Consider the following 57,671-nt stretch of genomic DNA (forward strand, 5'->3'; position numbering starts at 1 on the left):
GGTATCCATATCTTCAACGTTTTCCCAAAAAATAACAGCGATTCCTTTATCAGTTCCCGGTTCTTGGAGAAGGTATGCTCCTTTGAAGCCATGGGTATAGGTTCCTACTGCTTGTTCGTAGAGTCGCTTGGCTTCTTCAAATTTGCCCGGTTTAAACTCTCCTATGGCTACGTATGCAAATTGGTGTCTTAGAAAATCTTGGAAATCTGACATTGTTTTTCTCCTGGAAAATCTTTAACCGTAGATCAACGCTGACGAACGCAGATAATTATCGGTCATAATTGGTATGCTCTGGTAGTAGCAGTGCTTTCTTTAATCTTAGTAACGTTTAGCGATGAAGCTCCGCATACTGTCTCAGTGTCAACAAATTTACAAGCTTTGATTGGATTGCCCTAAGAGGATGTTTGAGTCAACAAATTTACAAGCTTTTATCGGATTGCCCTAAGAGGATGTTTGAAAAGTCCTTTCATCAGTAGCAAAACATTCAAGCTCCCCCTAAATCCCCCGATAAATTGGGGACTTTAAGAGTATTTTCCCCCCTTTTTAAGGCTACGGTGTACACACATCTTTAGAGATCTCCCTAAAACCCGGATATATTGGGGTAATTGAATAATTTCCCCCCCTTTTTAAGGCTACGGTGTATACACATCTTTAGAGATCTTCCTAAAACCCCTAATAAATTAGGGGACTTGAAAAATTTTCCCCCCTTTTTAAGGGGGGCTAGGGGGGATCGAAACTGCCAGAAGGCATTTTAGGAGACTTGTGTGTACACCGTAGCCTTGAAGGGTAGTAAAGCTATAATTAGGAGAAAAGACACGCCGACAGGCACTAAGGAAGCAATCGCAATGGCAGAATTAACAATTCAAATTCGCTTTGGAACTTGCTCAACGTTTAAAACATGACGCAAAATCACTTACCCGAATTGCTGTGGCGATTGCTAGACGTTGCTAATTCACCACAGGTTCAGCAGACAGTCCTAGCTGAGACTACAGATATTCCCGCAGTTTATCAAGAGGTTCTTGATTTTTTAATTAAACGTCCAACACCAGAAGAAATTATGACTTTTAAAGTTTCATCCCAAGCTCAAACACGCCTGCAAGCATTATTAGAAAAAAATCGCTCTGCAATACTCAGTCCAATAGAATTAGCAGAATTAGATGTTTACGAGCAATTAGAACATATTATTATTTTACTAAAAGCACGAGCCTCTACTAGAATTTAATAAATGACTTCTAAATTCAATTCCTGCCGAACTACGTAAGCTAGTCATAGAGAGAGCATTTAGACGCTGTGAATATTGCTTAATCTATCAAGATTTTTCAATCTATACCCATGAAGTAGACCATTTTATCGCCGTAAAGCATGGAGGTGAAACAACTGCTGAGAACTTAGCACTTTCATGTTTATCCTGCAACCGCTATAAAGGTTCGGATTTCGCTACTATAAAGAATAGAAGGAAAAACTCAGATTGGTCACGGGACTGTAAGGTTGCTTCAGTTCAAAGTTCCTAATCGCATACTTCAACGGCAAGTTTTGATGAATCTAGGACAATACCCGTAGGAGTAAAAACGTGTTTTGTTTAATCTGAACTTCCCCAATTGACAAATGGTTTCATCTAAAAACATCACAAATTTTTCACTACAATACAGCCAAATTTGGTAACTTCACAACGATGGGACAAGAAGAATCTTGATATATTTCAGCCCTTAAAGGCTTGTGTATGAGTTCATACCAAAGATGACCTACCCGCGCATCAAATCCTTCAGGTTGACCTCTCATAAATAAGTGTACGCACTTGGCATAATTGCTGGGTAACAACTGCCAAGAAAAATGGCTTTTATGACCAACGTGTGGGTGAGTCAAAAAATTTAAATGTACGTTAGTCATCAAACCGTATGCTGGATAGGGTGGCTCGCTAGACCCAATAGCAAACCAATCAAATACGGGGAAAACTTGCTGGATATCTTCTGTTCGTCCCAGGTTCATGTGGGCAAAGTAACGAGGAGCAAAATCAGGATAAACGACTTCTTGTTGGTTGAGAACCCAGTCTTGTTCTATCCTGGGCTTCCCTTTCACATAAAGTTCTTCAACCAAGTAATTGGCACCAGCATACAAACTAATGACTCTGTAGAGTTCGCAAATTAAATGGCGCTTACTGCCAGTTCTTGGCTCTGTACAGATATAATCGAAGGGTTCGGAAGCAATAGTTATGCTTGCACGTACCGGACCTGTGGAATGAGAGACCAATCGGTAAGAATGATTGAACAAGCTGACATTGTAGTATTGCGATGCAGGATGAAATTGTTCTGGTAGCAAGAGTTCATCTACTTGCATGCACCGCTTTTCTGGATCTTGTCCGATCCAGTCTCCTTTAGCAGCCCGAAATGGATCGAGAAGTTCTTGGTAGTCCAGTTGTACGCTAGTTGCTGAACCAGAAAACCAGTTTTGCCAATTATCTTCAGGTGCAGGTATGAGGTTGAACCAAATGACAAGACGGCTGTTGGAGAGCCTGACTCCTCGCGCCTGTCCCGATGCACTATAAACAACTTCTAACGATGGCTCAACTAAGCCAGATAGCACGGGTTTGCCTCGGTCTAGTCTCACAAAGGTAGAAGCTAGCACTTCATCTTCGGAACCGGGTGGAATAACTTTTGGTAAAGAGAAAACTAAGGTATCGCGAGAGGAATCGTCTGGATCGATGCGATCGACTTGAGCGTTTAGTGGTGTGTGTGACAGGTCGCGCAAATCGCTTAAAACCAGTTCTTCGGGTAATATTTGGAATTGCTGGTAGATCGGTTGCCAGGGAATAGTAAAATGACCGCCCCGCCAGTAATTGGAGGGGTTGAAAATAGAAAGCAAATGATGGGATTGCATATTATTGGTTAGCTGTTAGTGGTTTAGCTGTGAGGCATTGAATTGAGGGAGATGGGGAGAGTGGGGGAGGGCGTAATATGCGCCACAGCTTAATGGTTTGTGGCTCACAGTCGGTAGTTAGTGGTTGATGGTTCATAGAACAACTAACAACTACTCCCTTTCCGCCCAAAGATTACCTATTTAAATGAACCGCACTCGACACAAAGAGCAAGGGAATAAGAGGAAAAGCAGATCGGTAGTCTTATAGGGGGAAGGGAGTAACCATTAACTACTAACCACTAACAATTCATCAATGACTGCCAAAAAACGATGAATTTCTTCAACAGTGTTGTAGTGTGTTAACCCGATCCTCAGGAGTCCTCCACTTGATTCGACTCCTAATTTTTCAGTTAAACCGAGTGCGTAAAAGTTGCCGTTCCAGGTGAAGATACCGCGATCGCCTAAAGCTTTAGCAACTGTCTGAGGAGCGTGTTTGGCTAATCGAATTCCAACGGTTGGTGTTCGCCAGTCAAAGCTGCTTGGATTGGTAATACCATAGAGAGTTACACCGGAAATTTGTAGCAATCCTGAAATCAACTTGTAGCTGAGTTCTTTTTCGTATTGCTTGATTCCTAGCATGGCTGCTACTAAAGCTTCTCGGCGGTTTTCAACACCAGGTAAAAGTTGGTGACCTATTTCAGCTAGATAGTCAATTGCTGCTACCATCCCCGCCAGCCCTTCATAGTTTTGAGTCCCAGTTTCCCAACGTGAGGGGATTTCATCTGGGGCTGGTTGCACTTTGTAAGGAAGCAGGCGAGTCAGATGTTCCCGTTTTGCATACATAACACCCACATGGGGTCCAAAGAATTTATAGGCGGAACAACTGAGAAAGTCGCAATCGATCGCATGCACGTCTACCGGACCGTGAGGGGCATAGTGAACCGCATCTACAAAAACCATTGCTCCAACAGCACGAGCAAGTTTGACGATTTCTGCAATGTCGTTGATTGTACCTACAGCATTGGATGCATACCCCACTGCTACGAGTCGCGTTCGTTCGTTGATTTGCTGCTTGAGATGGTTCATGTCTAGGGTACAGTCTTCTACATTGATATCAACTGTACGAATGACTGCGCCTTGTTCGGAAAGTGCGTACCAAGGGGAGACATTGGCATAGTGGTCGAGTTTGGTAACGACAATTTCATCACCGGGTCGCAGTTCTCGACCAATGGCTCGACTTATGGTGAAGGTGAGTGTGGTCATGTTGGAACCAAACACAACTTCGTCAGCATCACAACCTAACAAATCGGCGATTGCCAAACGCGCTGATACTACAAGTGAGTCTGTTCTCTCACTGGTGGCAAACGCCCCATGTGCGTTAGCATTTGACTTTATCAAGTATTCTGCGATCGCGTTGACTACAGGGCTTGGGACTTGAGTACCGCCCGGTCCGTCAAAAAAAATCACGGGTTGACCGTCGATCTCTTGGGAGAGAGCGGGAAAGCGATCGCGTATCCACTTTAAATCTAGGTCAACCATCGTAGAACACTCCTTTTTTCTTGCTGAATTGCTTGGTGATTTGCAAACAATATATTTTTCCTTTATAGGATGGGTATCCTCTCCCGTCCCTTCCACAAGAAAGGTACCCCAGTCCCCAGTTCCTAATCTCCTTTATTATCCTGAGGATTTAACCCCGGACAAGTAATCACAAACACATCCCTGACCCCATTTTCTGCAGTGAGTGCTTCGATAGCTGTCGTAAAGTGGAATAGGTTGCGATCGCTAAAGACTAGTAACTCTCCAGGATGGAGAATTTTGGTAAAAATTGGGTTGTCACTCTTAGATTTATAGAGATGAGTTTCGCCTCCTTCAATTCCCTCCCTATTCACAGCAAAAATCCCAATCATATCAACACCATCTCTGTGAATTCCTTCTGGTGCTGGGTTTCCTACTTTCCCTGGATAAGCAACGGTTCTAATTTGATGAACTGCCACTTCTGTATGAATTGAACAAATTTTACAAAACTCAAAAAATTCCAACACAATTCTTTGGAAATCCTCAATCTTAATGAGTTCATCCTCAAGTTCTGCAAATTCTCTGACTACATTACCAAGCAAAGGATTGTATTTTTTCGCCTGATATAAAGCTCTATGAGGTAATTTGACTAAACCCTCTTCTGCAACCTTGAAATGAGATAAGCGTCTAAAGCGGTAATTATCTTTTATATATGGATCTAGAGGTAGATTTTTATAAAACGGCTTTATGTTATCTACGTTAACAGCTGCAACACTGTCCAACGCATAACTGGTGATGCAATCAAAAACTTCTTTTCTTAATTCCAACATATGATTATCCTCCTTGGCTCAATATTAAGTAGCCAAGTTAACACGTAAAAAATCAGGGTTGGCTCTATAGTCAGACCCAAAGCCAAAAAAATCAGTTAAAATTTATACGCTTTTGCTACTAATAAAGAATTTACGCAGAGCAAACGTTATGGGTGATGCTCGATTTTTGTTAGCAGCTAGACGACTCAAACTGTCGTTTCACTTGGAAAAAGTTAAAGTTTCTTAACTTTTTAATCCAGATATTGTTTAAGTTTATTTAACTTCGTTCTTTGCCCTCTTTTCTTTCGGTGCTCTTTTCATACACCTCTATCCTTAATTATATGCAAGGAAAAATTGACTTGCAATAGCAACCTAAATATTGTTCATAAAGTCTTTATCTTAAAATCCTTCCGTGAAATCTCTGATCCCCGGCAGTTTTAGTAAAATTAAATATCTGTTATTTTAGTGAGAGTCTTCTCAGACAAACCTTTCTTTACAATCTTAACGTAATCAAATATGAATGTAAGGATTCCTATCCTGCTCTAAGATTACCTAATTAAATGAACCACAAAGACGCAAAGTACACGAAGAAAGAGGAGAAGCTCGGTAATCTTATAGTGGGAAGGGAGTAATACCGTTTCCAATCGGTAGGCTTTCCATAAAGTAAGGAGCAGGGGCTCTTCCGTACTTAGTGGGGAGCATCTCAATAAGTGAAAAAACACGCCTGCGATTAAAATCGCGTCTATACAAGCGAAGTCCACCTACGTGGACTTCCGGTCTGATTCCTGATATCGTGTTTCTTACCAAAACAATACAGGCGGACTTTGTTTGTATAGCAAGAGAATTCTATTCTAAGGACAATCGGTCAAGAGCATATGGTGTAAAAATATCTTACTCCCTTACCAACTCTTGGAAACGCTTATCAGCTGCAATGTCATCAAAATCTATGTCACTGGCTGCTTGTTCCTTAAAGTTAGGATTGAGGTTAATTGCTTTTTGCAAATTGTCCAGAGATGATTCAATCTGCCTCTGCATCGCAAAACAGATAGCTTTGTTATAGTAGGCATTGGCATAATCTGGTTTAATTTCCAATGCCTTATCAAAGCTTTCAATTGCTTCATCATCTCGCCCTAGCATAACTAGAGAGTAACCTCGGTTATTCCAAGCTTTATGAGAGTTAGGCTTAAATTTGATAGCTTTATCAAAACAAACAACTGCGTCTTCATCTTGTTCTAACTCTTGCAATGCAAGACCCCGATTTAACCAAGCTACTCCATCATCGGGTTTAACTCGCGTAGCTTTTTTAAAAGCAATCAAAGCTTCCTTATGTCTTCCTAAGTATCCCAGCGCTACACCTACATCAACCCAAGCCTGATGGTAATCAGGCTTATGTTTCAAAGCTTGCTCGTAGGAATCAATTGCCTCTCGATACTGTTTTAATCTTCCTAAAGTCATCCCTCGGTTTAACCAAGCAGCTGCATTGTTTGGTTGAATCTCAATGGCTTTGTTGTAAGCAGCAAGTGCATCTTCATAGTTCTTTTGGGCAAAAAGAGTCTCTCCCTGTTTGATATATTCTTCTACCTGAGAATCGGTTTGAGTATCAGTAGATGCTGGAACTATTTCAATTAAGCGATCGCTAACAGGTTCTGGACTTACAGTAGAAATAACTTCACTGCTCACCTCTTGCGGTTGTTGCAATTTATCCTGTATTTCTTCGTGTTCTTTTTTCTCAACCACAAAGGTTACAGACTCTGCACTTGCTTGAGAAGCAACATCAGATACCTGTTCGAGAATTGAGTCTTTTTGCTGAAGGGCATCTCTTTGCAATTCAGAGAGTTGTGAAATGAATTCCGATTCCAACTGCTCTAGCTTTTCCAGAACGAGCGCTTTTTCTTGTCTGGCATCTTTCTTAAGTTCAGAGAATTGAGAAGTCAGTTCATTTCCTGATTTTTCTAAATCTTCAAGAATAATTTTTTGTTTCCTTTGAGCATCCAAGCGCAACTTAGAGAGTTGTGAAGTAAATTCCGTTCTCAACTGCCTTAAACTTTCAATAACTTTATTTTTTTGTTGTTCTATATCAGACTCAAATCCAGATGCATAGGATTTCAGTTGATTTTCCAACTCTATCAAACTGTTATTAGTTGCATTTTTTTTGTCTTGAGCACCAACTTTTAATTCAGAAAGTTGAGCAGCAAACTCTGTTTGTAACCGATCCAAATTCGCCAGAACTTGATTTTTATGTTGTTCTGCATCTGAATGCAAACCGGAAATTTGAGAAGCAAACTCTGATTGAGATTTTGCCAAATCTCCAAGAGCAATATCTTTTTGCTGTTGTATTCCTGACTTTAGCTCCGTCAACTGAGTAGCAAATTCTGATTGCAATTGCTCTAAGTTTTCCAAAACTCTGTTTCTGCGTTGTTCTGCATCTGAGTGCAAGCCAGACATTTGAGAGGCAAACTCTGACTGAGATTTTGCCAAATCTCCAAGAGCAATATCTTTTTGCTGTTGTATTCCTGACTTTAGCTCCGTCAACTGAGTAGCAAATTCTGATTGCAATTGCTCTAAGTTTTCCAAAACTCTGTTTCTGCGTTGTTCTGCATCTGAGTGCAAGCCAGACATTTGAGAGGCAAACTCTGACTGAGATTTTGCCAAATCTCCAAGAGCAATATCTTTTTGCTGTTGTATTCCTGACTTTAGCTCCGTCAACTGAGTAGCAAATTCTGATTGCAATTGCTCTAAGTTTTCCAAAACTTTGTTTCTGTGTTTTTCCGCATCTGAGTGCAAACCGGAAATTTGAGAAACAAACTCTGACTGAGATTTAGCTATATCTTCAAGAGCAATATCTTTTTGTTGTTGTATTCCTGACTTCAACTCTGTTAACTGAGTAGCAAATTCTGCTTGCAATTGCTCTAAGTTTTCTAGAATCTTATTCTTGCTTCGTTCTGCATCTAAATGCAAATTTGAAATTTGAGAGGAAAATTCCGCTCGAGATTTTGCCAAATCATCAAGAGTGATTTCTCTTTCCTGCTGTAATCCCGATTTCATCTCACCGATTTGAGATGTTACTTCAGATTCCAAGTCTCCTAAATTATTCAGAGTCAGGTTTCTTTTCTGTTGAGCCTGCAATTCAAATTCCGATAAGTAAGAAGCAAACTCAGCTTCTAAAGTTTGTACCTCTTGTTGAGATTTTTGTACTAAACCTGTGAGTTCTGCTAATATCTGCTCTTTAGATTGAGAAATTTCAAATGGAACTTTGGATAAACTTTCTTGTTCTATTTTGATTTTTTGTTGTAGAGTTTCCGCTTCCTTTTCCAGTTCGGAGGAAACGTTTTTAATTTCATATATAAGTTTTTGTGATTCCTGCTTGACAGTGACTAGTTGTTTTTCTAACTCTTCAAGTCCCTCTAACCGTTCCATGGCTTTATCCACAATTGCACGGATTGCCGCCCGTCGTAACAGCAGGAGCGAAGCGATCGTTGTAACTGGAATAAGAGTCAGTATACCAAGCCAAACATTTAGTAGTATAGTTGTACGCACAAAGGAACGTTGTTCCTCCGACCATTGTCCTCCTTGTCCCCGATTTTGCCTTAAGACGGCGGGAGCTACTTCCGAGGAGGAGGATGGTGGTTTTTGAGCGCTAGCAACACCAACGGACAAGACAACAGGTGAAAAGACAATAGCGCTTCTCAACAGTAAGGTGAAGATTATCTGATTTTTGCTCTTCATAAAAACATTCTCTTTCCGTTGGTAAGTTGTCAAGCAGCACACTTATCCAATTTAGCAGTCTTGTCCCTATCCTTGGGAGAGGCTTGAGATTAAAAGATAAAAATATTGGAGCTTTTGGCACTTCCAATTATACTACAAAAGTAGTATGCAAGATTATCTTTGTTAAGAATGAGTGTAAAGTACTAAGAACCATGACTTATTCAGATCCCATAACTCAAACACTCTGAAATTACACCACTGCAATTCCTCGGCTTTTGAAAATATCCACAGCTTTCTTTACCTGTTCGGGTGTGGGAGGTAATGTATCTTTAAGCTTGTATTCATAACCTAGTTGCTCCCATTTATATTCACCCATCTTGTGAAACGGTAAAACTTCCAATTTTTCAACATTTTTGAGTGTCGCCACAAAATTAGCTACACCCTCGACATTTTGTGTTTCATCTGTAAGTCCCGGTACTAAAACATAACGAATCCAGACTGGCTTATTAATATCACTTAAGTATTTTGCAAGCGCTAGTGTTGGTTCAATAGAAACGCTAGTGACTTTTTTATATGTTGCTCGATCAAAAGATTTGATATCTAACAGCACTAAATCAACAAATTCTAAGACGGGTTTCGCTATCTCTAGCTCGCAAAAGCCCGATGTATCTAAAGCAGTATGAATTCCCAACTCTTTACAGCGTTTCAAAATTTCTTTAACAAAATCTGGTTGAAAAAGAGGTTCTCCTCCACAAAGAGTTACGCCGCCTCCAGAGGCTTTCATATATGATGTGTACTTTTGAATTTCTACAATCAATTCATCAACACTGGTTAGTTTTCCATCTTCTATATGGCGACAATCAGGATTTGCACAATAAAGGCAACGAAGGGGACATCCTGTAGTAAATATTACAAAACGTATACCCGGACCATCTACTGTACCACAGGTTTCCACAGAATGGATATAACCTAAGCTGCTATTAGAGTTGGTTGTTGTTTGGGAAGACCGACTCAGCATACCTCTGCCTGTAAATGTGCTTATTTTGACGAGGTCTTAATTTGACCTCTCATTTCAATTTATAGGTTAAAAGTTTGAAGAACTTGTGAAGGGTTGAAAACTGCCACTTAAAATTTACTAATTTGTAAACACAACTTCTCGATGATTTACACAGAATAAGAAATTGGACTTTTTTGTTCAAAGTCCAATAAAAATCCTGTCGGAAATCTAAAACCCGAAGGAAGTAAAACCACCATCAACAGCAATACATTGTCCCGTGATGTATGCTGCTCCGGGCATACACAAAAATGCGACCAATCCAGCAATATCTTCCGGTTTGCCAATACGACCCATCGGGGTTTTTGCCAGCACAGATTCCAAAAAGGTTGAGTTATTTAGTAATGGCTCTGTTAGCGGAGTTTGGATAAACCAAGGCGCAACGGTGTTAACACGAATTCGATCGCCTGCCCATTCTACCGCTAATGAACGAGTTAGTTGTACTAGCGCGGCTTTTGTCATACCGTAGGGAGCACCTGTGCGAACGGCAGTTAATCCGGCGACTGAGCCAACATTGACAATGCTACCCTCCTTGCTGGCTTTTAGTAACGGATAAGTGAGTTGACAAAGTTCAAAAACCGAATCGAGATTGGTCTGAAAGATCGATGCATACTCTTGTAACGAATAATCCACTGCTTTCTTGCGAATATTGGTACCAACGTTATTGACTAAAATATCGAGTTCATCCCTAAATGCGGATTTAATCTCACTGAGAATGGTTTGGCGACCTTCTGTGGTTGCTACATCTGCTGCAACGCCATGTGCTTTCCAATCTTGTGCTTGCCAAGATTCTAATACCTGTACCATCGTTGCTCTATTACGGGCGACAATCATCACCTCAGCACCCAAAGCCAAAAACTCTTCAGCGATCGCTCGCCCAATTCCTTTTGTTGCTCCCGTAATCAGCGCTTTCTTTCCAGCCAGTGCCCAACGCTCGCTCATGGTATTCTTCCTATATAAACAGATTGTGCAATTGTGCTGTCTGTTAATCCGTAATTTTATTAAATTCTCAACCGTAATTTATTTTTTAAATACGTATCTTTAAGTTTAAAGCATACTTAAAAGGCAAACATAACAAAGCTTCTTAGGGCAAAAACACACGCTCGTACAAGGATCTGATACTGTTAGCAAAATATAACTTAACATTTAACTGATGGAAAAACCCGATTTTAGAGATGGGGTTGTTCAAGGTGTTTAAACTATTCATGGCGAAGCACTTCACTGACTATCCTTCGGGGCGTTGGTTTGACTTCAGTCCCATAACCAAAACGCAGCAATATTTGGGGATAACCTGAAGTATTCAGAAGACTTCTCAGTTGCGGACGCAGTTCGGGAACTTGTATGGGCTGGTTTAAGAAGGATGCGGAAACACCGACTGCTTGTCCGAGCAGTAACAGTCTTTGTAATGCCTGTCCCGCATTCAGCCAGCTGACAATGGTTTCTTCTTCTGTACCCAATACCGCAAATACTGGCGACCCCAGAGCTAATTCACGTTCTTTGGCGGCTTGTCCCCTACCAGTATCAAAGGTACGGTTGCTATGGGCTATCATAGGAGTAGTAAAATCTAGCAGTTCCCCAATGCTTTGAGCGTAAGCGGGCATACCATCATGAGTAGCATTGCGGCTTGAATGCAGCCATGCTGCAAGCTCCCGACGAAAATGCGGATTTGCTAGCTGAATGCGATCGCCTTCTGTAACGAGATCTGCTACCCCATTACGAAGGTCTGGCTCTTGAATAAAATGAAGCCATGCACCTTCTTCAAGTACTGACTTCTCCATAATAGCGAGGAGAGTCTCCGGGATGGGTTTATTTTGAAAAGCCAATCGGTTTGTATGCCGTTGCTTAATGGTGGCAAATAGCAAAAATTCTTCTTCTGTTTGCTTTCTTTGACTTCCCAACCAGACATGAGCTAATAGATCTGGATCGTCTGGATTGGGAAATGTTTTGACGACATCAATGTAACCAAAGTGTCTGATGGCTAACCTTAAGTTATACAACGCTGCACCACAACTCATAATTAATTCCCGATCTTGGGGGTCAATCACGGGCAAAGCACGGGTTCTGTCAGCATATAACTCAATGGTTTCATGGGCAATCTTAAACAACCAAGGTTGAGCGTTGTATTGTGATGGAGCTAGAACGGCATAGTTGATCAGAAAATCCAGCTGCTCGGAGGGACTACCGCGTTTGGGAAAGTTAATCTCTGAAACGTTCCAAGGGCTTAAAGGTTCAGACGATATTATCTCTGACATGATTTTTGCTTAATAAATATTTATAAATTTTAAAGCATTTTAACAAATACTCATTATTGTTAAGTATATAATACACGCTAAAAACTATATATAGTATGATTTTTTCTTTGTTACGATAGGGGTTTTGAAGCCTACGCAACGATCTCCATAGAGCTGCTTTGGGCATCACAGGAAGGAAATTTTGGGAGATTTTTTATTTGGAAGTCCCTCGGTTTGTCGTTGTGCTAAGCGTTAAAGCACAATGACAAACTGAGTAGGATTTATGAATTTCTCAAAGGTAATCCAAGTTACTACAACGATTACATCCGTTCGTGGAATGTACGTTTAATTACATCAAGCTGCTGTTCTCGCGTCAGTTTGATAAAATTGACAGCATACCCGGACACGCGAATTGTTAATTGTGGATAGAGTTCGGGGTGCTCCATAGCATCCAACAGCATATCTCGATTCAAAACGTTAACGTTGATGTGGTGACCGCCATCATGGAAGTAACCATCTAGCATTCCCACTAAGTTATGGATCTGGATATCTTCTGTTTTGCCCAACGCAGACGGTACAATCGAGAAGGTGTTGGAAATTCCATCTTGACTGTGTTGGTAAGGGAGTTTGGCAACGGATGCCAAAGATGCGATCGCACCCTTGGTATCGCGTCCGTGCATGGGGTTAGCTCCTGGAGCAAAAGGTTCTCCGGCTTTTCTTCCGTCTGGGGTATTGCCTGTCTTCTTGCCATAAACCACATTAGAGGTAATAGTCAGCACAGACTGGGTGGGAACAGCATTCCGGTAGGTCTTGTTCTTGCGGACTTCATTCATAAACTTGGTAACCAAGTGAGCCGCAATAGTATCTACACGGTCATCATTGTTCCCATATTTAGGGAAATCTCCCTCTATTTGATAATTTACTGCTAAATTAGCTTCATTTCTCAATATTTTTACTTTAGCGTATTTCATAGCAGAAAGTGAATCGGCAACCACAGATAATCCTGCAATCCCACACGCCATGGTACGAAGGATATCCCGGTCATGCAGTGCCATTTCCAATCGCTCGTAAGAATATTTATCGTGCATGTAATGGATGACATTCAAAGTATTAACATAAGTCTTAGCCAACCAACTCATCATCCGTTCAAACTTGCTGAGCGTTTCTTCGTAATCCAAATATTCAGAAGTCACAGGCGCATAAGCAGGTCCAATTTGTTCGCCAGATTTTTCATCTTTTCCACCATTAATTGCATACAGCAAACACTTGGCGAGATTCACGCGTGCGCCAAAGAACTGCATCTGCTTGCCAATTCGCATTGCAGAAACACAGCAAGCGATCGCATAATCATCGCCCCAGTAAGGACGCATCAAATCATCATTTTCATACTGAATAGAGCTTGTATCTTTAGAAACTTTTGCACAAAAACATTTAAACTCTTGAGGCAAACGTTCCGACCAAAGAACGGTCAAATTAGGTTCAGGTGCTGGTCCCAAATTATAGAGAGTATTCAGGATGCGGAAACTATTTTTAGTGACCAAAGATCTGCCATCTTCACCCATACCACCAACGCATTCTGTCACCCAAGTTGGATCTCCGGAAAAAAGTTCGTTATAATCTGGTGTCCGTAAAAAACGAACCATTCGCAATTTCATGACAAAATGGTCAATAAATTCTTGCAATTGGGTTTCTGTGAAAATCCCCTTCTTTAAATCGCGCTCAAAGTAAATATCTAAGAAGGTAGAAACTCGCCCCAAAGACATAGCAGCACCATTCTGTTCTTTAACTGCAGCCAAGTAACCCAGGTAAAGCCACTGCACGGCTTCCTTAGCATCACTAGCAGGACGGCTAATATCGAAGCCGTAACTCACAGCCATTTCTTTGAGTTCAAACAAGGCGCTAATTTGTTCGGAAATCTCTTCCCGCAATTGGATGACTGGCTCGTCTATCGCATCAACCTCCAGGGATTCGAGTTGTTGCTTCTTATCATCAATCAAACGGTCAACTCCGTAGAGAGCAACACGACGATAATCACCAATAATTCTGCCACGACCGTATGCATCGGGTAAACCAGTAATAATTCCAGAGTGTCGCGCCAATCGCATTTCGCGAGTATAGGCACTAAAAACTCCATCATTATGAGTTTTGCGATACTTAGTAAAAATTTCCTCAGTTTTTGGAGCGAGCTTGTAACCGTAAGCTTCCAGAGAGTTTTTCACCAGTCGAATCCCACCAAAAGGCATAATAGCTCTCTTGAGAGGTTTCTCGGTTTGCAAACCAACAATTTGTTCTAATTCGCGATCGATATAGCCGGGAGCGTGGGAATTAATAGTAGAAACCACTTCGGTATCTGCATCCAGAATTCCTTTCTCCCGTTCTTCCTTCATGAATTGTACGACTTGGTTCCAAAGCTTCTGAGTTTGTTCGGTTGCTTGTGTCAGAAAGGAACCATCACCATTATAAGGAGTGTAGTTTTTTTGGATGAAGTCACGGACATTGATTTCCTTCATCCATAAGCCCGGTGCGAAACCTTGCCACTGCTCAAACATATCTTATGCCTCCCGAGGGATAGGAGAGATGGTGCTCCTCACTTTACACTCCACTCTCCTTAACTTTTCCAAGTTCAGTTATAAAAAGATATTTTGAGGAACTTGTGAAGATCGACCCCAAACACCAAGCACAACTTACTGTATCAGTCCGACATACCTCACAGCTTGTCTCACGGGATGCAAAATCGCTTCATTCGGTTTTGACTTGGGCTGTACTCGCTAAAGCTTCAAAAAGTGCATAAGTCAATTTTGCTTGTATTTATTAAAAGGTGTAAGGGAAGAAAATCAAATTGATTCAATTATAAAAGCGTAATTTGATTTGACTTTTCCTAAAAATTACTTGAAAGTAAGCTATCCAAGCATTACTTATCTCTCAATCAAAATCATTCATTTAATCGGGATAAAACCATGTCTGCTTACAACGTTGAATCATATCACAACTGTTGCGAATTTACTGTACCTATCAAGTTGAATATTCCCATACATATCGAACCAACAGTGGCAATCAAAACACCTAATGATGTACGAGAAAAACTGAATATCCATGTTGAGCCAGATATTTATCTCAAGCCAGAAGTTAAAGCAGTACAACCCGTATGTCATCCCCAGAATGGCTATGAGAAATACCAGTTGCCTGCCGAACAAACTGCATAACTAACATAACTATCATCTCTCACTCATACCATTCTTGAACGAACCAAAGGAATTAAACTCATGTCTGAATACAATGCTGATTGTTATAAAGCTTGCGAATTTACCGTACCTATCAAATTGAATATTCCCATTCACATCGAACCAACAGTGGAAATTAAATCACCTAATGCGGTGCGTGAAAAAGTTGCTGTTTATCTCGAACCAGATATCAAACTTAGCCCGGAAGTCAAGGCACTGCCTCCTGTTTGCTATGAAAATGGCTGTAACTAACCTAAGTTGTTAGCCGAACAAACTGCACAACCCACATAACGATTATCTCTCATTCACACCAATCTCTATCTAACCAAAGGAGTTAAACCAATGTCTGAGTACAAAGCTGATTGTTATAAAGCTTGCGAGTTTACCGTACCTATCAAATTAAATATTCCCATTCACATCGAACCAACAGTGGAAATTAAATCACCTAATGCGGTGCGTGAGAAAGTTGCTGTTTATCTCGAACCAGATATTAATCTGAGTCCAGAAGTGAAAGCACTACCCCCAGTTTGTTATCAAAACGGCTATGACAAACATTAATTGTACTACTTCTCTAAATTAAGGCTGCACTTTGTCGATTGTAGCGGGTTCATCCCAACTCAAGCTTTTTTGTAGGGAGTATCCCAATTGAGAAAAATGCTAACAACCTTTTTCAATCTGTCGCCTGATTTTAGAGAAATGGTATAACCTGCGCGATCGCATTTGAAAGGAGGTAGCTTGTTTTGATACTGCCTTCTTTCTTCTCTAAATTATAAAAATCATAACTCTATAGTTGAGGGATACCATGTCTACATCACCTGCTCCAATCAGCCCTTCAAATAAAAGCAAAATTAATATCTCTATGATGTTAAAATTGCCTATTGAGATTGAGTTAGAAGTTATGGGAATTCCTCCAAGCCAAGCCCAGGAAATAGAAGAAAATCTTAATTTGAATGAAAAATCTGAGTACCAGGTTGTAGTTAGCGGGATGAATTTAGCTAAAATTGAAGACTCTCAAACATTCCTCAGTCAGATTGTAGAACAGCTTCAAGAAGAAAACAAACTTTTTTCTACAATCTCCCAAGTTAAGCTTGAGGAAAATAACACCACCAGCATGGAGGAAAAAAGTTTGATACTGAAGGATAAATCTGCAAAAACTTTGTCATATTCTCAAGACTGTACCACTATCCCAAATCAAACACTACTACCTCAAAAAAAGTGTAGGTTCCGTTTCAGCGAATCACTCAATGATAGTATGACCTTTGCTCTTAACTCTATGGGAGCCATTTTATTTCTAGGAAAACTTGCTAATTATAGCTGGGAGTAGAGCAAAAATTTTCTGTATTGTGTTAACATATTGATTGTTAATTTTTACAATTGCGTCTTTCTTAAGACTCAAATTAGCTCTATCTAGATCGGAGCCATTCAACTGAGTGAATTTTAAATTTGCATTAGTCAAATTAGCATTTACCAGAGTAGATTTCCGCAAATCTACACCTGCTAAATTAGCTTCTATTAAATTAGCTCCTTTAAGATTAGCATTTCGTAAATCTGTTTTTTCTTTTTCATTTTCACTATTAAGATTAGCATGACTCAAATCAGCTTTTACCAAATTTGCATATCGCATATTAGCTCCTCTTAAATATGCTCGTTTAAAACTCGCTCCATTCAAATTTGCATTTTTTAGATTAGCCCGATAGAGGTCAGAATTACCTAAATTAGCACGAGATAAATCGGCATTATTTAAGTTAGCCCGATCGAAGTCAGCTTCTTGAAGATTGGCATCAGATAAAGTAGCATTATTAAGATTTCCTTCATTGAGGTTAGCCTTACTTAAATTTGCTCTGTTTAATTGAGCTTCTTTAAGATTGATACGAACAGCAGTAATTTGTGAAAGATTTGCATCAATCAGGTTAGCATTACTTAAATTAACTTCATTAAGGGAAAGACCACTAAAATCCGTCATTATCCCATTGGCTTTTTGAAGATTCGCCTTATTTAAGTCAATTTTTTTGTAACTTAACTTTTTTAAATTAGAAAGGTCGCATTGAACGCATTGCTTGGTATCTACAAGCTTAGTCAAATCTTCTTCTTTATAGGCAAATACAGGAGATTGCCATCCAAAACAAGTTATAAAGATGAAAACTAGCAAAATAAGAATTTTGAGGATAAGGAAGTTCATACCTTTATACTGGTTTGTATTCTTATTGACTAACAATAGGCGAATCAATTCCAGGATAAATCACTCATTTGTGAATTGTCATCATAAATTGGCTCGTTGTCAGTTCTATACTGCTTCTCACCCTTTGTCACGTCAGCCTGCACAAGAAGGACGAGCGTTTGTATAGTCGCGATTTCAATCGCTACAAGAGAAACCAAGAACATTTTTGGCGTTATAGCGTCTTCGACTACTGATATAGTACCTAACATTGGCAATACTGTCTCAACTACTGGTTCGATTTTTCCTCGCTCGTTTCCAACCTCTGGCTGGGAATGCAGACGGGTGGACTGCTTGCTGCCTCGCTTAGCAGATCGACACAGGAGGCGGAGCCTCCATGAAGGCATTCCCAGGCTCCGCCTGGGAACGAGGTGAGGTGTTAGACTCACCATTCGCCAACAGTATTTGTAAAAGTTGCTCGGGATTTTTTTGCAGCCCCAAGCAGGTTTTGTTTGTCTAGTTGTGTACAAAGAGTTGCCAAGCTGCTTAAAAAAATGCTTTCAAAGTTGTTAATGGAGTTGAACGGAATTTTACTGAACATGAAGCGCCAACACGCATCGCTTATTTCTCTGACTCTCATCTCATCTTTTATCGCACCACATTCAGCGATCGCCGCACCACCAAGAAACCCAGATAAAACAGTCAATTGTGACATCCTAGTTGTGGGTGGTGGGCTTTCTGGTACTGCTACCGCGTATGAAGGGTTACTTGCAGGTAGAACAGTATGTCTGACAGAACTAACTGATTGGCTTGGAGGACAAATTTCTTCTCAAGGAACTTCGGCTTTGGACGAACGCCCAACCCAGCGAGCAAAACAATATTACTCCCGTGGTTACTTGGAATTACGCCAGCGCATTGAGCGTCATTATAAAGGAGACCTCAATCCCGGAGATTGCTGGGTAAGCGATTCTTGCTATTTACCTCGTGACGGTCATGAAATTTTGAGTGCTATGCTCAAGGATGCTGAAAAGAGGGGTCGAGGAAAACTGCAATGGTTGCCCAACACGGTTGTTAAAGATTTGGAATATAGCAGCGATGGTAAACTGATTAACGCCGCGATCGCTATCCAACATCAACCAGCCAAAGGAGCACAGCCCCTAAACACATTCCCCCTATCTCAAACTATTGAAGACGCCTATACCTACGAAAACTCTTCTCGGTTTACAAAAAGCATCATTCGCCTTGTTCCCAAGCCAACCAAAGCCAAAGGAAACACGAATGCACCAAACTGGTATGTCGTAGACACTTCAGAAACAGGGGAAATTATTGCCCTTGCTGATGTTCCTTACCGATTGGGTATTGATGCTCGTTCTTACTTGGAACCTTCTTCTTCTAGCGCCACCAATGACCCCTACTGCACCCAAGGCTTCACCTATACCTTTGCAATGGAGGCTACCGAGCAACCGCAAAATCAAACAATGCCCCCATTCTACCAACAGTACGCACCTTACTACAGTTATGAACTAAAAAGACTGGCAAGCTTTCCATTAGTATTTACTTACCGTCGTATTTGGAGCCCCAGAGACGGGGAACCGATGGAATTTGGAGGAGTCAAATTTTCTGGACCCGCCCCAGAAGACATTTCCATGCAAAACTGGACTTGGGGTAACGATTACCGTCCGGGAACTTCTGCAGACAACCTCATTTATACTCGCCAGCAGTTACAAGCCTCCGGACAGTTGAAACCAGGTGGTTGGATGGGTGGACTGCGGACAGAGGCGTTACGTAAAGGTGAAGAAATTGCCCAAGGCTATTATTATTGGCTGGTAGCTGGAACAACAGATTCCCAATTAGGTGATGGAGTCAAGCAGGTGCAGCCCAATAACCGCTATCTATCCGGGTTAGATTCTCCAATGGGGACAGCACACGGCTTATCAAAACATCCTTATATGAGAGAAGGAAGGCGCATTATTGGACGCCCCAGTTGGGGACAACCCCAAGGCTTTAGTATTTGGGAAATAGATATTTCCCGCCGCAACTATGACGACGAATACTACCGCAAGACACTACCTGCAGACGAATACCGCCGTTTAAAAGCTGCATTGGCGGGATTGGAAGCAGCAGCCGTGCTTTCCGGTCAGCAAAAACCTGATAATGTAGCCCGACGGACTCGTTCTACTATTTTCCCCGATGCTGTAGGTATCGGTCATTACGCCATTGACTTCCATCCCTGTATGACACAAAGTCCTCCAGAAGCACCTGGTAATACAGAACGTGCGGGAGAAAGACGTGGTGCGGGACAAGCTTATCCCTTCCAAATTGCTTTAAGAGCAATGATTCCACAAAAAATTGACAACTTATTAGTTGGTGGTAAAAGCATTGCTACCAGTCATATTGCTGCAGCCGCCTACAGGGTACACTCCTTTGAATGGTCTGCCGGTGCTGCAGCCGGAACAACAGCCGCTTTTGCTCTAAAAAATGGTATTGCACCTTACCAACTCGTTGACGAATTACCCAAACCAGAACCTCAACTCCAGATCCTAAAACAGTTGTTGGAGAAAAACGGTAATCCCACTGCTTTCCCCGATACCTCAATTTTCAACCAAAATTGGGAAGACTGGAAATAGAATGATGAATTATGAATTATGAAGTATGAATTATGAATTGAAAATTTGTACATTCATAATTCATAATTTTTCTGAGAGTTTTTGCGCTAAAACAATTAAATCAGAAGGTATCATTACTAGAGTTGTTGTGTTATTTTCTGCTCCTATTTCTGTGAGCATTTGTAACCGTCGCAATTCTAAAGCGGCTGGATTTTTTGCAATCAATTCAGAAGCTTCTGATAGCTTAATTGAAGCTTCTTGTTCTGCTGATGCTTTAATTATACGAGCGCGTTTTTCTCGAATGGCTTCTGCTTCTTTCGCCATTGCTCTTTGCATTGCAAGGGGAATCTCTACGTCTTTGGTTTCTACTCTTTCAATGACAATTCCCCAAGGTTCTGTGATTTCGTCTACAATCTCTTGAACTCTAGTATTGATTTTGTCTCTATTTTGCAATACATCATCTAAAATGTTTTGCCCTACAACATTACGTAAGGTGGTTAGAGCAGTTTGATAGACAGCCATTTGATAGTTTTCAACTTGATTAATGGCTTTAGCGGGGTTGAGAATTCGGTAGTAGAGAACAGCATTAACTTTAATCGTCACACTGTCAGCAGTTACAGTTTCTTGCGGTTCAATATCTACTGTTTTAGTGCGGATATCTATCTGAGTCTTTTGGTCTACGATAGGAATAATCCAATACAGTCCCGGACCTCTCACACCACTAATTCTACCCAAGCGGAAGATAACCCCACGCTGATATTCCTTATCTAACTTACATCCTGATAGTGTGAGAAATATTAAGAAAGTAAAGAAAGCACCTGTTAACGCTTCCATATGTATGGTTCAGTGAATAATGTCGAATTGAAGAAAAACTAAAATGACTTCCGTCTTTTGCGAATTGGTAATATGAGTGAAGCCAAGCGGCGGAGAAATCGGTAACTTTTGCGAACAATATCTAAGAGAAAGTAGGGAACTCGTAACCGAAGCGGGCAAAGAATAGGACGGTACAACCAGTAGTAAGCTTTCTTCAAGTCATTCCACTTGGAACAGGTTTCTTCTTGAAGGAAGTCAGAAATATCTACGACTAACCCTTTACCTTCATGCATCATTACGTTGCGCCCGTGGACATCATGAGGGTAAAGACCTCGCTTGCGGGCGTAATCTAAAGCTCGGTCAATATCCCGTATAACCCGTACTGGAATCTGCAAGCCTAGGTGCATACAGTCATAGAGGGTAACTCCATAAAGGCGTTTTAGGATTAACAAGCCGTCTTTAGCATAATAACATTCGGAAAAAGCAGGATGGGAACCCAAACGTTGATAAACCTCTACCTCCTCCTCAAAGCCCGGTCGTCCGGGTGCATAAATTTTTACGACTTGGTTCGGGTATTCAGGATGATAAACGACAGCCGCGTAATTTCCCGATCCAAGGCGTTGCCAAGGATGTGGAATATACTTGACTTGAACTGGATCGTGAGGATTGACACTCTCAATCTGCAAGTTGGGAAGTAATTCCTGGTGGATACTTTCAATGAGTTGTTCTATTTGCGAGCTATCTACACTGGATTTATAGAGGGGATCGGGATACCCCTGCGATAGAGATTCATCAATCATTGGAATTCCTCGGTAGAGGGATACTTCGCAGGAACTATGAAGTGTTTGGAATAAGCACTTTAATGCTTCCACAAGGGAAGATAGCTTTTACTATAAGCTTTTTAAAGTGACTTTGGCTAACTGGTAGTAAGTACAAGATCTCACAATCATAGGACTTATTAACGTTAGTACCTACAGTTCCTACCATTAAGATTCCCAATTCAAGGCATAAATTTAACAAAGGACACCGGGACTAGCGATTGGCGATCGGGCATTAACTCCCGAGTCCAGTGTCTCTAGCTTCCAATCCTTTTACCTACATAAAGTTGCTCAATCCAAGCAATCACATCAGCCTCAGAACCTGAGTAATAACGCTTACCTGTTATGGGGTCATAGGCTTCCCAATAAGTGCTACCATGACGATCGCATTTCTGCCAAACTTTTAATTCGTTTGCACTCGCCAGTTCTTGAATTAGTCTTTGCCAGCGTCCCTGCAACCATGACCATAAAGCGGTTTGCTTGCTAGATCTGTCTTGGAAGTTTTTCGGAAAACTTACGTTGGAGGAATTGGATTTCAAACTCAGACCTTTCATGACAGTGTTCTCCAAAGCTTTTTTGCGATCGCTAGCCTAACAACACTTTTTTTGGTAATCAAAACATACAGTGCATACCTTCCATAAATAGTGTTTATATATAAGGATGAGGATGAATATTCTCTTCTGCCACGCCACTTGCTGTAGCCTGTGAAACCCGTCCACCGCAGTGGCTCCTCTGTCTCCTGCCCTCTGCCTTTCTTAATAAGACATTTTTACTACAATGAGTAATACATTAAAACCAGGAGTTGTCATGAAACTATCCCAGCTTCTAGCCGTGGTTGCAGTAGCAGATAACGGTAACTTTAGCGAGGCTGCTTTAGAACTTAACCTTTCTCAACCAGCTGTCAGTCACGCTATCGCTACCCTTGAAGATAGTCTGGGCGTACAATTATTTCTTAGAGGGCGGCATGGTGCTGTGGCGACACCAGCAGGAGAAAAAATCGTTCATCACGCCCGCTTGGCATTAGAACACCTGGAGATGATGCGAAAAGAAGCAAATCTACATAAAAGTTTACATGGTGGTGGAGTACGAATAGCCTCCTTTCGGAGTGTAGCTACCCATATATTACCGGAAGTCATGGCAGATTTTCGTTCTTGTTATCCAGAAATCGCAGTGAGCATAGTTGAGCGACCGAGCTATGTTGAGATAGAACAAACACTTCGAGATGGGCAAGCTGATATCGGGTTTACTTACTCCCCCACTCCGTCTGAATTTGAGGCTTGGGAATTTCTGCGCGATGAATACGTTGTTCTTTTTCCGCCACAAACAAAAATTAGTAGCAACCAAATGACTTGGGAAAATATAGCACAATACCCTCTCATTTTACTCCCTTGCTTACCCTGTGCCCAACCCCTGCACACTCATGTTAAAGCACACGCACCATACATTAGCGCTCATTCTTCCATACAAGAAGATTCAACAATCGTTAGTCTTGTGTGTAAAGGATTGGCGGTTGGGATGTTACCGTATCTAGCTGCTAAACCCATTCCCCAAGAAGTGCAAGTGTTTCGTTTGCCCAATCCTCTTGAACGAGTCATTGCTGTAGCAACACTAGTAGATGCTTTGCACAGTCCCGCAGTCTTTGCTTTTTTAGAAACCTTGAAAAAGTACGCTGCAGTGAACACAAAGCAAGGCAACTCATTGAATGAATATAATTTAATGCAAATGGTATAGTTCATTCAAGCATATTTATGACTGGTAACCAGCAATGTATTCCTCAAGGGGAAAGCGATCGCCTAAAGGTTTTGCGTCGTTATGAAATTTTGGATACACCTCCTGATGGCGCATTCGATCGCATCACTGCAATTGCTGCTAGACTTTTTAAAGTGCCTATTGCTATTGTAAGCTTGGTAGATAGCGATCGCATTTGGTTCAAGTCTCGCTACGGTTTGGATGTAGAACAGGTAGAGCGATCGCCCGGTTTATGTGCATCGGCAATTCTTTCAAATGATGTTTATACCATACTAGATGCTAGCAACGATGTGCGTTCCCTAACAAATCCCCTAGTTGCCGGTGAAATGGGCTTGCGTTTTTATGCAGCTGCGCCACTCACAACCCATGATGGTTATAATTTAGGCACGTTATGCGTTAGTGACAAAAAACCTCATACTATTTCTGAAGAAGAAAAGTCTATTTTGCGCGATCTAGCAGCAGTCGTGATGGATGAGATAGAGATGCGGCTTGCGGCTTGCAAGGTCGCACGGTTAAATACCGAGCTCGTCCAAGCCAAAGAAGCCGCAGAAGTGGCAAACAAAGCGAAAAGCCTCTTTATCGCCAATATGAGCCATGAATTGCGCTCGCCTTTAAATGCGATTCTTGGTTTTTCTCGGTTGATACAGCGCAGTCAAGATGTATCTGTAGAAAATCTAGAAAATGCTACTATCATCATCCGCAGTGGGGAGCACTTGCTGTCATTGATTAATCAAGTATTGGATTTCTCAAAGCTGGAATCCGGGCGTACAACTGTTAATCCAAATAACTTCGATCTTTGCTGCTTGCTAGACGATCTCGAAGATATGTTCCAACACAAAGCCAGTGAGAAAGGGTTGGAATTAGTCTATAATTATACTTCCAGTCTTCCAAGATACATACGGACTGATGAGGTGAAATTACGCCAAGTGCTTATTAACTTGATAAGTAATGGAATCAAATTTACAAATCGAGGTAGGGTATTGGTGAAAGTGGGACTCGCAAGTGAAAACTGCCAATCGGGGGAGACAAAGGAATTGACCTCTTCAGCGATCGTCAATTCCCAATCCCGCATCCTCTTTGAAGTCAAAGACACGGGCGCTGGGATTGCGGCTGAAGAGTTAGACAAACTATTTGAAGCTTTTGTACAAACAACAACAGGAAAAGAATCTCATGAGGGTACGGGTTTGGGATTAGCCATAACACGCAAGTTCGTGCGTCTTTTAGGAGGTGCAATCAACGTTTGTAGTGAAGTGGGAGTGGGTACAACTTTTAAATTTAACATTCCAGTGACTGTAGTTGATGCAAAAGACATTGACATCAAACAACCATCAAGAACTATTGTATCATTAGCAACCAATCAGCCTCAATACCGGATTTTGATTGTTGATGATAAACCCCTAAATCGTCAACTGCTGAGAAAATTGCTTAACCTCAAGGGTTTTGAACTTGAGGAAGTCAGCAACGGTCAAGAAGCTATTGAAATTTGCGAAAAATGGCAACCGCATTGCATATTTATGGATATGCGGATGCCGGTTATGGATGGATATGAAGCAACACGAAAGATTAAATCGACCCTTACGACTCTCAAAGGTGAAGCTATTAAAATTATTGCTTTAACAGCGAGTGCGCTAGAGGAAGAAAAAGCTATTGCTCTGTCTATCGGTTGTGATGACTTTATCCGCAAACCATTTCGAGAGTCAGAAATTTTTGGAGCATTACAAAAACATCTTGGAGTTCAGTTTATTTATGAAGAACAAACGCCAAATCCGTCTTTTGATCGCGTACAAGCTACAAACATCAACCAAACTGCTCTAACAAATCTGACACAACAACTTGCTGCTTTACCTCCAGATTTGATCGGTCGGTTTTATCTAGCAGCCCTCAATCTTGATACAGATGTTGTACTAAATCTTATTGCCGAAATCCGCCAAATAAATGATCCACTAGCTAGCATATTAGAGGATTTAGCTCACAATTTTCAATACCAGCAGATCTTAACCCTAACGCAACCAATTTTATCTTAATTATGAGTTCGGAGCAAACTCCTCTGTCAAAGGGAAATATATTAGTAGTCGATGATAACCCAGCAAATTTACGTCTTTTAGTCGAAATTTTATCGAAACAAGGATATAAAGTAAGACCTGCCCTCAATGGTCAACTTGCCCTGATGTCAGTTGAGGCAACTTTACCCGATTTAATATTACTCGATATTATAATGCCGGAAATGGACGGTTATGAAGTCTGCTCTAGATTAAAAGCATCTTCTCAAACTCAAAACATTCCGGTGATTTTTATCAGTGCTTCAGAAGAGGTGTTTGATAAGGTAAAAGCTTTTGCAGTTGGTGGAGTCGATTACATCTCCAATCCGTTTCAAGTGGAAGAGGTTTTGGCGCGTGTTGAGCATCAATTAAGTATTCGCAGACTCTCCCAACAACTGGCTGAAGAAAATAAACGGTTGCAGCAAGAAATTTTGGAACGACAAGTCGCGCTGCGCGATCGCAAACAGGCAGAGTTAGGATTGCGTTTGATGACAGAACGCTTGCAACATCTGCTCTCTTCATGTCCTGCAATCATATATAGCTGTAAACCAGGGGGAAATTATCGAACAACTTTTATTAGTGAGAATGTTAAAACGATTCTTGGCTATAAAGCACGAGAATTTTTAGAAGATGGAGATTTTTGGGCTGTCCATATTCATTCAGAAGATGCCAATCGCATTTATACAGAAATTTCAAAAATTTTTATTACCGATCGACATTCACACGAGTATCGTTTTTTACATGCTGATGGAACTTATCATTGGTTGTTCGAGCAATTGAGGCTAGTCAGAGACGCTACAGGTCATCCTATTGAGATTGTGGGATATACAGTCGATATTACCGAACGCAAGCAGGCAGAGTCAGCATTGCGGGAAAGTGAAGAACGCTTCCGTACTATGGCAGATACAGCCCCTGTTATGATTTGGATGTCAGGGAAAGACGCCCTTTTAAACTTTTTCAACCAAGCATGGCTCGATTTTACCGGACGCACGATAGAACAAGAACTCGGTAATGGCTGGCTGCAAAAGGTTCACCAAGATGATGTGCGACACTGTCTAAGTAATTATATGCTGGCCTTTAGCGATCGCAAACGATTCAGTATGGAATATCGTTTTTTGCGTGCTGATGGCGAGTATCGTTGGATTTGTAATACAGGGATTCCCAGATTTACTCCTCTTGGCAAATTTGATGGCTATATTGGTTCCTGTGTAGACATAACCGAACACAAGCTAGCAGAAACAATACTGCGAAAAGCACTAGAAACAGCAGAACTTGCGAACAAATCCAAATCTCAATTTTTGGCTTCCATGACTCACGAATTGAGAACCCCTCTAAATGTTATCCTGGGTTTTACGCAGGTTATGTGTCGCAATCATGACATTTCCAGCGAGCATCAAGAATATCTCAGCTTAATTATGCGTTCCGGCGAGCATTTGCTGGAATTGATTGATGACATTTTAGAAATGTCTAAAATTGAGGCAGGTAGGATCACCTTAAATAAAAGTAGCTTTGATTTATATAGACTTTTGCACAACGTGCAAGAAATGTTCCTGCTTAAAGCCAAGTCAAAGGAGTTACAACTTATCTTTGAACGTGCAGAAGATGTGCCTCAATACGTGCAAACTGACGAGGGAAAATTGCGTCAGGTGCTAATTAACCTGCTAAGTAATGCTGTGAAATTTACAGAGGTGGGTAGTGCGACATTGCGTGTACGGCTGAGAACTGGGGACAAGGGAGACAAGGGGGACGAGGAAGAAAGTTCTACCGTGTCTACCGTGTCTCCCCCTTCTTCCCCCTCTCCCTTGTTCCTAGTCTTTGAGATTACAGATACCGGACCCGGTATTGCTATAGAAGAAATAAATTCCATATTTGAACCATTTACTCAAGGTTCCACTGGTTATAAATCTCAATCGGGGACTGGTTTGGGTTTACCAATTAGCCGTAAATTTGTAGAACTTATGGGGGGAGACATTTCAGTCCGCAGTACTGTAGGTCAAGGTACGACTTTTACGTTTGATATCCCCCTGGAACTAGCACAAGAAACTCACGTTCAAATTTCTCAGCCAACAGGTCAGGTGGTGGCATTAGCATCAGACCAAAAAAAATATCGCATCTTGGTTGTTGATGATGAGTGGACTCAACGTCTGCTTTTAGTTAGACTCCTAACATCTGTTGGCTTTTCCATACGTGAAGCAGAAAATGGTGAGCAAGCCGTTTCTTTATGGTCAAGTTGGGAACCTGACCTAATACTTATGGATATGCAAATGCCGATCGTGAACGGTATGGAGGCAACTCAGCAGATTAAGTCGCATTTGAAGGGTCAGGCAACTGTTATTATTGCCCTAACTGGTTATGCTTTTGAATCGAATCGCGCTCTAGTGATGGCAGCCGGTTGCGACGACTTTATCAGTAAGCCTTTCCGAGAAGATGTGCTTTTTAAAAAAATTGCTCGTCATTTGGGTGTGCGTTATGTTTATGAGGAGCACGAGCGATCGCTCTCGCTTCAATCTGGAGAAAAGCTGGAGAATTTAACCCCTGCTGAACTGAGTGTTATGCCTGCTGAGTGGCAACAAGAACTCTACTGGGCTGCAGCGAGCTGTGCGGATGATAAAGTGCTCCAGTTGATCGCACAAATTCCCGACCAATATGGCAATTTAAAATTAGCTTTGGCAGATTTAGCAAAGGACTTTCGATTGGATCGCATCTTGGAATTAACAAGCATAGCGGCTTCATCGTAAATCTATAAAGACGAAGTCACTTGTTTTACAAAGTGGTATTAGGTAGTGTGTTGCCGGGGTTTTCGGAAAATACTAACAGCTTCTTGGGCTTAAGAAGTAAGAAATTCTTTTCCTTTTTAAGTGATAATACTAAAAAGACATGGCCGTTATTTAAGTTTTAAGTAATACTGCAAAAAATCTAAGTATAAACTTTTAAAAAAAAAGATCTAGGATTAGCAATACTTACAGCTCCTTTATATTTTTGCCAATACAGTAATATTCTGTAAAAATGTGATAAAAATTTAACAGTCTTCTGGAAACCCTTTAATAAGTCGCGTAAGATAAGTTACAGACAAAATGCAGTTGACAAAAATTAGATTTTGATAACTGTTTCACTACCCAAAGTTATTTCGTTTAAAAATTAAGCATTTGAGCCATGAAGAAAAACACTTGTTCTAAATTATTAGGTTCTGTTTTGTTCGCCACTGGAGTTACAGTTGCACTCATGGCTGCACCAGCACAAGCAGGCAACAGCAAAAATCAAACCAACGGCAATACTCAAGCCAACGGTAATTCTCAAGCTAACAGCAATACTCAAGCCAACGGTAATTCTCAAGCTAACAGCAATACTCAAGCCAACGGTAATTCTCAAGCTAACAGCAATACTCAAGCCAACGGTAATTCTCAAGCTAACAGCAATACTCAAGCCAACGGTAATTCTCAAGCTAACAGCAATACTCAAGCCAACGGCAATACTCAAGCCAACGGCAATACTCAAGCCAACGGCAATACTCAAGCTAACAGCAATACTCAAGGCACTCAAAATACATCTAGTACAAGTTGTAACGTTACTGATGTCTCTCTTGGCAGTACTAATGCTACAGCTTGTAAGGGTCCTTTGGATGGCAATGACACCGGGGCACAAGGCACCTTGCTTAATGCTCTAAATGGTGGTCTGTTTCAAAACAATTTGGCTTCTAACTACACTTACACGTGGGCATTAGCTGATAAATCGGATGGCTCGAATGGTTTGTTGTCAGCAGATAACGGTGACCCTTCTGGTGACTGGAGTCTAAGCAAAGCACTTCCCAGTGATACATTTGTTCTGAGCCTTAAAACTAGTACAGCGTATAGCGCCTATCTGTTCACAGGCGTTGATTTCTCTAAAACAGGTTTACAAGGATTGTTCAATACTATTGGGGTTGCTTTAGACGGTAATGACAAGAATGGTAAGGATTTGTCTCACGCATCGCTGTTTGTAGCGACTAAGAAAAATAATGAAAAACCACCTGTTAAGAAAGTTCCAGAACCCGGCACTATACTCGGTCTTGGCTTGACAGCAGCTGGAATGGTTGTTCGCCGTCGCAAGTCTAATTAGCTGTTATAACCAAAAGTTGTAGCTAAGTTTTTCCAAGTTATCGTGCATTTAAATTGTACTTTTGGAAGTCTGAAAGCCTTGCTGTAAGGTTTTCAAATGGCAAAATTAAATGCATCTCAGCCCATATGTTAATATGCCTGATTCAGGCATATCTGGGATATATACCTCACAAAGCCTTAAGCAAGAGCTGATACAATAAAATCTTTTGGGTGCGCCCCGCCCTAATTTGTTTTAGGCGCGGGATTTCTACTACGATTGTATCTATAGGACGTTGCTGCTATGGTTGGCTCTCAAAGCTCAGCAAATCTAAATGCTTTGGATTGACCATTAGCGCTTTCGCAACTAAAAAACCTGCAACAGTCCAAGTTTGGTATTTCCTGGCATCTTTACCAATTAATCGACCATTTTTACCATCGTAATACTCGGGCCAGGAATCTTCACTTAAACGTTTCTCAGCCAGTTCGATCGCTTGACTTGCTAAATCCAAGCGATTTGTTTTTTGACATGCTGCTGCTAGTAACCAGAGCAAAACGGGCCAATTCCCACCATTATGATAAGACCAAGGGGAATTTTTTGGATCGCATCCCGTTATAATTCGCCACTCCATACCCTCAAGTGCAGGGAAGCAAATCTTTACTGGCATATTCCCTATGAGATCGTTCCAGCGTTTTTCAATTAAATTCATAATGCTTTGAGATTCTCGAACGCTAGCAAGAGAGACGATCACCGCCATTAAATTACCCACAGTAAAAAAACGGAAATCCATACGTCCGGGACCGAGATTACCTGCAAGATAACCGCCGCTATCGGGTAACCATTCCGTCAACCAATGAGGAATTGAATCAGCGTATATATTGAATTTATTGGCCACTTCTTTGCCAAACTCATCGCCTTTGTACCGATAAATTTCATTTAAGCGCTTGAGATCGATCCAATAATATTCCCGAAGATGATAAGTCAAACTTGCTAGACGTTTGTGAACGCTGTTATAAAGGTTGCAAGCAGCGTCATCATTTCTTAACAACAAATCGCCAGCCGCACGCAAAGCTGCATAAAATAAAACCTGAATCTCTAGTGGATGTTCGTAAACGCCCATACGACGATCGATCATAAAAGAGCCATCAGGAACCAACATCGTTGGATACATGGCAAACCGATGGACAAGGCACATTTGTAGAATTAATTTGATTCCTTTTTGAAAGTGTTTTTGGTGAAAAAGTGAAATATCACCTGTTGCTTTGACATATGCCCGAAGTAAAATAAGCCACCACAAGCAAGAATCAACGGGAGGTACTTTTGCGATCGCGTGTTCTCCAAAATCAGCCGTCAAAGACTCGCGACCATCCTCCGATTCTACCTTAAAACTAGCTGGCATAAGTCCCGGCCCCGGTTTAAAGGAGTCTATCTGTGGCTCCTGACTCTGCAAACTAAGAGTTTCTGTCAAAAAGTTACGTACAATTTCGGGCTTACCTTTAATTAAAAAAGCAAGTGCTGATAAGACAAAATCCCGAATAAAGCATTGGTCGTAATTCAGTGCATTCGATCCTGGCTCGAGAGCAGCTACTGTTCCAATCGGACGACCTTGATAATAAATAATAGATTGTTCAAGCAATTGCCATGCTTCTTCTTCTATACCGTGTTTTGCTATCATGAATTACGCGCCCCCAACATAGTTCTGTGATAGTACGTCTACCTAAGTTTGTTGCATAAAAACTCTTTTGCATAGGAATTACCCATCAAAAATTAAGAGCAACAATTTAAGTATCATTTTAAATAGACGCGCTAGTAGGATGTGTTAATGCAAAAAAACACAACGCACCCAGTATCAATATTGCCTAATAAGATATATAGTGCGTTATGCATAGTGCTAACGTACCCTATACACAGTGATAATTTTCCTAACCTAAAGGGAGTAATTTGTTGTATTAGATCCTTTTAGCTCCCCAATGTCTTAAAGGAAGTCGCATACCTATACTCACGATCTTTACCTGTATTTGACAATTAATGGATCGCGCCATTTGTATCATCTGTTTGCAATTTCAGGAACCGCACATAGTGACACTGCTTAGCGATCGCTGTATAGCTCTCCCATACCAAAAACTCTCCGTACAACTGACTTCATCAAGCCAGGAAATACTTGAAAAGCCGTTGTCCATAATTTTGCTGTACCAACTACTACATCAGACTGCTGATACTTAACAGCATGCCAAATTGCCTTGGCTACATCTTCAGGCTTCTCTAGGAGGGGGCTTTGGAATGCTTTGTCCACCAATTGATAGCGTTTGCGAGCCGTTTCCTCGTCCTTTCCGCGAAAAAGCGCTCGTTCCATTAAACGGGTGCGAATAAAGCTCGGATAAATTCCACAAACATGGATACCTTTGGACGATAATTCTGCTTGCAACGCTTTAGTTAGTCCCGTAACAGCATATTTACTTGTGGTATAGGGTATTTGAAAAGGAATTGGATCTAGACCGCCAATGGAACTGACATTAACAATTGTTCCTTTCCGTCGTTCTAAAAAATAGGGTAAGAGTGCCTGAATAGTATAAATGTACCCCATAAGATTTGTATCTATAACTTGGTGCCAATCACTCAGGGAACTTTCTTCCACAGGTCCCATAAAAAAAATTGAAGCATTATTAATCAGTACATCTATGTGACCAAAATGCGCCAGAGACTTTTCAATTAAATTTTTGACTTGCCCTGAATCTCTAACATCAGTGGAGATTGCAAGCACTTCTCGACCCAGGGCACGTATCTCACTTGCTGTAGCTTCTAAACGTTCTTGTTGACGTGCCGCTAGCACAATATTATACCCATGACGAGCAAATAAAATTGCTGTTGATTTACCAATCCCTTGAGTTGCCCCTGTAATAATTACTGTTTCAGTCATAAAATTTTGAAAAAATGTTAAATCATTGAGAAAAATGCAAAATGTACAAATTACGAGAGTTAGACAAAATCTGAGAACCAGTGACCTTATATGTTAAAGTATCTCCTTGTTAATTCATGCTGACTTGTGACTTCTTCAGTGTTATGGCAAGAAAAAGCATCTCTTACCCTTTTCGGTATTTGGTTCTGACCTGTAGTCTAAATCTTACGAGCATTAGCCACACCTATCTAGGGTCTGTTTTTTTATTGAATCAACATATCTCGTACCAATAGGGCAAGTAAAGTTCCGGAACCCAGAGTCCAAACTTGTTAAAAAGGATTAACAGGATAAAATCTTTTTGTCTGTAAGTATCGGCTTAGGGTGCAGGAGCACAGTTAACAGAGGGTGCTGTTTAACACCAGAAGCTAGTAAAGTAACAGTAAAATTTGTCGTTTTTACAGAGGCTGAACTTTGAATGAGCAAACTGTGAATTTGTGATGCTTTAATTGAAATAATATACAAACATACCTTCTTGAGTTATTAACGCCCGTGTTATCGCATAGTATTCATACCTACGCTCTATTCAAGCCTCTTGAAAACTCACAGACAGCAATGTTGTACAAGGGTTTTATTTTCACCAGTAGGCTCATGCTCTAGTGGTTCCATAACTGAAGTTGTTTCTCGTTCACAGACAACTTATGAGTCGATCGCTGATAACGCCTCTGTTGTTTTAGCAGACCCCGCATTCAGGCAGTCGGGATAAAAAAATTTCACTGCCAAGCAAGAAAAAGGCGTCTTTGCCATCTACCCTCTGACTTGAAAAAGGCAGAGGGTAGAAGGAAAGAAAAAGTTTTAAGTATAGCTAGCTATAGTAAATTTGTCTGAGTCTTTTATTATTGCAGAATAGATTTAATACACGCATTAAGGAGGTGAGACCAAGATGGCAGAGAAAACTGAAAACAAAGCAGGAGGTTGGTATCTTGTTAAAGACGTTACGGAATCAGTGCGAGGTGTTATGTTTGAAGTAGCTGCATGTCTTAGTTGTCTCCCTTTTGTAATTGGGATTAAAGGTTGCATTAAAACCTTAGTTGACATCATGACCTTGCAGTTACTGATAAATATTGATAAGGTTGTTTATAAAGACTTGTCTATCCCCATCGAAATTGGTGACAAAAAGCATTTCAAGCGCACTCGCAGTGAGTTAAACCAGTTTTACAAGAGCGTGGTAGTCAAAGCTCTGAAAACTGTACTCAAGCGCTTTGACCAAGTGTCCGTTGCTTTTAACGTGGCTCACACCTCGCAAACTGACTCAGACCTGGATCTGCATCTGAGAAAGCGTGACAGGAATCGATTCTACCAATTTTGGAGAGGTGTATTTGGCGTCATACACGATGCTGGATGGAATGTTAGGCTTCGAGGAAGTGGTTCACACACCCTCTATACAAAACACCTTAGAGTGTTTTGGGCTTTAACCAAACGTACTGTCAAGTATCTAGTAGGCGTTGTTGTAGATCGGTTGCAGGTACTTATAAAAAGTACTAACCTCATCCAAGACAGTGGGAAGAAGGAAGAAAGCCTTCTTCCAAGTTTAGACAAGCTTTCTACTGGGTGCGCTTTCCCGCATGGGTTTGATTCAGACCCCGCCCTAACAAACAGTAGCAGTAACCGGTCTGCTTTGTGCAGTGACTGGTCTGTTGCTTCAATTGCAACAACTTGCCAGTAAAAATGTCAAGAAAGCAATTTACCGTGCCTGAAGAACTATATTGATAGGACAAAACTCACAACTTACAACTATGACCAGCAAAGTAATCAACGTTAGAGAATACACCGTTAGAGCACACAAACGCTTGATTCATACACGAGTTTTCAACTTCGTTTGCAAAGAGTGCGGTACATCAACCAAGCGCGAGACTTTTGGACCTCGTCCTTTGTACTGCGAACAATGCCGCCCTCCTCAAGCACCCAAAAAATCTCTAATGAAGCCCTCTAACAAAGCTAAACCCAGACCAATGACTTACAAATCCGATACTGAATTAGGTTGAGATGAAACCATATGATGGCAAAACCACACTTAGAACCACCTCCACAAGCCTTGATTGAACCACTGCTTGAATTAAGAGACTACTATGCAGCTCTTGTGGAAGAATACGAACGTTTGAGTACGCAGGCGCGAAGTCAGCTGACTCACGTAGAAGCTATCTTGTCGAATTACTCACTACCAGGTTTACTGGATAACCAAACAGCGATAGTTGAAACACTTTCGTTTCCTCCCACACCTTCCCAAGAAGCCTCTCATTTACAACAAGTACCGGATAAAATCTCTAACTTTAAACAAGAAGAATTTATCCAGCTTGAATTAAAAGACAATGGCAAGCAAGAGAGTAGTGTGAACGAATTGGCACTACAAAATGCCAATGGTGCAAACGGTGCAATTGCAGCAGTACCCACAGTTATATTCTCACCGCAACGCATACCGTTCGAGAATGACGATCGCACACTTCCAGGCTCAGATGTTCCAATGCAACCTCAGTTTCACGGGTTGCCTCGATTGGAAGCAATTGAAAGCATTCTGCGAGAAAATATGGGGACTGTTTGTCACATAGATTTCATTGTGCGGACACTGTATGGGGATTTAGAGTCAAGTGTATTCAAAGTAGTTAAGAGTAGGGTGCAATCCTCACTAACACATGGTAAAGAAAAGGGTTACTGGTCAGCTGTTCCAGAGGAACCCGGTTGTTACACTCTCGATATAAGTTTGGTAACCCCGCAGAACGGAAAATCCAAATCCAAAGCTGTTAAACCTAAAAAGAAGAAACCCTTTTTACTCCCTAAGGCAAGACGAGTGCCAATGTTGGCGGAATTTGAAGGAAAGTTTCTCATTGATGCCATCTGCATACTGCTGCAAAGAAATTCAGGGAGAATTTTCAGTGTAGGTGATGTCATTACAGGCTTGTATGGAGAGTTAAACGCCGAACAATTAAGGGAGATAAAAACTGCTGTCCATAATGAACTTTCTAGAGGTCACCGAATTGGCAGATTTTCCAGAGTTCCTGACAAGCTTGGTTATTACACTTGGGATTTAAACAAGATTAGGTAAGCATCTCGGGATTAGAAAACGCGGTACCCCATAAAGAGGGGATTAGGGGCATGAGTCTTGCGGATAAGTGATTAATCCTTTCTTCTTGTCCTCCTTGTCCCCCTCTTCCCCCAGTCCCCCAATCCCCAGTTCCAAGTCCCGTCTAAAGTTGAAACAAATTTGTACCTTTAGAAGGATGAGTAATAAAATATACTTTAATATACTTAATATTAGCTGATAAATTGATAGATAAAAGCACTATGCCGCACGTCTTATTAGTTGATGATGAAGAACCTTTACGGGAAAGCCTTTCCTACAGCTTGCGTAAAGAAGGGTATACTGTATCAACGGCAGCAGATGGTCACAATGCTATCAAACAGTTTCACAAACAAGTGCCAGATGTAATCCTTTTAGATATAATGCTGCCAGAAGTTAATGGCATGGAAGTTTGCTGGCGAATTCGAGCATTTTCTGATGTACCAATTGTTATGCTGACTGCTAAAGACCAAGATATTGATAAAATTTGGGGTTTCGAGGCAGGTGCAGATGATTACGTCACAAAACCCTTTAACACTCGCGAGTTGCTTGCGCGTATTAAAGCTGTGCTACGTCGTCGTTCTGAAAAACACTCCGAGTCTACCCAGTAGGTTCTTCTTGAATTGGAAATATTTTGAATGGGCTGGATATCTCAAATTAAAGGAAATTCCATTCACACTAAACTACTGGCAACATACCTGTTGCTAACTACTTTAGCAACCTCCTTAATGGGAGGGTATATTCTCTGGTCTTTCCATGCTTACTTTAATAAAGCAAGACAGGCGGATTTAGAGACTTGGAGTACTGCTATTGGTGAAAGTATTGCTGATGCATTAGAAGTAAATGATTTTCAGCGAGTTGCAGTTATTGTTCAACGTTATGGTGCCGCTGAAAATATAACTATACGAGTTATAGATAGTAAAGGAAAACTTCTCGCTTCATCTAGCCTGAAACAAGATCGACAAATACGAAATTGGTTGAAAATCCCTGGGATGCAAGAAGCCTTACAAGGTAAAGCACAGCAAGGTTTTGCAAAAGGGCTTTTAACCAACGATGATAGATTGTTCATTGCCCGACCAATTAGGGGTGGCGGTCAAATTTTAGGCGCATTGAGGATGTCGGTCACGTTACAACAGTTTCAAAGGCAATTTGCCACAATTGTTGGCACAACCATGGGAACTCTCATTTTTACACTTATCCTCTGTACTTTAATCAGTGAAGCGTTAGCACGTAGCTTGTCCCGTCCTATTGAAACAATGAGAAATTTTGCAATTCAATTGGGTAGCGGTCATTTTGGTGGGAAACTCCAAATCCGTCAGAGTAACGAATTAGATCGACTCGCACTAGAACTTAACCGCATGAGCGAACGTTTAGCTTCTCTCGATCGCGAACGGAGAGTGTTTTTAGCAAACGTATCTCATGAACTCCGTACTCCAATTAGCAATGTCTTGGTCACTGTTGAAGCCCTTCGCAGTGGTGCTGCTTCAGATCCAGGAGTCCGGGATCGATTCTTTCAAAATGTAGAAGACGAAATCAAACGGTTATCAAGGTTAATAGATGATTTAATGAATTTGGGACGGCTTGAAGCAGGGGTTACAGTCTTAGAACAGCAAACAGTACACGTGCATCACTTAATTGACCGTGCTATAAGAGCAATGGAAACCCGAATGAAAAATTCGCAAATCTCAGCACAGGTCAATGTTACGGATATGCAAATACAGGGTGATTCGGAGCGTCTGTTGCAAGCTTTTCTAAATATTTTGGATAATGCTATCAAGCACTCATCCCCAAATTCCCAAATTTCTATCGCTGGTTACAAAGAAGGCAAACAAGCAGTTGTGACAATTCGCGATCGCGGACAGGGGATTAAAGAAACGGACCTCCCACATATTTTTGAGCAATTTTACACTGCCGATCGCTCCCGTCAAGGTAAGGGAGTAGGATTGGGCTTAGCGATCGCTAAGCGTATTATCGAAGCCCACGGCGGTAGCATTACAGCAAGCAGTCAATTTGGTGAGGGAGCAAGCTTTAATATTTATTTACCTTTATGAGTCAGTCAGCATAATTAAAATACCACTTGAGAGGCTTTTTTTAAATCAAAGATATAGCTTAAGTTTAAAAGCATAGAATTCAGCAAAATTGCTGGAATAGCAAAATCTGGAGGTAGAATTGTGCGTTTCGGGCAATGGATGGGGTTATTTGTCCTTGTCGTATCTCTTTGTGTTTTGTGGCAAATCCGGCAAGTTGTATTAGTTGTCTTTGCATCTGTTGTTTTAGCAACAGTTTTAAATCAACTTGTACTCTTTTTACAAAGATTCCGAATTAAAAGAGGTATTGCGATCGCAATAACATTTATTCTTGTACTGATAATTATAGCAAGTTTTTTAGCATTAATTGCGCCACAAATTGTTGACCAGTTGCAACAATTTACTGACTTTGCCCCTAATGCCCTAGAAAGAATGCGGACTTGGAATAACTGGTTGCAGAACGCTATTCCAGACCAATTATTAGAAAATATTCGCGGTCTTAGAACTCTGACTCAAGGGTTACAAGCTTGGTTAAATCAGCTAGTTAACAATTTTTTTACCCTATTAAGTAGGTCGCTTAACATCGTTTTAACTTTACTGCTGTTCTTAGTATTGACCGTTATGCTACTGACAGACCCCACGCCCTACCGAAAGGGTTTTATCCTACTGTTTCCTGCATTTTATCGGCGTCGGGTGGGCGAAATTCTTTCTGAGTGTGAAACATCTTTGGTCGGTTGGATAAAAGGTACGCTTCTAACGATGTGCCTGATTGCTTGCTTGAGCTATGTTGGTTTGCTCGTATTAGGAGTGCGCCTCCCCTTAGTCAATGCACTTTTAGCAGGATTACTAGAGTTTATTCCAAATGTTGGACCAACTTTGAGCTTGATTCCACCTTTACTGTTAGCGCTGCTTGATGCACCTTGGAAAGCAGCTGCAGTGGTAGCGCTCTACTTTGGAATTCAGCAAGTTGAAAGCTTGGTTATTGTACCTTTAGTTATGAAGTCTCAGGTCTCTTTACTACCTGCTGTCACCATACTATCTGTAGTGATTTTCGCCCAGTTTTTTGGATTTTTAGGGCTATTCCTTGCCATACCTCTAGTCATTGTCATCCAAATTTGTATAAAAGAGATTTTGGTAAAGGATATACTTAACAATTGGCAGGGGGAGATGAAAAGCCAACGCCCGTTAAAAAACGAAGACAATGATAGCGCCAACAGAACTCTCGAAGGTAGTGCTGTTGGCGCAAGATCGGATACTAAAGAATGAGGATGTTTGTAAAGTCTAACCGCCTTGAGATGTGGGAAGCGGTCCCGGTTGCACTGAGACTTGCAAACTTCTACCATTGCGTTGCAGTTCTATTTGCATGGTATTACCAACGCCTGTTTTCTCTACTATCTGCTGTAATGCGTCAGTTGTAGTCACAGGTTGATTGTTAATTTCTTGTATCACATCCCCCGCACGCAACCCCGCTCGATCGGCAGGAGAACCAGGAACAACACGAACAATGAGAATACCTCGGTCTGCTTGCACTTGAATATTCCCACTCTGGCTATCGTTAATGCGTTGTTTGAGTTCGGGTGTAATCTCTGCCATCTGAATACCCACATAAGGGTGTTCAACTCTGCCTTTAGTAATTAATTCCTGAGCTATGCGTCGAGCTGTATCAATGGGAATAGCAAAGCCTATTCCTTGAGCACCGCTAATAATAGCTGTGTTTACACCAATGACCTGACCGCGAGCATTGAGTAAGGGTCCACCTGAGTTTCCAGGATTAATTGCTGCATCAGTTTGAATATATCCAATGCGTCTGTCAGAAGCACCGATATCGCTTGCAGAACGATCGGTTGCGCTTACCACACCCACTGTAACGGTTTCCTGCAAACCTAAGGGATTGCCAATTGCGATCGCCCACTGTCCCGGTTGCACTTGTTGAGAGTTGCCCAATTCCACAATAGGTAAATTACTGTTGGGAACTTGAACGACTGCAATATCCGTTAGGTTGTCTTGTCCTAGGACTTTACCTTGTACGGTGCGACCGTCGGAAAACGATACTGTCACTGTATCCGCGTTATCAACAACGTGAGCATTGGTAAGAATTTGACCGTTAGAATTAATGACAAAGCCAGAGCCAACACCACGAACAACTCTCCCTTGTGGCTGTGTTGGTATTCGATCGCCAAAAAATCTTTGAAAAAAAGGATCGTTTAATGCTTCTGGAACTTGGCTTCTGACAGTTCTCTCAGTGTTTATTTGCACGACTCCAGGTTCGACTTTATTAACAACTGCAACGACAAAATTAGTATCTTCAGGTGTTGGTACGAGGGAGCGATTATTAGAATTTCCCGTTTCTTGAACGGCTTGAGCGGACTCTTGCAAATTTTGATTTTTAGGAGAAGTAACTGTTGAGCATCCACTCAAAAATGCTATTCCTACTCCTACAAACGGCAATAATAAGGAGTTAGCAATTTTTTTATTAAAAAACCGAGCCTTATTTAGATTTCTTCTTTCCATATGACTTATCTATTTAGATAAATGCAAAATAATCAAACAATTCTTATAAAAATTATTATATTTTTTTGACTTATTGACCTCTGCCATAAGAAAGCTTTTTTTAAGTATGGTTAAATGTAATGAGTCATATAATTGACACAAAACAAAGTAAACCGTGTAACTAGAGCAAGGTCAGTGTGAGTAGTGTTTACAATCGATCTAACTAAGTACTACTGACAAGTATTTTTTGTCCGGCTCTTCCAAATCCAACCTGATTCCGGGGCGCTAAGTTCGATCCAACCACCTTCTTCTTTTCCAGTAACAATCACTCTAGTACCCGCTTTAATGACCTTTCCTGTTCTTCTACGCCCGGAAACAGAGCGTACATTTGATGCACGAGTCACAATAAAACAGTTATTGAGTTGATTCTGTTGGGAAATGTTGTTTGGAATTGTACTTCTTTGTGTATTTGTACCACCAGCGCTTTGTGTTTCCTGAATTGTGTTTTCTTGTGTAGTTGAAGAAGATGTCTGTTGAGGAGGATTCGCAGAAATTACACTCAACGCAACTAAAGCAAGAACACTACTTCCACCTGCAAGTAGTTGGATTTGACGAGGGGATTTAATCGGAAAACCTTTGGGAGAGGGAGACGTATTGGGTGCGGTAGGTAGATTGGCATTAGGAATTAGCAATGTGCTGTGTGTACCCGGAACTTGAGAACTAGGAGTGGTTGGTAGCTGCGTAACATTGGGAGTTTTTGTATTCTCTGTTGGAGCATAACAAGATTTTGCTAATTCTTGCAGCGATCGCACCATCTTAGTAGCAGACGCATAACCTTCTCGCAGATAGTTCCGCAACACGTATTTAACAGCAACAGCAACAGCAGATCGGGTGCTGGGATCGGTGATAGAGGTGACTGCTTGCAAAACATCACTAGCAGATTCATAACGATACTTATAGTACTGGCGCACCATTTTAGTTAATATCTCTGCTAAGGGATCGCTGACTTCCGCATATTGTCGCCAAACAATCTCTCCGGTTTTAGGATCTGCTACAAACTGTTTGGGGTTTAAGCCTGTTAAAGCTTGAATAGCGATCGTACCAAGCGCATAGATATCACTGTTAGGTCGAGGTCTTCCCTGCGCCTGTTCGCTTGGCATATAACCAGGAGTTCCGATAGGAATTGTCTCATTGTTGAGTTGATTTGGATTCATTAAGGAATACATCTGGATTTGCTTGACAGCACCAAAATCAACTAGCACCAGTTTATTGTCTGAATGGCGACGAATAATATTCTGAGGTTTAATGTCGCGATGGATAACTTCGTTATCGTGAAGAAATTCTAGAATTGGCAAAACTTCTTGCAGCAAATGAATGGTTTGACTCTCATCCCAACGCTGTCCCAATGACAATTCCATTGACAGTTGATGTCCCTCAATATACTCCTGTACGAGAAAAAATTCTTGCTGTTCTTCAAAGTAAGCTAAGAGTCGTGGAATTTGGTCATGGTTTCCCAATTTTTCCAAAGTTTCAGCTTCTCTACGAAACAAGCGTCTTGCTAGTTGTAAAAACTTAAGGTCATCAGTGGCAGGTTTGAGATGTTTAACAACACATACAGGATTTCCAGGACGGCGAGTATCTTGTGCTGTGTACGTGTGACCAAATCCACCCATACCCAATAGATCAACCACCAGGTAACGCTGGTCTAGTAATCTGCCAATCATCTAAAACCTTCCTGGAGTCTATACGGTTGTTTTTTTCATTACCATCAAAGCACGCAACCTTAACACTAGCACAGTACCTGTTGTAAAGAATATACCCAGTAAAAAATTTCTGAGGCTGATACTCTTACCGTTTTCACTTACCAAAATACTTTCTAGTATCAAAGAAGGTAATAAGATTCCACTGAAAAGCAAAAACCTATAAAGGAAGATTTTTCTTCTGGCTAGAACTGTAATAATCGTCAAACAAATTCCCAAAGGAATAAAGGTGATAGCGTAGTAAAAAATTTGCTGTTGTTTGGGTATTAAGTCCAGTAAATTGAATGTACTAAAATGACTTAATGTGTCAATATAAACTTGGAGCGTGCCTTTAGAGTACGTGAGTACTATATGATGGGGATTGTTGTCTGTAAAAACATTGGGAACTCTCATCTTTAATTCCGAACCATTTTCTCCCGTAATAGAAGTTCTAATTCGCAAATCCAAAGCAGTTCTCTCCTGTCCCAAGGTAAAATTGCGACGAAGCGGTCCGTTGGAAACAGATATAATACGAGCGGGTCCAGTTTGACTTATATCAGAACTAGCGACAGTGGTACTTATAGTTAACTCAGAAGTTTCACGAATTCTTTTGTTTAAAGAAGTGACAGGATTCGCCGTTTCTAACCAATTACCTGGGCTTAAAAACACTCCTTGACCTTGCTGGTTTTCTGACAAACGATCCCACCAAAGTTTTTTCTCTCGTAACTTCGGACTTTTTACAGTTTCTTCTGGCTGACAACATTGTTCGGGAAATTGGTAAGAAGTGACTAGAGAGTCTCCCAGTGTCTTCAAATAATTTTCATCAACAAATACTTTTTCTACTTCGCTTTTTGAAATAGCTCTATCGGCAATATAAATTTTAGAGATATATCCTTGCCATGGTCTATTTCCTGTTGTCTCGTTTCCAAGTATTAATGGATAGTTCGGATTCCAACCACTTAAATTTGTTGTTCCTAACCAAACAATGGAGATAGTAAATGCTAACAATATATATCCGCAAAAAAACAATGATATCTTTTGGGTAGACCTTGCTAATTTGCTATTTTCTATGCTGCTAAAAAGACTATTCAGATGTTGAGAAGCACACAAATAAAAACATAGTAGACCTACCAATCCACTAATACTATTATTAATCAAATCGGCAGGGGTGGGTTCTCTAGATGGTAAAAATATCTGTAAAAGTTCAACTGTCAGAGATAACCCTGCGCTCCCCAGGAAAACCAGTACAATTTTTCCTAACAATGGTATTCTTCTGATTTTTTGTAAAGCATTACCAAGACTGAATCCAAAAGGAATAAATAAGAGAATGTTATTGACTTGGTCTATAAAATCGCTTGTACTTTCAAATTGGCTGGGTATCTTTCGTATTGAAAAATTCTCGGGTGAAGAAAAATTGAAGGGATAAAGTGTAGCTACTAGCACGACTAATATGCTACCTAAAACCATCCAAATATCTTTCGCAAAAATGCCTCTATTCAAAAGAGTATTTTTTGGAAAAAAGTTTTTACCTTGTTTCATAAGCTATCTTAATTGAATGGAGAGCGATGGAAAACTAAAATCAAATCTTTACTACTTATTCACTTGTCTGACCTCTCATTACGGAAATTAACTGACGTATTTTTACTGAGATTTGAGAATTTCCAGTCATGTCAATACCAAAAATGGAGTATTTGTCTCAAGAGATGCTGCGGTTAATACATAAAAGAGTCGGGTCATGAAGCACCATAAGCTGTGCTGCCTTTAATTTTCTCATGTTGACTGAGAGAAAGAGGGGGGAACCGGATAGTGGGGGAGGCTTTGACTCATTTCTCCCAAGTCAGAAGGGTGCAAATTATATACACGACAGCTTAACAAAAACACTATTTCTTATGTTATTCATTGAAGATACAGTAAAGATAAAAAAAATGTAAATAGTTGATGAGGTTCTTGCAAATCAACTGTGGTTAACCAAATATTATTTTCAAGTTTAGCTAATTAAGTGTATATTTTTATACTTTAATTTTAGATAAGCTTATGAGTTATAAATAACTCGTACCTTTAGGTTGGGGGACGCCAGATACACTTGTCGGATTGCTACAGACAGTGCCATAAAGATAAGGGTGGGGGGTTAAGCCCTCGCTCAGCTAGCCGTGAAACAGTGACATCTGATAACTGGTAGCTGACTAACTACTACATAATATCTTAATCTCCACATCCCGGATGGATTTATAGAGTCATGACAGAACTGAAACTGCGTCTGCAAGAGGGAACTTCCGAAAAAATGATAACGGTGCATCAAGATACATTTACAATAGGTCGCTTGCCTCAATGTGACCTTTGTATAGCATCTGGAGGCGTTTCCCGTTTCCATGCCCGATTGACAAAAACTCCTTCCGGTACATGGACTGTTGAGGATTTAGGAAGTAAAAATGGAACCCAATTAAACGAACACCTTGTGACATCGCCCCACCAGGTACGTAGTGGCGACATTATTTGGTTGGGAGATGTGAGTCTAGTTGTTCTACTGACTCCTATAGAACAGACAACGTACAAGCCAGAAGCAGGAGCAACCGCTCAAGGAAGAACAATTCTACGTAATGTTAAACAATTGCAAGAGCAATGGCTGCTGACTGATATTGATGACAGCGATATTGCCAACAAAGACAAAACCATTGCCCGTTTAAAAGACCTAGTAGACATAGCAAAGAATCTTTCTGCAGCAGCTTCCATACAAGAGATTTTCTCCCAAGTTCAGGAAGTTGTTTTTCGTTACCTTGACAGTATAGACCGTTTGGCGCTTCTAATTGATGTCGGTGGGTGCGGCAAGCTGGAATTAATGAATGCGGCTACAAGAGATTTTTCCCAACACGAATATTTATTAGTTGATGGTGATTGGATTAGTCGCAGTATCTGCCAAAAGGTTTTTGAGGAAAAAGTTGCCATTCAAACTGCTGATGCTCAAAATGATGAACGGTTTGCTGGCGAAAACAGTATTTTAGTGAAAGGTATTCGTAGCGCTATGGCGGTCCCTTTATGGGATGAAAATAAAGTCGTTGGAGTTCTCTACGCTGATGCCCACCTTTCATCACACCATTGGACACAAGAAGGTGAGGAAGAACTTAGGTTTTTTTCAGCTTTGGCAAATATTGTCGCTTCTAGCGTACAGCGTTGGTTGTTAGCAGAGAAACTTAAAAGTGAGGAGTCACTTCGCCAAAGATTGGAACGGTATCATTCCCCGGCGGTGGTGCAGCAGCTGATCTCTGTAGGAGTTCTACCTGATGGTCGTTTACCACCACAAGACAGTGAAATTAGTATTTTATTTGCGGATTTAGTTGGATTTACTGCCCTTTCAGAACGGTTATCGCCAACTAAGATTGCGGAACTACTGAACTATTTATTTGAAGAAATGCTAAAGGAAGTGTTTGCCTTCGGCGGCACTTTGGATAAGTATATTGGTGATTGTATTATGGCGTTTTTTGGTGCGCCCGAACCACAGCCAGATCATGCCAATCGCGCTGTAGCCGCTGCCATGGGAATGCTAACTCGTCTGGAAACGCTTAATACTCGGAATTTTTGGGAAGAACCGCTTCAATTACGGATAGCAATTAATAGTGGCAGAGCAGTGGTGGGAGATGTTGGTAGTTCTCAGAGAGTTGAGTATACCGCATTAGGAGCAACTATTAATTTAGCAGCCCGAATGGAAGGAGTTTGCCCTCCTGGAGAATGTGTTCTCAGTGAAGTTACTTATAGTTTGCTTTCAAATCCCTCGGATTTTTATGAGATGGGAGAGTATCGCTTTAAAGGCATCGATCGATTGGTTAAGGTTTATCAGACAAAGATGCATGAAAGGCATTAAGTAAGGATCGGGGATGAAGGATAAAGGATAAAAAATATACTTTATCCTGTTAAAATCAAGCAGTGTTTGCTCAACTACACTTTCATTTTCAGACGCGATAAGCAAAAATACATATTATGTATGTATAATTTATTTCAATTTTAATTGAAAAATCTTAATATAAGTAAAATGAGCATTTATTAAAAGACTAAAATTATGTAGTAAGACCGCAATTAAGATTATGCGACAACGCGGTGCTACCTCAAGTAACTTTTTAACGGGAGGTCAGGTCATGGCTATCGCCACCATTAATCCCGCAACAGGGGAATTGCTCAAAACTTTTGAGCCGTTAAATGCTACCGAAATCGCGACAAAAGTCGATTTTGCACAACAGGCTTTTGAGCAGTATCGAAAAACTGGTTTTCCAGAACGAGCATTGTGGATGCAGAAAGCGGCTGAGGTTCTAGAGCAAGAAAAAGCAGAATATGCCAAGCTGATGACTCTGGAGATGGGCAAGCCTTTTAAAGCAGCGATCGCAGAAGTAGAAAAATGCGCTCTTGTCTGTCGCTACTATGCCGACCACGCTCCTCAATTCCTCAGTGATGTAACTGTCAAAACTGATGCAAGTCATAGTTTTGTCCGCTACCAACCACTAGGCATTATTCTTGCCGTTATGCCTTGGAATTTTCCTTTCTGGCAGGTCTTCCGATTTGCCGCACCTGCTTTGATGGCGGGAAATGTAGGATTGCTCAAACACGCTTCTAATGTTCCCCAATGTGCTTTAGCGATCGAAGAAATTATACGACGAGCAGGTTTTCCCGAAGGAGTTTTCCAAACCTTATTGATAGGGGCTAGCAAGGTAGCTTCCTTAATGGCAGACGATCGCATCAAAGCCGCCACACTGACAGGAAGTGAGCCAGCCGGAGCAAGTTTAGCCGCCGCATCGGGAACGCAAATTAAAAAAACAGTTTTGGAATTGGGAGGTAGCGACCCCTTTATTGTTTTAGAAAGTGCAGATCTAGAAGCAGCAGCAAGCACAGCAACTTCCGCACGAATGTTGAATAACGGTCAATCTTGTATCGCAGCCAAACGCTTTATAGTTGCTGAATCTGTCGCAGATAAGTTTGAAAAGTTGTTGCTAGAAAAATTCCAAGCCTTGAAAGTGGGCGACCCTATGGACCCTGAAACTGATTTGGGACCCCTAGCCACCCCCGATCTGCTTAAGGAGTTAGACCAACAAGTGCATGCTTGTGTTAAGAATGGTGCAAAACTTCTCATAGGAGGGCATCCTGTATCAGATAGACCTGGTAATTACTATCCTCCAACGATTCTCACGGAGATTTCTCCAGAAAATCCAATGGCAAAGGAAGAGTTTTTCGGTCCTGTAGCAATGCTATTTCGTGTTGCGGATCTTGATGCCGCAATCAAACTAGCAAATTCCACACCCTTTGGCTTGGGAGCCAGTGCATGGACAACTAACGCTGAAGAACGCGATCGTCTGACTGAAGAAATCGAAGCAGGTTCGGTATTTATCAACGGAATGGTAAAATCTGACCCCCGCTTACCCTTTGGAGGCATTAAGCGTTCCGGATATGGCAGAGAACTGAGTATCCAAGGCATTCATGAGTTCGTCAATGTTAAAACTGTATGGGTTAAATAATTGTGGATTGTGGATTTGAGATTTTGGATTGGGAAAAGTCAGTGGTTAGTTGTTAACTCCTAGCCACTAACCACTAACTACCAACCACTAACTACTGAGGAAATTAAATGAATACGGCTGAACTACTAGTACAATGCTTGGAAAATGAAGGTGTAGAATATGTTTTTGGACTGCCTGGCGAAGAAAACCTGCACGTTCTAGAAGCCTTAAAACACTCTTCAATTAAGTTCATCACCACTCGTCACGAACAGGGTGCGGCGTTCATGGCAGATGTTTACGGACGTTTGACAGGAAAAGCTGGAGTTTGCCTTTCTACGCTCGGACCTGGGGCAACAAACTTAATGACAGGAGTGGCAGATGCTAACCTTGATGGAGCACCCTTGGTTGCCATCACCGGGCAAGTGGGAACAGATAGAATGCATATCGAATCCCATCAATATCTTGACTTGGTAGCAATGTTTGCCCCAGTAACAAAATGGAACAAACAGATTGTCAGACCAAGTATTACGCCAGAACTTGTGCGAAAAGCCTTTAAGCGATCGCAAAGTGAAAAACCGGGCGCAGTCCATATTGACTTGCCAGAAAATATAGCTGCCATGCCCGCAGACGGCAAACCATTGCAAAAAGACAAAATAGAAAAAACCTTTGCATCTTTTGCCAGTATTAGAGCAGCTGCAGCAGTGATTTCTCAAGCAGTTAACCCCATAATTCTAGTAGGAAATGGGGCGATCCGCGCTCAAGCCAGTGATGCAGTCACCCAGTTCGCCACCCAGTTAAATATTCCCGTTGCCAATACATTTATGGGGAAAGGTATTATTCCTTACACCCATCCTCTCGCACTGTGGGCAGTAGGATTGCAACAGCGAGATTTCATTACCTGTGGCTTCTCTAATACCGATCTGGTCATTGCCATTGGCTACGATTTAATTGAATTCTCCCCGAAAAAATGGAACCCCGAAGGCAAAATACCCATTATTCATATTGCAACAACTCCTGCAGAAATTGATAGCAGTTATATTCCTAAAGTAGAAGTTGTAGGGGATATTTCAGATTCACTTTTAGAGATATTAAAAGTTGCAGATAGGCAAGGCAAACCAAACCCTTACGCCATCAGCCTGCGAACAAATATTCGTGCTGATTACGAACAATATGCCAATGATGATGCATTCCCCATCAAGCCGCAAAAGCTCATTTACGATTTGCGGCAAGTCATGGGACCAGAAGACATTGTTATTTCCGATGTAGGCGCACACAAAATGTGGATTGCTCGCCATTACCACTGCTACAGCCCCAATACCTGTATTATTTCCAATGGATTCGCTGCAATGGGAATTGCCATTCCCGGTGCCTTAGCCGCAAAACTCGTCTATCCCGATCGCAAAGTTGTTGCAGCAACTGGAGATGGTGGCTTTATGATGAACTGCCAGGAACTAGAAACTGCTTTGCGTGTTGGGACACCTTTTGTCACCCTAATCTTTAACGATGGTGGCTATGGATTGATTGAGTGGAAGCAAGAAAACCACTTTGGTAAAGGGCGTTCATCCTTTGTTCATTTTGGCAATCCCGACTTTGTCAAATTTGCAGAAAGCATGGGACTAAAAGGCTACCGAGTTGAAGCCGCCACAGATTTAGTTCCCATGCTCAAAGACGCCCTCGCCCAAGACGTACCTGCTGTCATAGATTGTCGTGTAGACTATCGAGAAAACATCCGCTTTACCCAAAAAGCTGGTGAGTTAAGTTGTTCTTTGTAAGGGTTTGCTAATAGCTAATAGCTAATAGCTAATGGTGAAACCAGTGCTACAAGCGGTGAGACTATTGCTGTAGGCGGGTTTCCCACGTCCTGGGGACTGACGAACCCGAAGGGCTATTAGCCATTAGCCATTAGCTATTTCCCAAACTTTGCATCAATATCGTCTGCAACTGAAGCACCATGACGGGAGTTAATTTTGAGTGACTCCCCGTTTTTAGACAAGTCGTAGGTTAAAGGTTGTGTTGCAGAAATTCTCGCTTCTCCCTCCTGTGCTAACGTTTGAGGAGGGTTTTTTGTGATGAAATCTTTTAAGGATTCTATTCTTAGAGATGTAGGTGGAATTACGGTCTCAAATCCCGGCGTTTTAGCAAGAAGATCTAACGCTCGCAAACATCCTTCTGGCTCAAAACCCGCACGGATAGAGGTTAAATAGCCCATTTGATCTGCTTCTAATTCTTGCTCTTTGCTCTGTAATGCAAGGCGTTGTTCTAAATCTTCTGTCTTTTGAGCAATCATCTCCTGTATGCGTTTCTCTGCTTGCTGTGCTCGATTGGTATTTCTTCTTTCGAGAACACCGTTGACTAAGTTACCAAGAAATCCAGGTAAGACATGGTTGGCGATCGCACCTCCTACGTAGTTCACTGTTGACTCTGTGGATGAAGTTTTTTTTGTCCCCAAAACTTCCTGTTCGGTTTCCTCTTTAATTTTGGCAAGCAATAGAGCCTTTTGAGTCTCGCTAACAGCTATATGGCGCTTTACATGATGACCCATTTCGTGACCTACCAAACAAGCCAGGGCTGAGGAATCGCCTACCAATTGGTTCAGAACACTGCTATGAACTGTTATCAGGTTCTCTTCACTTGCAAAGCTAAAATTATCATATTTTTTTACAATCTTCACTTGCCAAGGACGACTATCAATTTCATTAGCACGAGCAATGCGATCGACAATACGGTAAATAGCATACAAGTCAGACGGCAGCTTTTCTTTTGCTTGTTGATAGACGCTCGAAGCAGTGGGAGTTGGGGTATTTTCTACAGTTGCTTGTGCCAAAATCGGCGGGTGATTGGGAAAAAATAGCGAACATAAAGAAACGATAGCTAAAAGTTTTAGTTTCCAAGCAAACATATAATTAACCTTAATGTCTTAACGACATTTTTTGATAATTCTATAAATACAACTGCGTAAATAATATTACATAGTTCTTTTGAGATCCACCGAATTATTTCCTAAAATTTTATAGAATGCCAGGGATAGTTTGGTTTTTCATAACTTTATGCTTTTAAGTGTATTTGCGTAGTTTTATAAAATAATTTAAACAAGTATAGTGTCAAAGAGGAAACAGGGAGTGTTTTCAAAAGACTTATGTAACCCCCTAACCGGAAAACTAAAGGCTGTTTCATCTTTTGTTCTCGGTAGTAGTGATAGGGAATGCATACACCGAGATTTGCCTGAAATTGAGAGTTAAGGTGTAAATTACGAAGTTGTCTTTAATTTTCCTAAATTGAAAAATTATTAATAATTTAAAATTCTTTTTATTTATTTACAAAACAGCCAGTTATCTATTTCAGTTTGTTACTATTTGCATATATTAAAAGGCTATTCCTTTAGACTTAAGTCCAATGGAATGTTTACGGGATATACGCCAATGCACTCATTAAGTTTCATCTGTCACGATTCTGTAGTTGCCGTTTCCTTTGTTGCTTGTATTGTCGGTCTGCTACTACTGTGGGAACGCAAGCAAAATAACGATGAAGCAGAAGAAACAGAGAAAGTTCTGTTTAGAATGAGCTTTTCGTACTGGTTGGTTTATTGCGTTGCTTTTGCGATTGAGAAAGTCGTTTTACCTGATTGGGAAACTTTATTGATGACTTTGAGAATCACAACAGCGCTATCATATTTCTTAACATTTTCTTGTGTTGTCAGTTTACCGCTCCACAAACTGGCAATGCGTCATGTTCAGGAGTAGTTATTGGTTAGAGGTTAGTTGTTAGTGGAAATAACAACTAACCTCTAACACACAATTATTTTCTCATTGCAACTGAAATCGCCTCTTCGAGTTGCTCTTTATCTAAATTCGTTAGAATAAATACTTCTTGTACGGTTTTCCCGTGACGTGCTATCACCTTAAAGCCACCCCGGATCGGTATAGATACCCGTAACTGTAAATGAGGGCAGTGACCTTTCACTCGCCCAATCTCCCCAGGCGTTACAGTTTGAATGCCATTTTGTTTGATCAGACGCTCTAGAATTGGGATGAGACCGCTGATGTGGGTTGAGTGATTCCAGACAAGTCTGCCCTCAGAGGGTTTAGTCATTGTTTTTATTGTTATGCTGCTTCAAGAGGAGCCATTGTTAATCCAGCTCGACGCAGCTGTTGGTGATAAAGTTCAGCTGGTTCTTGCGGACCCACCCAAACAATGGCTTGACCTTCGTAATGCACCTGGTTAGTCAGTTCCCATGCGCGATCGCTAGTCATACCCGGAATATACTTCACCAAACAGTCGTGAACGTGCTGAAATGTATTAAAGTCATCATCTAAGACTATCACTTTATAATTTGGATATGGCTTGTAAGTAACTTGACTAGACCGTTCAGGAGCTATGGTTGGTACTGTTGCTGCTATTGAAAGTCTGGTAGCCATAATTACCTTGTCCAAAAGCTTAACAAAACTACATTACGATTAACTAGTTTAATCTATTAACGTACTTACTATCCCTTCTTACAGGCAAAAAAATGAGGTGGAAGATAAGGTGGGGTAATCGTTTTTCAATTAATTTATAAATTAATGCCTGGACTTTGCGTAAATTCCTCAAGCGGCTCTGATAAATTTTCTAGCCCAAATTATACTTATATGCTTGGGAGCACTTACACGTAAAGCGTTATCTTTGCCAGTCACCACCAACTAAAAATGATACGAATCACCACAATCCTTGGAACTACCTTAGCGATTTTTCTGTGTTTTAGCGAAGTTGCACAAGCGCGTACCATTAATAACATCAGCCCGCCAACCGGACCCGGTCTTGGTGATGCTCTGTGTCCGCAAGTTCAAACTTCTGTGGTTACGCCATATCCAAATAATGACAATAGCATAGCGCCAAGCCCAAATCAGATCGCTAACTTTCCTGGTTTGTCTTGTACTCCCATAAGCTTTAAAACGACTGACTCAGTTGATACTCCAGTATTCGTTCAACCATCAGGAGGGATAACAGAGTATTTTTTCACTGAAAAAGTTGTCAATAATACAAGCTCTATCTGGGATGGTTTTACCTTTCAAATTGGATTTGGAGTCAATAATAACTTCGGCTCGCCTGAGTTAATTCTTGTTCAACCTGGATTAGCAATTCCGAATTTCGATTTTAGCGTTTCGGATGCTGACGAAAAGCCCACCTCTTCTAAATTTACGGAACTCAATCGAGATGGTTCTTTCCGTCTTCAGTGGTCTGGAGGTTCTGTTGCGCCTGGTGAATCTGTTGATTTCACGTTTTCAGTTGATATTCCTGACGATTTGAATGGAAAAAATTTATACCAATCTTTTACAATCCGTCAAATTCCTGTTGCGCGGTCGGTTCCCGAACCTACTTCTACATCAGCTTTATTAGGTTTACTGGTTGTCATGGGTGCGGCTTTCGCTTTCAGACAAAAACTTTTGTAAGCTTATAGAGAACACGTAGATTTTATTCAGAAAGTCAGTTTTTGTAAAGTTTCTGCAAAGATTTCCTGAGTAATGCGCTCGGATTGTAACAGCTTTTGCAATTCAACCTCTAGAGTAGACATACCACGGTCTTGACCTTGCTGCATTAGTGTTAGCAAATGCTGTACCCTACCCTCTAAAATATGACTGCGAACGACATCAGTTGTTAACAAAAGCTCAAAAATGGCTGTACGTTTGCAGTCACCACTGAGGGTTGAGACTAATCGTTGAGAAAGAATTGCTTTTAAACTATCAGCCAGACGAAAGCGAATAAAATCCTGTTCTTGGGTACTGTAAAGAGTGAATAATTCTTGAATTGCAGCGATCGCTCTGCTAGTATGCAGACAAGCTAAGACTAGAGTACCAGAGCGAGCAGCGCGTAGGGCAACATCAACAGTAGAGCGATCGCTTAACTCATTGAGCACAATTACATCAGCATCATTCTTTAATGCTGTTAGCACTCCCTCAACGATATTGGGAGTATGTGTTCCCACCACCCAATGGTTAATTAAGGATTGATGATTTTGATGTACATAAGTAACCGCTTCTTCAATAATGAAGATTTTTCGGCTCATTTCCCGATTCAAATAATCTACAAGACTAGCTAAAGTTGTCGTTTTACCACTACCGATCTCACCAGTGACTAAAATTAGTCCCTGTAAGTGCTGACAGATATTTTTTAATGCTACAGGAATTCCTAGCTTCTCGAATGTAGGGATATTAAGAGGCAAAAACCTAATCGCCATCACAGCACCCTGTAAAGTCAAAAAACATGATACAGAAACATTACCAAAAGGGTATTGATGAAATATTTGTAAAGGAGAACCAGATTTTATTTGCTGAATTTCATCCACATTAAAAACTGTCTCTGCCCAAGTCCAGAATTTCAATTCATCGATTGTAGAATCTGAACTTGCTTTTAATATTCCTTTGATGCGAAAATAAGGAACATCACCGATTGCTATATGAACATCCAAAGCTTGTTGTATTTGTGCATTATTCAGGAATTGCTCTAAAGTCAAAATTTCTAAATTATTAACATTGCCAGTAGTCATATAGCTTTTCTTTTCAGGAACTACATAGCTAATATTTCCCTCAATTTTATTAGAAATAGCAACTATAAATTTTTATTTACATAACGCCATTTAACTAAACAGAGTTACAAGATTTGAATATAACAATTGCCGATAGCTTTATTCATTCAAGTTTTCCAAATCGGCTAGATCTTGCAGCCTCCCTGATGCCTTTTTATGTGAGTAAAGTAACTGCCGTAAGAATACTCGGCGTAGAGGATACACATGGGTAAAAAAATTCAAAATCAGTACACGCCAGACTATGTTTCTGCTCCAGGGGAAACTCTTCAAGAAGTCGTTGAAGAACGTGGTATGTCCCAAGCAGAACTGGCGGAACGAACGGGTATACCTAGAAAAACGATTAACGAAATCATTAATGGGAAAGCAGCAATTACTCCAGAAACAGCATTGCAATTTGAGCGGGTTTTAGGAATTCCAGCCAGCTTCTGGAACAGCCGCGAACGACGATATCGAGAAGCACAGGCTCGGGCAGAAGAACAAAAGCGTTTAGAGTGGGTATTAGATGAGCCGGAAAACTAATTACTTCAGAAGGAGCAGGAACTCTTAAACTCCTACTACCAAGATTTCTTTGCCATCATTGCTGCTACGCGAGATTTTATCGCCTCTATGATTTCTGGAGTTTGGGTTTTTTGCCAAGTCGGACGTGCTGTCAGACGATCGCACCAAGCACTCAGTTTTGGATATTCACTGAGGGAAACGCCACCCCATGGCAACCAAGGTACTATAGTACCAGCTACAGGTTCGGCAAGAGTTATACTGTCACTGCCAAAAAAAGGTCGGTTATCGAGCAAACCCTCAAAAAACTTCAGGACTGTTGAAATTTTCTGTTTTGAGCGCTCAACTTTTTCAGGATCTGCTCCAGGTAAATCGAACATCACGGGGGTCAATGGGATTATAGCAGGCATTAATTCATGCACCGTTGCCAGTTGCGCCATCCGTACAATTCCGATATCCTTCGCATCAGTGGGTAACATAGCGGGTGTAGGATACTTTGCCTCTAAATAATCCAAGATTGCTAAAGATTCCACCATATGAAAACCATCATCCACCAAAGCAGGAATTCGGTGAAAAGGGTTAATTGCTAAAAACTCTGGTTTAAACTGTTCGCCATCCAGATTGACTTCCACTTCTTCAAACGAGATTCCTTTTTCCAAGAGGGTAATCCAGACACGACGGGAATTTGGTGAAATTGGATGATGGTAAAACTTCATTTCGATTCTATTTTTGACACTGTGAGATCCAAACTCAATTATTTCGCATTACGGTCCATAAAATTGAAGTAGAGCGTTCGCCTTTGGCGCAAGCTGTACCCAGCTTCTCTTCAACCCCAATCCAAATGATTCATCCGCTTGCATCCGCTACGGGGTGCGGTTCCCACACTCTTAAATATCTTTATTACCCCTTCAAAGACAGAACATCAGAAACATCAATAAATCCTTCATAACGACGCACAACATTAGAAACTTCCTGATACATCTTTCCTACCTGACCGACTTTTTGAGTAAATAAATCGTGACATCCAACAATCACAAGCAATTCTTGTGCGCGTGAAAAAGCAACGTTAACCCGTTCGGGTTCCTTAGCAAATCCAATATCTTTTCTGCTGTTGTTACAAACTGTACTTACGATAATGACAGGTCGCTCCATACCTTGAAAGATATCAACAGTACCAGTACGGATATTTAAAGATGGAAACTTACCTGTTTCAATTCTGTCTTTAATCGCTCTCAATTGAGCGCTGTAGAAAGTAATAATTCCTATTTCTTTTTGAGGTTGACCGTCAGCAACTTTTGAAAACCAAGCCTTCTCCATTTGTTCGCATAGCTTTTCAATAATATCAACTTCTCGTGCATTAAACCGAGAAGTTCCCTCTCTTTGTTCTGCAAAACCTTGTTCGGCTGGTGTTTTAATCCACAGAATATGGTGATTTTCTTGAATAATAGAACCCCCTAAATAATGGGCTCGTTTCGTATCTGGTTCTGGAATACCACAAGTTAATCGATGCTGGTAAAACTGATTGATAGCTCCCATAATTTGCGGGTGCATGCGATACTGAATTGTCAGCATTTGCTTGATACTGGGATGTGCGGCTTCAAACTGCATTTTGAACAGGGATTCTTTGACAAAACTGAGTTCATCTTTTGTCATCTTCAGTTCTTCTGCGATATCTTCGATCGTCTCCTCATGTAGCAAAGGCGGTAACTGACGGTGGTCACCTACCAAAACTATTTTTTCGCCTTTTAAAGCTGGAATTAATAATTCCGGAGGGGTACATTTACTAACTTCATCAACAATGACAACATCAAAACTGGGAAATTCTTTAGAAAAATCCCCCCTCGCTGCTTGAACGCAAGTGATACCAATCACATTGGCATTATTTATATAAATCTGCTTTAATTCATTACGGTCTTGAGGAGAGGGATTGCGGAGTTTCCCTATCCAATCTTGCACAAAATTTTGGTAGCGTTTGAGGTAACTTTCTTCTTTGTCTAATTCTCTTTGCCATGAGTCAAATTGTGCTTTGACTTGATGTAAAAATTTTAGAGCAAACAAACTTGTAGATGGTAACTCGGGTTTGTATTGCTTGGGTAAGCTTTGCCATGCTTTTTCCCACCATTGGCGTTCTTGAATTAAATCTTCTGGAATTTGTAATTGGGCTTTCCGATCTAACTCATGCAGTTTGTTTTGTAATTTTTCTATCTGAAGTTTTGCTGTTTCATATTCCGTTTCTGACTTAGCTTGATGCTCATCCAGACAAGTTTTGATAACTTGGAGAATAGCAAAAGGATCTAGTGCAGCAATTAACGGTTTTAGTTCTTTCGTAGAAGGTTCCCAAGATTGTACTTGTGTTAAAAATTGTTTTGGTTTCTCCCAAATAGAGGATTGGTCGAGCAGATAATTCTCTGTAAGAATTCGCAAGTGTTCCGGTATATTTTGATGATGGGTTAGTTTTTGCAAAAGATTAGTGACTTGGTTGAGTTTTAAATCTCCTTCTTGCTGAGCAATTTCTAACTGATGTTGGATGGCTGAGACTTTCTGCTGTTGTTCTGCTGTATTTTTCTGAATTTCTTTTAACTGTTGTTGCCAATATTGAAGTTGTTTTTCTGTTTCTGTCTTAACTGACAACACGCATTTACGAGCATTCACGAGAATATTTTCTAAGAGTTCTTTAACAAGATAGTTGAGAGCCGTATCGATATTTCTTTGGTCCCAAGAGGAGCCATACACCTGTTGCATTTGATTGAGAAAATACTGTGTAGTTTCAATGAGAGCGGGACGTTGATTGGAAGCAATATATGCATAATTTTTATATTTCTTAGCAAGTTCTTGCCACTGTTGGCGATCGCTTGCTGAGAGAACCATGGGAGTTTGACTTAAGCTTTGGTAAAAGAATTCGCTAAATCGGTGCTGTTTACCCCGGCGATCGATAAAACCTCCTTCTACTTCGTAAGATAATGCATTTTTTAACTGCACCCAATTTGGTAGATGGTCGATTTTATTAACCTTATAAATTTGAGGGACAAGTGGTAAATTTAAGGTTCGAGCAATCATCCACAATCCTGCGGGTAGCTCAATAAGTTCATCAGTCAATAGTGAACCCGTTTGACAGCAATTTGTTAGGATTCGATACAACCTAATATTTGCCGTAGATTTCCATTCTTTTACTGCATTGACGACAAATTCTAATTCACTTTTTCGGCTTTCCAAGTTTTTAATTTTTGTCTCAATATTCTG

Annotated in this window: 48 protein-coding genes (2 of these 48 cut by a window edge); 23 read left to right on the top strand and 25 right to left on the bottom strand. The window is 40.9% G+C overall.

The genetic code is table 11. The features are described from left to right. Nucleotides 1-213: the 5' portion of a hypothetical protein gene (locus AB0756_RS00280; protein WP_038085611.1), read on the bottom strand. It extends 132 nt beyond the left edge of the window; 213 of the gene's 345 nt are visible here — the first part of the coding sequence; it begins with the start codon at nucleotides 211-213; the stop codon falls past the left edge of the window. A 685-nt stretch (nucleotides 214-898) separates the two neighbouring features. Between AB0756_RS00280 and AB0756_RS00285 the strand changes: the two genes are divergently transcribed. Both AB0756_RS00285 and AB0756_RS00290 read left to right on the top strand, forming a co-directional pair. Beyond that, nucleotides 899-1,222: a hypothetical protein gene (locus AB0756_RS00285; protein ID WP_237266036.1), complete on the top strand. Its 324-nt coding sequence runs from the start codon at nucleotides 899-901 to the stop codon at nucleotides 1,220-1,222. A 127-nt stretch (nucleotides 1,223-1,349) separates the two neighbouring features. Beyond that, entirely contained in the window at nucleotides 1,350-1,511 is a 162-nt protein-coding gene (locus tag AB0756_RS00290; RefSeq protein ID WP_408103981.1) for an HNH endonuclease, read from the top strand. A gap of 127 nt (nucleotides 1,512-1,638) precedes the next feature. Here AB0756_RS00290 and AB0756_RS00295 read toward each other — a convergent pair whose 3' ends face one another. The 8 genes from AB0756_RS00295 to pflB all read right to left on the bottom strand — a co-directional run bounded on the left by AB0756_RS00295 (nucleotide 1,639) and on the right by pflB (nucleotide 14,716). Further along, nucleotides 1,639-2,874, bottom strand: coding sequence for a hypothetical protein (locus tag AB0756_RS00295; protein WP_038085609.1), 1,236 nt, complete (start codon nucleotides 2,872-2,874; stop codon nucleotides 1,639-1,641). Between the two features lie 264 nt (nucleotides 2,875-3,138). Continuing rightward, a complete protein-coding gene (locus AB0756_RS00300; RefSeq protein WP_038085606.1) occupies nucleotides 3,139-4,392 on the bottom strand; it encodes a cysteine desulfurase-like protein in 1,254 nt (417 codons plus the stop codon). 122 nt (nucleotides 4,393-4,514) lie between these two features. Next, the gene (locus AB0756_RS00305; RefSeq protein ID WP_038085605.1) at nucleotides 4,515-5,198 is read right to left on the bottom strand and encodes a 2OG-Fe dioxygenase family protein; all 684 of its coding nucleotides are present in this window, start codon (nucleotides 5,196-5,198) and stop codon (nucleotides 4,515-4,517) included. An 870-nt stretch (nucleotides 5,199-6,068) separates the two neighbouring features. Continuing rightward, nucleotides 6,069-8,903 carry a tetratricopeptide repeat protein gene (locus AB0756_RS00310; RefSeq protein WP_408019818.1) on the bottom strand — a complete coding sequence of 945 codons (2,835 nt, stop codon included), beginning with the start codon at nucleotides 8,901-8,903 and terminating at the stop codon, nucleotides 6,069-6,071. A 229-nt stretch (nucleotides 8,904-9,132) separates the two neighbouring features. Next, a complete protein-coding gene (pflA, locus tag AB0756_RS00315; RefSeq protein WP_038085603.1) occupies nucleotides 9,133-9,900 on the bottom strand; it encodes a pyruvate formate-lyase-activating protein in 768 nt (255 codons plus the stop codon). Nucleotides 9,901-10,107: 207 nt separating this feature from the next. Then, nucleotides 10,108-10,878, bottom strand: a complete 771-nt coding sequence (locus tag AB0756_RS00320) for an SDR family oxidoreductase (protein ID WP_038085602.1) — start codon at nucleotides 10,876-10,878, stop codon at nucleotides 10,108-10,110. Between the two features lie 257 nt (nucleotides 10,879-11,135). Further along, nucleotides 11,136-12,188, bottom strand: a complete 1,053-nt coding sequence (locus AB0756_RS00325) for an Acg family FMN-binding oxidoreductase (protein ID WP_038085600.1) — start codon at nucleotides 12,186-12,188, stop codon at nucleotides 11,136-11,138. 299 nt (nucleotides 12,189-12,487) lie between these two features. Continuing rightward, nucleotides 12,488-14,716 (bottom strand): formate C-acetyltransferase, encoded by a 2,229-nt coding sequence (gene pflB / locus AB0756_RS00330; RefSeq protein WP_038085598.1) that lies wholly within the window; start codon nucleotides 14,714-14,716, stop codon nucleotides 12,488-12,490. Nucleotides 14,717-15,124: 408 nt separating this feature from the next. Between pflB and AB0756_RS00335 the strand changes: the two genes are divergently transcribed. From AB0756_RS00335 to AB0756_RS00350, 4 genes are all read left to right on the top strand, one after another. Continuing rightward, the gene (locus AB0756_RS00335) at nucleotides 15,125-15,370 is read left to right on the top strand and encodes a hypothetical protein (protein WP_038085596.1); all 246 of its coding nucleotides are present in this window, start codon (nucleotides 15,125-15,127) and stop codon (nucleotides 15,368-15,370) included. A gap of 60 nt (nucleotides 15,371-15,430) precedes the next feature. After that, nucleotides 15,431-15,640, top strand: coding sequence for a hypothetical protein (locus tag AB0756_RS00340; protein WP_038085595.1), 210 nt, complete (start codon nucleotides 15,431-15,433; stop codon nucleotides 15,638-15,640). Between the two features lie 90 nt (nucleotides 15,641-15,730). After that, nucleotides 15,731-15,946 carry a hypothetical protein gene (locus AB0756_RS00345; RefSeq protein WP_038085592.1) on the top strand — a complete coding sequence of 72 codons (216 nt, stop codon included), beginning with the start codon at nucleotides 15,731-15,733 and terminating at the stop codon, nucleotides 15,944-15,946. Between the two features lie 244 nt (nucleotides 15,947-16,190). After that, complete coding sequence (locus AB0756_RS00350; RefSeq protein WP_038085589.1) at nucleotides 16,191-16,712, top strand: hypothetical protein; 522 nt, start codon at nucleotides 16,191-16,193, stop codon at nucleotides 16,710-16,712. Here AB0756_RS00350 and AB0756_RS00355 read toward each other — a convergent pair. Continuing rightward, nucleotides 16,680-17,567 carry a pentapeptide repeat-containing protein gene (locus AB0756_RS00355; protein WP_050045492.1) on the bottom strand — a complete coding sequence of 296 codons (888 nt, stop codon included), beginning with the start codon at nucleotides 17,565-17,567 and terminating at the stop codon, nucleotides 16,680-16,682. The two genes, AB0756_RS00350 and AB0756_RS00355, sit on opposite strands and share 33 nt — an antisense overlap. Nucleotides 17,568-17,611: 44 nt before the next feature. Then, nucleotides 17,612-17,950, bottom strand: a complete 339-nt coding sequence (locus AB0756_RS00360) for a hypothetical protein (RefSeq protein WP_137986199.1) — start codon at nucleotides 17,948-17,950, stop codon at nucleotides 17,612-17,614. Nucleotides 17,951-18,142: 192 nt separating this feature from the next. On the opposite strand from AB0756_RS00360, the gene AB0756_RS00365 reads away from it, so the two are divergent. After that, nucleotides 18,143-20,170: an FAD-dependent oxidoreductase gene (locus AB0756_RS00365; protein ID WP_038085583.1), complete on the top strand. Its 2,028-nt coding sequence runs from the start codon at nucleotides 18,143-18,145 to the stop codon at nucleotides 20,168-20,170. Between the two features lie 60 nt (nucleotides 20,171-20,230). Here the strand turns inward: AB0756_RS00365 and AB0756_RS00370 are convergent, their stop codons facing one another. From AB0756_RS00370 to AB0756_RS00380, 3 genes are all read right to left on the bottom strand, one after another. Then, a complete protein-coding gene (locus AB0756_RS00370) occupies nucleotides 20,231-20,983 on the bottom strand; it encodes a slipin family protein (RefSeq protein ID WP_038085580.1) in 753 nt (250 codons plus the stop codon). A 38-nt stretch (nucleotides 20,984-21,021) separates the two neighbouring features. Then, a complete protein-coding gene (locus AB0756_RS00375; protein ID WP_050045493.1) occupies nucleotides 21,022-21,762 on the bottom strand; it encodes a protein kinase family protein in 741 nt (246 codons plus the stop codon). 275 nt (nucleotides 21,763-22,037) lie between these two features. Continuing rightward, entirely contained in the window at nucleotides 22,038-22,334 is a 297-nt protein-coding gene (locus tag AB0756_RS00380) for a hypothetical protein (RefSeq protein ID WP_038079897.1), read from the bottom strand. Between the two features lie 223 nt (nucleotides 22,335-22,557). On the opposite strand from AB0756_RS00380, the gene AB0756_RS00385 reads away from it, so the two are divergent. The 4 genes from AB0756_RS00385 to AB0756_RS00400 all read left to right on the top strand — a co-directional run bounded on the left by AB0756_RS00385 (nucleotide 22,558) and on the right by AB0756_RS00400 (nucleotide 29,663). Beyond that, the gene (locus AB0756_RS00385; protein ID WP_063779472.1) at nucleotides 22,558-23,511 is read left to right on the top strand and encodes a LysR family transcriptional regulator; all 954 of its coding nucleotides are present in this window, start codon (nucleotides 22,558-22,560) and stop codon (nucleotides 23,509-23,511) included. Nucleotides 23,512-23,528: 17 nt separating this feature from the next. Further along, entirely contained in the window at nucleotides 23,529-25,553 is a 2,025-nt protein-coding gene (locus AB0756_RS00390) for a hybrid sensor histidine kinase/response regulator (protein ID WP_038079904.1), read from the top strand. A 2-nt stretch (nucleotides 25,554-25,555) separates the two neighbouring features. Then, nucleotides 25,556-28,306 carry a response regulator gene (locus AB0756_RS00395; RefSeq protein ID WP_050045494.1) on the top strand — a complete coding sequence of 917 codons (2,751 nt, stop codon included), beginning with the start codon at nucleotides 25,556-25,558 and terminating at the stop codon, nucleotides 28,304-28,306. Between the two features lie 415 nt (nucleotides 28,307-28,721). Further along, on the top strand, nucleotides 28,722-29,663 hold the full coding sequence (locus tag AB0756_RS00400; RefSeq protein WP_237266035.1) for a PEP-CTERM sorting domain-containing protein: 942 nt from the start codon (nucleotides 28,722-28,724) through the stop codon (nucleotides 29,661-29,663). A 277-nt stretch (nucleotides 29,664-29,940) separates the two neighbouring features. On the opposite strand, the gene AB0756_RS00405 is transcribed toward AB0756_RS00400, so the two are convergent. Together AB0756_RS00405 and AB0756_RS00410 are read right to left on the bottom strand one after the other, a co-directional pair. Then, the gene (locus tag AB0756_RS00405; protein ID WP_202048692.1) at nucleotides 29,941-31,314 is read right to left on the bottom strand and encodes a glycoside hydrolase 100 family protein; all 1,374 of its coding nucleotides are present in this window, start codon (nucleotides 31,312-31,314) and stop codon (nucleotides 29,941-29,943) included. 414 nt (nucleotides 31,315-31,728) lie between these two features. Then, nucleotides 31,729-32,556: an SDR family NAD(P)-dependent oxidoreductase gene (locus AB0756_RS00410; protein ID WP_050045497.1), complete on the bottom strand. Its 828-nt coding sequence runs from the start codon at nucleotides 32,554-32,556 to the stop codon at nucleotides 31,729-31,731. Nucleotides 32,557-33,475: 919 nt separating this feature from the next. On the opposite strand from AB0756_RS00410, the gene AB0756_RS00415 reads away from it, so the two are divergent. From AB0756_RS00415 to AB0756_RS00440, 6 genes are all read left to right on the top strand, one after another. Further along, nucleotides 33,476-34,258, top strand: coding sequence for a hypothetical protein (locus AB0756_RS00415; protein WP_038085185.1), 783 nt, complete (start codon nucleotides 33,476-33,478; stop codon nucleotides 34,256-34,258). A 70-nt stretch (nucleotides 34,259-34,328) separates the two neighbouring features. Continuing rightward, nucleotides 34,329-34,577 carry a hypothetical protein gene (locus AB0756_RS00420; protein WP_050045498.1) on the top strand — a complete coding sequence of 83 codons (249 nt, stop codon included), beginning with the start codon at nucleotides 34,329-34,331 and terminating at the stop codon, nucleotides 34,575-34,577. Between the two features lie 11 nt (nucleotides 34,578-34,588). After that, nucleotides 34,589-35,632, top strand: a complete 1,044-nt coding sequence (locus AB0756_RS00425) for a hypothetical protein (protein WP_050045499.1) — start codon at nucleotides 34,589-34,591, stop codon at nucleotides 35,630-35,632. 239 nt (nucleotides 35,633-35,871) lie between these two features. After that, nucleotides 35,872-36,258, top strand: coding sequence for a response regulator transcription factor (locus tag AB0756_RS00430; RefSeq protein ID WP_038085200.1), 387 nt, complete (start codon nucleotides 35,872-35,874; stop codon nucleotides 36,256-36,258). A gap of 27 nt (nucleotides 36,259-36,285) precedes the next feature. Continuing rightward, nucleotides 36,286-37,698: a sensor histidine kinase gene (locus AB0756_RS00435; RefSeq protein WP_038085183.1), complete on the top strand. Its 1,413-nt coding sequence runs from the start codon at nucleotides 36,286-36,288 to the stop codon at nucleotides 37,696-37,698. A gap of 120 nt (nucleotides 37,699-37,818) precedes the next feature. After that, nucleotides 37,819-38,940: an AI-2E family transporter gene (locus AB0756_RS00440; RefSeq protein ID WP_038085182.1), complete on the top strand. Its 1,122-nt coding sequence runs from the start codon at nucleotides 37,819-37,821 to the stop codon at nucleotides 38,938-38,940. A 15-nt stretch (nucleotides 38,941-38,955) separates the two neighbouring features. Here the strand turns inward: AB0756_RS00440 and AB0756_RS00445 are convergent, their stop codons facing one another. The 3 genes from AB0756_RS00445 to AB0756_RS00455 all read right to left on the bottom strand — a co-directional run bounded on the left by AB0756_RS00445 (nucleotide 38,956) and on the right by AB0756_RS00455 (nucleotide 43,442). After that, nucleotides 38,956-40,185 carry an HhoA/HhoB/HtrA family serine endopeptidase gene (locus AB0756_RS00445; protein WP_038085180.1) on the bottom strand — a complete coding sequence of 410 codons (1,230 nt, stop codon included), beginning with the start codon at nucleotides 40,183-40,185 and terminating at the stop codon, nucleotides 38,956-38,958. A gap of 209 nt (nucleotides 40,186-40,394) precedes the next feature. After that, the gene (locus AB0756_RS00450; RefSeq protein ID WP_038085178.1) at nucleotides 40,395-41,888 is read right to left on the bottom strand and encodes a serine/threonine-protein kinase; all 1,494 of its coding nucleotides are present in this window, start codon (nucleotides 41,886-41,888) and stop codon (nucleotides 40,395-40,397) included. 18 nt (nucleotides 41,889-41,906) lie between these two features. After that, the gene (locus AB0756_RS00455) at nucleotides 41,907-43,442 is read right to left on the bottom strand and encodes a VanZ family protein (RefSeq protein WP_038085175.1); all 1,536 of its coding nucleotides are present in this window, start codon (nucleotides 43,440-43,442) and stop codon (nucleotides 41,907-41,909) included. Nucleotides 43,443-44,139: 697 nt separating this feature from the next. On the opposite strand from AB0756_RS00455, the gene AB0756_RS00460 reads away from it, so the two are divergent. From AB0756_RS00460 to AB0756_RS00470, 3 genes are all read left to right on the top strand, one after another. Further along, a complete protein-coding gene (locus AB0756_RS00460) occupies nucleotides 44,140-45,759 on the top strand; it encodes an adenylate/guanylate cyclase domain-containing protein (protein ID WP_038085173.1) in 1,620 nt (539 codons plus the stop codon). A gap of 271 nt (nucleotides 45,760-46,030) precedes the next feature. Further along, nucleotides 46,031-47,398, top strand: coding sequence for an NAD-dependent succinate-semialdehyde dehydrogenase (locus AB0756_RS00465; protein ID WP_038085197.1), 1,368 nt, complete (start codon nucleotides 46,031-46,033; stop codon nucleotides 47,396-47,398). Between the two features lie 107 nt (nucleotides 47,399-47,505). After that, entirely contained in the window at nucleotides 47,506-49,149 is a 1,644-nt protein-coding gene (locus tag AB0756_RS00470; RefSeq protein WP_038085171.1) for an acetolactate synthase large subunit, read from the top strand. A 134-nt stretch (nucleotides 49,150-49,283) separates the two neighbouring features. Here AB0756_RS00470 and AB0756_RS00475 read toward each other — a convergent pair whose 3' ends face one another. Then, nucleotides 49,284-50,276, bottom strand: a complete 993-nt coding sequence (locus AB0756_RS00475) for a M48 family metalloprotease (protein ID WP_038085169.1) — start codon at nucleotides 50,274-50,276, stop codon at nucleotides 49,284-49,286. Nucleotides 50,277-50,796: 520 nt separating this feature from the next. Here AB0756_RS00475 and AB0756_RS00480 point away from each other — a divergent pair. Further along, entirely contained in the window at nucleotides 50,797-51,117 is a 321-nt protein-coding gene (locus tag AB0756_RS00480) for a hypothetical protein (protein WP_038085195.1), read from the top strand. Between the two features lie 55 nt (nucleotides 51,118-51,172). Here the strand turns inward: AB0756_RS00480 and AB0756_RS00485 are convergent, their stop codons facing one another. Together AB0756_RS00485 and clpS are read right to left on the bottom strand one after the other, a co-directional pair. Then, nucleotides 51,173-51,466 carry a DUF2103 domain-containing protein gene (locus AB0756_RS00485; protein ID WP_038085167.1) on the bottom strand — a complete coding sequence of 98 codons (294 nt, stop codon included), beginning with the start codon at nucleotides 51,464-51,466 and terminating at the stop codon, nucleotides 51,173-51,175. An 11-nt stretch (nucleotides 51,467-51,477) separates the two neighbouring features. Next, nucleotides 51,478-51,792: an ATP-dependent Clp protease adapter ClpS gene (clpS, locus tag AB0756_RS00490; protein ID WP_038085164.1), complete on the bottom strand. Its 315-nt coding sequence runs from the start codon at nucleotides 51,790-51,792 to the stop codon at nucleotides 51,478-51,480. 267 nt (nucleotides 51,793-52,059) lie between these two features. Here clpS and AB0756_RS00495 point away from each other — a divergent pair, with 267 nt between their 5' ends. Next, complete coding sequence (locus AB0756_RS00495) at nucleotides 52,060-52,803, top strand: hypothetical protein (RefSeq protein WP_038085163.1); 744 nt, start codon at nucleotides 52,060-52,062, stop codon at nucleotides 52,801-52,803. A 26-nt stretch (nucleotides 52,804-52,829) separates the two neighbouring features. Here the strand turns inward: AB0756_RS00495 and AB0756_RS00500 are convergent, their stop codons facing one another. Then, nucleotides 52,830-53,897 carry a type IV pilus twitching motility protein PilT gene (locus tag AB0756_RS00500; RefSeq protein ID WP_038085162.1) on the bottom strand — a complete coding sequence of 356 codons (1,068 nt, stop codon included), beginning with the start codon at nucleotides 53,895-53,897 and terminating at the stop codon, nucleotides 52,830-52,832. Between the two features lie 243 nt (nucleotides 53,898-54,140). On the opposite strand from AB0756_RS00500, the gene AB0756_RS00505 reads away from it, so the two are divergent. Then, nucleotides 54,141-54,455, top strand: coding sequence for a HigA family addiction module antitoxin (locus tag AB0756_RS00505; RefSeq protein ID WP_038085161.1), 315 nt, complete (start codon nucleotides 54,141-54,143; stop codon nucleotides 54,453-54,455). A 35-nt stretch (nucleotides 54,456-54,490) separates the two neighbouring features. On the opposite strand, the gene AB0756_RS00510 is transcribed toward AB0756_RS00505, so the two are convergent. Together AB0756_RS00510 and AB0756_RS00515 are read right to left on the bottom strand one after the other, a co-directional pair. Then, nucleotides 54,491-55,147 (bottom strand): glutathione S-transferase family protein, encoded by a 657-nt coding sequence (locus tag AB0756_RS00510; RefSeq protein ID WP_038085159.1) that lies wholly within the window; start codon nucleotides 55,145-55,147, stop codon nucleotides 54,491-54,493. A gap of 184 nt (nucleotides 55,148-55,331) precedes the next feature. Beyond that, nucleotides 55,332-57,671, bottom strand: partial view of an AAA domain-containing protein gene (locus AB0756_RS00515; protein ID WP_038085156.1) — the 3' portion only. Its footprint extends 2,181 nt past the window's final position; 2,340 of the gene's 4,521 nt are visible here — the last part of the coding sequence; its start codon lies beyond the right edge, outside the window; the stop codon is at nucleotides 55,332-55,334.

The organism is Tolypothrix campylonemoides VB511288_2, assembly GCF_045999855.1.
GTDB lineage: Bacteria > Cyanobacteriota > Cyanobacteriia > Cyanobacteriales > Nostocaceae > Scytonema > Scytonema bouteillei_A.

What these genes read in the sequence shown, in the direction of transcription:
- AB0756_RS00470 (WP_038085171.1), top strand. Translation starts at nt 47,506, where the DNA reads ATGAATACGGCTGAACTACTAGTACAATGCTTGGAAAATGAAGGTGTA.
- AB0756_RS00410 (WP_050045497.1), bottom strand. Translation starts at nt 32,556, where the DNA reads ATGACTGAAACAGTAATTATTACAGGGGCAACTCAAGGGATTGGTAAA.
- AB0756_RS00350 (WP_038085589.1), top strand. Translation starts at nt 16,191, where the DNA reads ATGTCTACATCACCTGCTCCAATCAGCCCTTCAAATAAAAGCAAAATT.
- AB0756_RS00505 (WP_038085161.1), top strand. Translation starts at nt 54,141, where the DNA reads ATGGGTAAAAAAATTCAAAATCAGTACACGCCAGACTATGTTTCTGCT.
- AB0756_RS00500 (WP_038085162.1), bottom strand. Translation starts at nt 53,897, where the DNA reads ATGACTACTGGCAATGTTAATAATTTAGAAATTTTGACTTTAGAGCAA.
- AB0756_RS00370 (WP_038085580.1), bottom strand. Translation starts at nt 20,983, where the DNA reads ATGGAAGCGTTAACAGGTGCTTTCTTTACTTTCTTAATATTTCTCACA.
- AB0756_RS00395 (WP_050045494.1), top strand. Translation starts at nt 25,556, where the DNA reads ATGAGTTCGGAGCAAACTCCTCTGTCAAAGGGAAATATATTAGTAGTC.
- AB0756_RS00310 (WP_408019818.1), bottom strand. Translation starts at nt 8,903, where the DNA reads ATGAAGAGCAAAAATCAGATAATCTTCACCTTACTGTTGAGAAGCGCT.
- AB0756_RS00335 (WP_038085596.1), top strand. Translation starts at nt 15,125, where the DNA reads ATGTCTGCTTACAACGTTGAATCATATCACAACTGTTGCGAATTTACT.
- AB0756_RS00320 (WP_038085602.1), bottom strand. Translation starts at nt 10,878, where the DNA reads ATGAGCGAGCGTTGGGCACTGGCTGGAAAGAAAGCGCTGATTACGGGA.
- pflB (WP_038085598.1), bottom strand. Translation starts at nt 14,716, where the DNA reads ATGTTTGAGCAGTGGCAAGGTTTCGCACCGGGCTTATGGATGAAGGAA.
- AB0756_RS00445 (WP_038085180.1), bottom strand. Translation starts at nt 40,185, where the DNA reads ATGGAAAGAAGAAATCTAAATAAGGCTCGGTTTTTTAATAAAAAAATT.
- clpS (WP_038085164.1), bottom strand. Translation starts at nt 51,792, where the DNA reads ATGGCTACCAGACTTTCAATAGCAGCAACAGTACCAACCATAGCTCCT.
- AB0756_RS00430 (WP_038085200.1), top strand. Translation starts at nt 35,872, where the DNA reads ATGCCGCACGTCTTATTAGTTGATGATGAAGAACCTTTACGGGAAAGC.
- AB0756_RS00485 (WP_038085167.1), bottom strand. Translation starts at nt 51,466, where the DNA reads ATGACTAAACCCTCTGAGGGCAGACTTGTCTGGAATCACTCAACCCAC.
- AB0756_RS00340 (WP_038085595.1), top strand. Translation starts at nt 15,431, where the DNA reads ATGTCTGAATACAATGCTGATTGTTATAAAGCTTGCGAATTTACCGTA.
- AB0756_RS00415 (WP_038085185.1), top strand. Translation starts at nt 33,476, where the DNA reads ATGGCAGAGAAAACTGAAAACAAAGCAGGAGGTTGGTATCTTGTTAAA.
- AB0756_RS00360 (WP_137986199.1), bottom strand. Translation starts at nt 17,950, where the DNA reads ATGCCTTCATGGAGGCTCCGCCTCCTGTGTCGATCTGCTAAGCGAGGC.
- AB0756_RS00465 (WP_038085197.1), top strand. Translation starts at nt 46,031, where the DNA reads ATGGCTATCGCCACCATTAATCCCGCAACAGGGGAATTGCTCAAAACT.
- AB0756_RS00405 (WP_202048692.1), bottom strand. Translation starts at nt 31,314, where the DNA reads ATGATAGCAAAACACGGTATAGAAGAAGAAGCATGGCAATTGCTTGAA.
- AB0756_RS00295 (WP_038085609.1), bottom strand. Translation starts at nt 2,874, where the DNA reads ATGCAATCCCATCATTTGCTTTCTATTTTCAACCCCTCCAATTACTGG.
- AB0756_RS00455 (WP_038085175.1), bottom strand. Translation starts at nt 43,442, where the DNA reads ATGAAACAAGGTAAAAACTTTTTTCCAAAAAATACTCTTTTGAATAGA.
- AB0756_RS00495 (WP_038085163.1), top strand. Translation starts at nt 52,060, where the DNA reads ATGATACGAATCACCACAATCCTTGGAACTACCTTAGCGATTTTTCTG.
- AB0756_RS00450 (WP_038085178.1), bottom strand. Translation starts at nt 41,888, where the DNA reads ATGATTGGCAGATTACTAGACCAGCGTTACCTGGTGGTTGATCTATTG.
- AB0756_RS00460 (WP_038085173.1), top strand. Translation starts at nt 44,140, where the DNA reads ATGACAGAACTGAAACTGCGTCTGCAAGAGGGAACTTCCGAAAAAATG.
- AB0756_RS00420 (WP_050045498.1), top strand. Translation starts at nt 34,329, where the DNA reads ATGACCAGCAAAGTAATCAACGTTAGAGAATACACCGTTAGAGCACAC.
- AB0756_RS00385 (WP_063779472.1), top strand. Translation starts at nt 22,558, where the DNA reads ATGAGTAATACATTAAAACCAGGAGTTGTCATGAAACTATCCCAGCTT.
- AB0756_RS00425 (WP_050045499.1), top strand. Translation starts at nt 34,589, where the DNA reads ATGATGGCAAAACCACACTTAGAACCACCTCCACAAGCCTTGATTGAA.
- pflA (WP_038085603.1), bottom strand. Translation starts at nt 9,900, where the DNA reads ATGCTGAGTCGGTCTTCCCAAACAACAACCAACTCTAATAGCAGCTTA.
- AB0756_RS00390 (WP_038079904.1), top strand. Translation starts at nt 23,529, where the DNA reads ATGACTGGTAACCAGCAATGTATTCCTCAAGGGGAAAGCGATCGCCTA.
- AB0756_RS00355 (WP_050045492.1), bottom strand. Translation starts at nt 17,567, where the DNA reads ATGAACTTCCTTATCCTCAAAATTCTTATTTTGCTAGTTTTCATCTTT.
- AB0756_RS00400 (WP_237266035.1), top strand. Translation starts at nt 28,722, where the DNA reads ATGAAGAAAAACACTTGTTCTAAATTATTAGGTTCTGTTTTGTTCGCC.
- AB0756_RS00435 (WP_038085183.1), top strand. Translation starts at nt 36,286, where the DNA reads ATGGGCTGGATATCTCAAATTAAAGGAAATTCCATTCACACTAAACTA.
- AB0756_RS00305 (WP_038085605.1), bottom strand. Translation starts at nt 5,198, where the DNA reads ATGTTGGAATTAAGAAAAGAAGTTTTTGATTGCATCACCAGTTATGCG.
- AB0756_RS00475 (WP_038085169.1), bottom strand. Translation starts at nt 50,276, where the DNA reads ATGTTTGCTTGGAAACTAAAACTTTTAGCTATCGTTTCTTTATGTTCG.
- AB0756_RS00380 (WP_038079897.1), bottom strand. Translation starts at nt 22,334, where the DNA reads ATGAAAGGTCTGAGTTTGAAATCCAATTCCTCCAACGTAAGTTTTCCG.
- AB0756_RS00345 (WP_038085592.1), top strand. Translation starts at nt 15,731, where the DNA reads ATGTCTGAGTACAAAGCTGATTGTTATAAAGCTTGCGAGTTTACCGTA.
- AB0756_RS00365 (WP_038085583.1), top strand. Translation starts at nt 18,143, where the DNA reads ATGAAGCGCCAACACGCATCGCTTATTTCTCTGACTCTCATCTCATCT.
- AB0756_RS00375 (WP_050045493.1), bottom strand. Translation starts at nt 21,762, where the DNA reads ATGATTGATGAATCTCTATCGCAGGGGTATCCCGATCCCCTCTATAAA.
- AB0756_RS00285 (WP_237266036.1), top strand. Translation starts at nt 899, where the DNA reads ATGACGCAAAATCACTTACCCGAATTGCTGTGGCGATTGCTAGACGTT.
- AB0756_RS00325 (WP_038085600.1), bottom strand. Translation starts at nt 12,188, where the DNA reads ATGTCAGAGATAATATCGTCTGAACCTTTAAGCCCTTGGAACGTTTCA.
- AB0756_RS00510 (WP_038085159.1), bottom strand. Translation starts at nt 55,147, where the DNA reads ATGAAGTTTTACCATCATCCAATTTCACCAAATTCCCGTCGTGTCTGG.
- AB0756_RS00300 (WP_038085606.1), bottom strand. Translation starts at nt 4,392, where the DNA reads ATGGTTGACCTAGATTTAAAGTGGATACGCGATCGCTTTCCCGCTCTC.
- AB0756_RS00480 (WP_038085195.1), top strand. Translation starts at nt 50,797, where the DNA reads ATGCACTCATTAAGTTTCATCTGTCACGATTCTGTAGTTGCCGTTTCC.